At 73.3% G+C, this 44,068-nt stretch carries 51 protein-coding genes and 6 pseudogenes; 35 read left to right on the top strand and 22 right to left on the bottom strand.

Going from position 1 to position 44,068, the window contains the following annotated elements; all coding sequences use genetic code 11:
* Nucleotides 1–264 (top strand): hypothetical protein (locus tag ACGF5C_RS32055; protein ID WP_393307720.1); only part of this gene is annotated, 264 nt, incomplete at its 5' end.
* 68 nt (nt 265–332) lie between these two features.
* Here the strand turns inward: ACGF5C_RS32055 and ACGF5C_RS32050 are convergent.
* Nucleotides 333–1,127: a dienelactone hydrolase family protein gene (locus tag ACGF5C_RS32050; RefSeq protein ID WP_393307718.1), complete on the bottom strand. Its 795-nt coding sequence runs from the start codon at nt 1,125–1,127 to the stop codon at nt 333–335.
* 157 nt (nt 1,128–1,284) lie between these two features.
* On the opposite strand from ACGF5C_RS32050, the gene ACGF5C_RS32045 reads away from it, so the two are divergent.
* Nucleotides 1,285–2,139, top strand: a complete 855-nt coding sequence (locus ACGF5C_RS32045) for an alpha/beta fold hydrolase (RefSeq protein ID WP_393307716.1) — start codon at nt 1,285–1,287, stop codon at nt 2,137–2,139.
* Between the two features lie 75 nt (nt 2,140–2,214).
* Here the strand turns inward: ACGF5C_RS32045 and ACGF5C_RS32040 are convergent, their stop codons facing one another.
* Nucleotides 2,215–2,337: a hypothetical protein gene (locus tag ACGF5C_RS32040; protein WP_393307714.1), complete on the bottom strand. Its 123-nt coding sequence runs from the start codon at nt 2,335–2,337 to the stop codon at nt 2,215–2,217.
* A 328-nt stretch (nt 2,338–2,665) separates the two neighbouring features.
* On the opposite strand from ACGF5C_RS32040, the pseudogene ACGF5C_RS32035 reads away from it, so the two are divergent.
* Nucleotides 2,666–2,853 (top strand): annotated as a pseudogene (locus tag ACGF5C_RS32035) (IS5/IS1182 family transposase); the annotation flags it as partial.
* Nucleotides 2,854–2,859: 6 nt separating this feature from the next.
* Here ACGF5C_RS32035 and ACGF5C_RS32030 read toward each other — a convergent pair.
* Nucleotides 2,860–3,294, bottom strand: a complete 435-nt coding sequence (locus ACGF5C_RS32030; RefSeq protein ID WP_393307713.1) for a VOC family protein — start codon at nt 3,292–3,294, stop codon at nt 2,860–2,862.
* Between the two features lie 12 nt (nt 3,295–3,306).
* Here ACGF5C_RS32030 and ACGF5C_RS32025 point away from each other — a divergent pair, with 12 nt between their 5' ends.
* Nucleotides 3,307–3,600, top strand: a complete 294-nt coding sequence (locus ACGF5C_RS32025) for a phosphotransferase (RefSeq protein WP_393307732.1) — start codon at nt 3,307–3,309, stop codon at nt 3,598–3,600.
* Nucleotides 3,601–3,895: 295 nt separating this feature from the next.
* On the opposite strand, the gene ACGF5C_RS32020 is transcribed toward ACGF5C_RS32025, so the two are convergent.
* Complete coding sequence (locus ACGF5C_RS32020; RefSeq protein ID WP_393307730.1) at nt 3,896–4,432, bottom strand: LuxR C-terminal-related transcriptional regulator; 537 nt, start codon at nt 4,430–4,432, stop codon at nt 3,896–3,898.
* Nucleotides 4,433–4,464: 32 nt separating this feature from the next.
* On the opposite strand from ACGF5C_RS32020, the gene ACGF5C_RS32015 reads away from it, so the two are divergent.
* Together ACGF5C_RS32015 and ACGF5C_RS32010 are read left to right on the top strand one after the other, a co-directional pair.
* Nucleotides 4,465–4,689, top strand: a complete 225-nt coding sequence (locus tag ACGF5C_RS32015; RefSeq protein ID WP_393307736.1) for a hypothetical protein — start codon at nt 4,465–4,467, stop codon at nt 4,687–4,689.
* 95 nt (nt 4,690–4,784) lie between these two features.
* Nucleotides 4,785–4,942 (top strand): annotated as a pseudogene (locus ACGF5C_RS32010) (IS256 family transposase); the annotation flags it as partial.
* A 16-nt stretch (nt 4,943–4,958) separates the two neighbouring features.
* Here the strand turns inward: ACGF5C_RS32010 and ACGF5C_RS32005 are convergent.
* The 3 genes from ACGF5C_RS32005 to ACGF5C_RS31995 all read right to left on the bottom strand — a co-directional run bounded on the left by ACGF5C_RS32005 (nt 4,959) and on the right by ACGF5C_RS31995 (nt 5,913).
* Nucleotides 4,959–5,081 carry a hypothetical protein gene (locus tag ACGF5C_RS32005; RefSeq protein ID WP_393307734.1) on the bottom strand — a complete coding sequence of 41 codons (123 nt, stop codon included), beginning with the start codon at nt 5,079–5,081 and terminating at the stop codon, nt 4,959–4,961.
* 72 nt (nt 5,082–5,153) lie between these two features.
* On the bottom strand, nt 5,154–5,543 hold the full coding sequence (locus ACGF5C_RS32000) for a hypothetical protein (RefSeq protein WP_393307711.1): 390 nt from the start codon (nt 5,541–5,543) through the stop codon (nt 5,154–5,156).
* A gap of 100 nt (nt 5,544–5,643) precedes the next feature.
* Nucleotides 5,644–5,913, bottom strand: a complete 270-nt coding sequence (locus ACGF5C_RS31995; protein ID WP_393307709.1) for a hypothetical protein — start codon at nt 5,911–5,913, stop codon at nt 5,644–5,646.
* A gap of 23 nt (nt 5,914–5,936) precedes the next feature.
* Between ACGF5C_RS31995 and ACGF5C_RS31990 the strand changes: the two are divergent.
* The 8 genes and pseudogenes from ACGF5C_RS31990 to ACGF5C_RS31955 form a co-directional block, all read left to right on the top strand.
* Nucleotides 5,937–6,140 (top strand): annotated as a pseudogene (locus tag ACGF5C_RS31990) (Tn3 family transposase); the annotation flags it as partial.
* A gap of 82 nt (nt 6,141–6,222) precedes the next feature.
* Nucleotides 6,223–7,431, top strand: a complete 1,209-nt coding sequence (locus ACGF5C_RS31985) for an NAD(P)/FAD-dependent oxidoreductase (protein ID WP_393307707.1) — start codon at nt 6,223–6,225, stop codon at nt 7,429–7,431.
* A gap of 10 nt (nt 7,432–7,441) precedes the next feature.
* Nucleotides 7,442–8,395, top strand: a complete 954-nt coding sequence (locus ACGF5C_RS31980; RefSeq protein WP_393307705.1) for a sigma-70 family RNA polymerase sigma factor — start codon at nt 7,442–7,444, stop codon at nt 8,393–8,395.
* Between the two features lie 328 nt (nt 8,396–8,723).
* The gene (locus tag ACGF5C_RS31975) at nt 8,724–9,080 is read left to right on the top strand and encodes a DoxX family protein (RefSeq protein ID WP_393307703.1); all 357 of its coding nucleotides are present in this window, start codon (nt 8,724–8,726) and stop codon (nt 9,078–9,080) included.
* Nucleotides 9,081–9,232: 152 nt separating this feature from the next.
* Nucleotides 9,233–9,607: a hypothetical protein gene (locus tag ACGF5C_RS31970; RefSeq protein ID WP_393307701.1), complete on the top strand. Its 375-nt coding sequence runs from the start codon at nt 9,233–9,235 to the stop codon at nt 9,605–9,607.
* Between the two features lie 7 nt (nt 9,608–9,614).
* Nucleotides 9,615–10,448 (top strand): hypothetical protein, encoded by an 834-nt coding sequence (locus ACGF5C_RS31965; protein WP_393307699.1) that lies wholly within the window; start codon nt 9,615–9,617, stop codon nt 10,446–10,448.
* Between the two features lie 50 nt (nt 10,449–10,498).
* Nucleotides 10,499–10,966: pseudogene (locus ACGF5C_RS31960) on the top strand (SDR family NAD(P)-dependent oxidoreductase); the annotation flags it as partial.
* Between the two features lie 31 nt (nt 10,967–10,997).
* Nucleotides 10,998–11,177: an SDR family oxidoreductase gene (locus tag ACGF5C_RS31955; protein ID WP_393307728.1), complete on the top strand. Its 180-nt coding sequence runs from the start codon at nt 10,998–11,000 to the stop codon at nt 11,175–11,177.
* 99 nt (nt 11,178–11,276) lie between these two features.
* Here ACGF5C_RS31955 and ACGF5C_RS31950 read toward each other — a convergent pair whose 3' ends face one another.
* Together ACGF5C_RS31950 and ACGF5C_RS31945 are read right to left on the bottom strand one after the other, a co-directional pair.
* Nucleotides 11,277–12,176, bottom strand: coding sequence for a 5'-3' exonuclease H3TH domain-containing protein (locus ACGF5C_RS31950; protein ID WP_393307726.1), 900 nt, complete (start codon nt 12,174–12,176; stop codon nt 11,277–11,279).
* Nucleotides 12,177–12,261: 85 nt separating this feature from the next.
* A complete protein-coding gene (locus tag ACGF5C_RS31945; protein WP_350705396.1) occupies nt 12,262–12,489 on the bottom strand; it encodes a hypothetical protein in 228 nt (75 codons plus the stop codon).
* Nucleotides 12,490–13,131: 642 nt separating this feature from the next.
* On the opposite strand from ACGF5C_RS31945, the gene ACGF5C_RS31940 reads away from it, so the two are divergent.
* Nucleotides 13,132–13,698 (top strand): DUF4037 domain-containing protein, encoded by a 567-nt coding sequence (locus ACGF5C_RS31940; protein ID WP_393307698.1) that lies wholly within the window; start codon nt 13,132–13,134, stop codon nt 13,696–13,698.
* A gap of 16 nt (nt 13,699–13,714) precedes the next feature.
* Here the strand turns inward: ACGF5C_RS31940 and ACGF5C_RS31935 are convergent, their stop codons facing one another.
* Entirely contained in the window at nt 13,715–14,983 is a 1,269-nt protein-coding gene (locus tag ACGF5C_RS31935) for an MFS transporter (RefSeq protein WP_393307697.1), read from the bottom strand.
* 84 nt (nt 14,984–15,067) lie between these two features.
* Here ACGF5C_RS31935 and ACGF5C_RS31930 point away from each other — a divergent pair, with 84 nt between their 5' ends.
* The 4 genes from ACGF5C_RS31930 to ACGF5C_RS31915 all read left to right on the top strand — a co-directional run bounded on the left by ACGF5C_RS31930 (nt 15,068) and on the right by ACGF5C_RS31915 (nt 18,926).
* Entirely contained in the window at nt 15,068–15,949 is an 882-nt protein-coding gene (locus ACGF5C_RS31930; RefSeq protein WP_393307695.1) for a winged helix-turn-helix transcriptional regulator, read from the top strand.
* Between the two features lie 120 nt (nt 15,950–16,069).
* Complete coding sequence (locus tag ACGF5C_RS31925) at nt 16,070–17,185, top strand: M24 family metallopeptidase (RefSeq protein WP_393307693.1); 1,116 nt, start codon at nt 16,070–16,072, stop codon at nt 17,183–17,185.
* A complete protein-coding gene (locus ACGF5C_RS31920) occupies nt 17,182–18,324 on the top strand; it encodes an acyl-CoA dehydrogenase family protein (protein ID WP_393307691.1) in 1,143 nt (380 codons plus the stop codon). The genes ACGF5C_RS31925 and ACGF5C_RS31920 overlap by 4 nt, the downstream gene beginning before the upstream one ends.
* Before the next feature lie 95 nt (nt 18,325–18,419).
* A complete protein-coding gene (locus ACGF5C_RS31915; protein ID WP_357461989.1) occupies nt 18,420–18,926 on the top strand; it encodes an Lrp/AsnC family transcriptional regulator in 507 nt (168 codons plus the stop codon).
* Here the strand turns inward: ACGF5C_RS31915 and ACGF5C_RS31910 are convergent.
* A complete protein-coding gene (locus ACGF5C_RS31910; protein ID WP_393307689.1) occupies nt 18,856–19,467 on the bottom strand; it encodes a histidine phosphatase family protein in 612 nt (203 codons plus the stop codon). The two genes, ACGF5C_RS31915 and ACGF5C_RS31910, sit on opposite strands and share 71 nt — an antisense overlap.
* 173 nt (nt 19,468–19,640) lie before the next feature.
* Here ACGF5C_RS31910 and ACGF5C_RS31905 point away from each other — a divergent pair, with 173 nt between their 5' ends.
* Nucleotides 19,641–19,823 carry a CsbD family protein gene (locus ACGF5C_RS31905; protein ID WP_393307687.1) on the top strand — a complete coding sequence of 61 codons (183 nt, stop codon included), beginning with the start codon at nt 19,641–19,643 and terminating at the stop codon, nt 19,821–19,823.
* Nucleotides 19,824–20,018: 195 nt separating this feature from the next.
* Here ACGF5C_RS31905 and ACGF5C_RS31900 read toward each other — a convergent pair whose 3' ends face one another.
* From ACGF5C_RS31900 to ACGF5C_RS31890, 3 genes are all read right to left on the bottom strand, one after another.
* Nucleotides 20,019–20,729: a cation transporter gene (locus ACGF5C_RS31900; protein WP_393307685.1), complete on the bottom strand. Its 711-nt coding sequence runs from the start codon at nt 20,727–20,729 to the stop codon at nt 20,019–20,021.
* Entirely contained in the window at nt 20,729–21,058 is a 330-nt protein-coding gene (locus ACGF5C_RS31895) for an ArsR/SmtB family transcription factor (RefSeq protein ID WP_393307683.1), read from the bottom strand. The genes ACGF5C_RS31900 and ACGF5C_RS31895 overlap by 1 nt, the downstream gene beginning before the upstream one ends.
* A gap of 153 nt (nt 21,059–21,211) precedes the next feature.
* Nucleotides 21,212–22,621, bottom strand: a complete 1,410-nt coding sequence (locus ACGF5C_RS31890) for a KamA family radical SAM protein (RefSeq protein ID WP_393307681.1) — start codon at nt 22,619–22,621, stop codon at nt 21,212–21,214.
* Nucleotides 22,622–22,775: 154 nt separating this feature from the next.
* Between ACGF5C_RS31890 and ACGF5C_RS31885 the strand changes: the two genes are divergently transcribed.
* The 6 genes from ACGF5C_RS31885 (at nt 22,776) to ACGF5C_RS31860 (ending at nt 29,540) form a co-directional block, all read left to right on the top strand.
* Nucleotides 22,776–23,825 (top strand): zinc-binding alcohol dehydrogenase, encoded by a 1,050-nt coding sequence (locus tag ACGF5C_RS31885; RefSeq protein ID WP_393307724.1) that lies wholly within the window; start codon nt 22,776–22,778, stop codon nt 23,823–23,825.
* 5 nt (nt 23,826–23,830) lie between these two features.
* On the top strand, nt 23,831–25,399 hold the full coding sequence (locus ACGF5C_RS31880) for an amidohydrolase (protein ID WP_393307679.1): 1,569 nt from the start codon (nt 23,831–23,833) through the stop codon (nt 25,397–25,399).
* Between the two features lie 64 nt (nt 25,400–25,463).
* Nucleotides 25,464–27,026, top strand: coding sequence for a lysine 5,6-aminomutase subunit alpha (locus ACGF5C_RS31875; protein WP_393307677.1), 1,563 nt, complete (start codon nt 25,464–25,466; stop codon nt 27,024–27,026).
* On the top strand, nt 27,023–27,817 hold the full coding sequence (locus ACGF5C_RS31870; protein ID WP_393307676.1) for an OAM dimerization domain-containing protein: 795 nt from the start codon (nt 27,023–27,025) through the stop codon (nt 27,815–27,817). Before ACGF5C_RS31875 ends, ACGF5C_RS31870 begins: the two co-directional genes overlap by 4 nt.
* Nucleotides 27,814–28,206 (top strand): hotdog domain-containing protein, encoded by a 393-nt coding sequence (locus tag ACGF5C_RS31865; protein ID WP_393261972.1) that lies wholly within the window; start codon nt 27,814–27,816, stop codon nt 28,204–28,206. The genes ACGF5C_RS31870 and ACGF5C_RS31865 overlap by 4 nt, the downstream gene beginning before the upstream one ends.
* Nucleotides 28,203–29,540 (top strand): glutamate mutase L, encoded by a 1,338-nt coding sequence (locus tag ACGF5C_RS31860; protein ID WP_393307674.1) that lies wholly within the window; start codon nt 28,203–28,205, stop codon nt 29,538–29,540. The genes ACGF5C_RS31865 and ACGF5C_RS31860 overlap by 4 nt, the downstream gene beginning before the upstream one ends.
* A 568-nt stretch (nt 29,541–30,108) precedes the next feature.
* Here the strand turns inward: ACGF5C_RS31860 and ACGF5C_RS31855 are convergent.
* Together ACGF5C_RS31855 and ACGF5C_RS31850 are read right to left on the bottom strand one after the other, a co-directional pair.
* Complete coding sequence (locus tag ACGF5C_RS31855; RefSeq protein WP_393307672.1) at nt 30,109–30,804, bottom strand: alpha/beta fold hydrolase; 696 nt, start codon at nt 30,802–30,804, stop codon at nt 30,109–30,111.
* On the bottom strand, nt 30,801–31,307 hold the full coding sequence (locus tag ACGF5C_RS31850; protein WP_393307670.1) for a pyridoxamine 5'-phosphate oxidase family protein: 507 nt from the start codon (nt 31,305–31,307) through the stop codon (nt 30,801–30,803). Before ACGF5C_RS31850 ends, ACGF5C_RS31855 begins: the two co-directional genes overlap by 4 nt.
* A gap of 47 nt (nt 31,308–31,354) precedes the next feature.
* Between ACGF5C_RS31850 and ACGF5C_RS31845 the strand changes: the two are divergent.
* The 4 genes and pseudogenes from ACGF5C_RS31845 to ACGF5C_RS31830 all read left to right on the top strand — a co-directional run.
* Nucleotides 31,355–31,675: pseudogene (locus tag ACGF5C_RS31845) on the top strand (winged helix-turn-helix transcriptional regulator); the annotation flags it as partial.
* Nucleotides 31,676–32,017: 342 nt separating this feature from the next.
* A pseudogene (lnt, locus tag ACGF5C_RS31840) lies at nt 32,018–33,712 on the top strand (apolipoprotein N-acyltransferase); the annotation flags it as partial.
* An 8-nt stretch (nt 33,713–33,720) separates the two neighbouring features.
* Nucleotides 33,721–34,530 carry a polyprenol monophosphomannose synthase gene (locus ACGF5C_RS31835; protein ID WP_393307668.1) on the top strand — a complete coding sequence of 270 codons (810 nt, stop codon included), beginning with the start codon at nt 33,721–33,723 and terminating at the stop codon, nt 34,528–34,530.
* A 70-nt stretch (nt 34,531–34,600) separates the two neighbouring features.
* Entirely contained in the window at nt 34,601–35,125 is a 525-nt protein-coding gene (locus ACGF5C_RS31830; protein ID WP_393307666.1) for an FxsA family protein, read from the top strand.
* 161 nt (nt 35,126–35,286) lie between these two features.
* On the opposite strand, the gene ACGF5C_RS31825 is transcribed toward ACGF5C_RS31830, so the two are convergent.
* A complete protein-coding gene (locus ACGF5C_RS31825; RefSeq protein ID WP_046564157.1) occupies nt 35,287–35,628 on the bottom strand; it encodes an RNA polymerase-binding protein RbpA in 342 nt (113 codons plus the stop codon).
* A 221-nt stretch (nt 35,629–35,849) separates the two neighbouring features.
* On the opposite strand from ACGF5C_RS31825, the gene ACGF5C_RS31820 reads away from it, so the two are divergent.
* Nucleotides 35,850–37,331 (top strand): peptide MFS transporter, encoded by a 1,482-nt coding sequence (locus ACGF5C_RS31820; protein ID WP_393307664.1) that lies wholly within the window; start codon nt 35,850–35,852, stop codon nt 37,329–37,331.
* A gap of 113 nt (nt 37,332–37,444) precedes the next feature.
* On the opposite strand, the gene ACGF5C_RS31815 is transcribed toward ACGF5C_RS31820, so the two are convergent.
* Nucleotides 37,445–38,035, bottom strand: coding sequence for a pyridoxamine 5'-phosphate oxidase family protein (locus ACGF5C_RS31815; RefSeq protein ID WP_393307662.1), 591 nt, complete (start codon nt 38,033–38,035; stop codon nt 37,445–37,447).
* Between the two features lie 216 nt (nt 38,036–38,251).
* Entirely contained in the window at nt 38,252–39,388 is a 1,137-nt protein-coding gene (locus tag ACGF5C_RS31810) for a hypothetical protein (RefSeq protein ID WP_393307660.1), read from the bottom strand.
* A gap of 105 nt (nt 39,389–39,493) precedes the next feature.
* Between ACGF5C_RS31810 and ACGF5C_RS31805 the strand changes: the two genes are divergently transcribed.
* Nucleotides 39,494–40,003 carry an NUDIX domain-containing protein gene (locus ACGF5C_RS31805; protein WP_393307658.1) on the top strand — a complete coding sequence of 170 codons (510 nt, stop codon included), beginning with the start codon at nt 39,494–39,496 and terminating at the stop codon, nt 40,001–40,003.
* Nucleotides 40,004–40,072: 69 nt separating this feature from the next.
* Here ACGF5C_RS31805 and ACGF5C_RS31800 read toward each other — a convergent pair whose 3' ends face one another.
* Both ACGF5C_RS31800 and ACGF5C_RS31795 read right to left on the bottom strand, forming a co-directional pair.
* Nucleotides 40,073–40,723, bottom strand: coding sequence for a LysE family translocator (locus ACGF5C_RS31800; protein ID WP_393307656.1), 651 nt, complete (start codon nt 40,721–40,723; stop codon nt 40,073–40,075).
* A 38-nt stretch (nt 40,724–40,761) separates the two neighbouring features.
* Complete coding sequence (locus ACGF5C_RS31795; RefSeq protein WP_393307654.1) at nt 40,762–41,751, bottom strand: NAD(P)/FAD-dependent oxidoreductase; 990 nt, start codon at nt 41,749–41,751, stop codon at nt 40,762–40,764.
* A 219-nt stretch (nt 41,752–41,970) separates the two neighbouring features.
* On the opposite strand from ACGF5C_RS31795, the gene ACGF5C_RS31790 reads away from it, so the two are divergent.
* Entirely contained in the window at nt 41,971–42,501 is a 531-nt protein-coding gene (locus ACGF5C_RS31790; RefSeq protein WP_393307652.1) for a GNAT family N-acetyltransferase, read from the top strand.
* A 94-nt stretch (nt 42,502–42,595) separates the two neighbouring features.
* Complete coding sequence (locus ACGF5C_RS31785) at nt 42,596–43,075, top strand: DUF1992 domain-containing protein (protein WP_393307650.1); 480 nt, start codon at nt 42,596–42,598, stop codon at nt 43,073–43,075.
* 6 nt (nt 43,076–43,081) lie between these two features.
* Here ACGF5C_RS31785 and ACGF5C_RS31780 read toward each other — a convergent pair whose 3' ends face one another.
* Complete coding sequence (locus ACGF5C_RS31780; protein ID WP_393307648.1) at nt 43,082–43,657, bottom strand: maleylpyruvate isomerase N-terminal domain-containing protein; 576 nt, start codon at nt 43,655–43,657, stop codon at nt 43,082–43,084.
* Between the two features lie 46 nt (nt 43,658–43,703).
* Between ACGF5C_RS31780 and ACGF5C_RS31775 the strand changes: the two genes are divergently transcribed.
* On the top strand, nt 43,704–44,068 hold a 365-nt coding region (locus ACGF5C_RS31775), incomplete at its 3' end, for an RNA-guided endonuclease InsQ/TnpB family protein (RefSeq protein WP_393307646.1).

The raw sequence follows: 44,068 nt of genomic DNA, 5'->3' as shown, positions 1-44,068 counted from the left end.
GAAGGTCCGCTCGATGCGCCGGGCATGGACCCCACCTGGATCCTTCGTATGTCCGGGCCGCTAGTCGAAGCTGAAGTACACCTGTTCTACGGACCGCATGTAGACATTTCGGCATTCCTGACCCAACATCCAGAAGACGGGATGTTCGTCTCGGGCGAAGACGGCATCACGGGGCAGTGGCTGACCGAGATGCTCGACGGACTCAAACAGATGAATCGAGAAGACGCCATGCCGACGTGGCTGCGCCAACCGTCAGGCCCGTAGCCAACGAGCCACGCGCTATCTGCGGCAGATCCGGATACCCGATCTTGCCCTGGGGCCGACTCGACGGCTTAACCGCCGGTGACCAGATGGCGGAAGATGAAGTCACGCCAGAGAGCGATGGCCGTGGGTTCGGTCTCCGTGTGCGTCCCGACGTAGCCAGCGAGTTGCTTGTCCTTTGATCCCAACACATCGAACAGCGCCAGCTGACCATCCCTGGGAAAGATCTCGTCGTGCCACTGAACATGGAAGAGAACAGGGGCAGTGATGCGCCGGGCATCCCTCGCGACGCGTTCCGGCGCCGCCATTCCCTTGTGCATGGCGGTCCCCTGCTGAAGACCGAACTTGCCGAAGACCACGCACCGGAACCGGTCGCCCAGTGCGGCCACGACAGGCAGACCGAACCGTGTGCCCATGGACATACCGACATACGCGAGCCGGTCGGGGGCAGCGAAACCCGAAGCCGCGATGGCGTCCACGGTCGCCCGCCAGTCTTCTGCCATCCGGTCGAGGACAACCTCGATCCCCGCTTCGGCGATGCGGGCTTGGTACTCCACAACCGACAGTGCAGGAGACACGCGATCGCCGTGGTAGGGGCCGTCGATCGCGACCGCCGCGAGGCCGGCCTGCGTCGCGAACCATCGGGCGAGCTCGACGACCCGGCCGCTTCGCTTGTGCCCGCTACCGCCGTGGCCGAGCAGGACCAGTGGACGCGGGGTGGACAAAGAAGCCGGCAGCCAGAGCACGCCCGGAACAGTGCTCGTCGGCCGGGTGACGTGGAACGACCGCTCGACGAGGCCGTCGATCACTCGGTATTCGAGCCATTCGATAGCCGCGGGCATGAGGTGATCCAACCAGCCGATCATCGGCGCAGGTGTCCCCGGTCGTACCTACAGCATCCGGTCGGCGCGCACGACCGGCGGCATTGAGTGCGCTTCGGCATTGCCGCACTGCACAATACGGCGACGCATGTCTATACGCTGTCCTGGGTGCTGCGCGGTTGTCTAGCGGAGAGGAGGCGATATGGATCTTGTGCTGCCGGACGGCCGGGTCCTGGGCTGGGCGGAGTACGGCGATCCGGCCGGGCCGCCGGTGGTGTTCCTGCACGGCACGCCGGGCTCTCGGATCAGCCGCCCGGACGACACGGCGTCGGCGGGCGTCCGCCTGATCACCGTGGACCGGCCCGGGTACGGTCGGTCCACACCTGTCCGACAGCCAACGCTCCTCGGCGTCGCTGACGACGTCGGTACGCTGATGAGCTCTCTGCGGATCGAGCGCTTCGGCCTGACCGGGTTCTCTGGTGGCGCGCCGTACGCCGTGGCCTGTGGGGCCCGGTTCCCGCACCGACTGACCGGGGTGGTCGCCGCAGGCTTCACCGGCCCATATCGGGAACTGCGCACGGTGCGTGGCTGGCAGCGGTTTCACGCGTGGGCCTTGCGGACCGTTCCGGGGCTCGGGCGCCGCTACGTGACCCGCGCCGCCGCATGGTACGCCGAGGATCCACTCAAGCAGCACCGGCAGCTGCTTGCCGCGGGCCAGGACCCCTGGCTGCGGCCCCACGAGGAGTCCAACCGCGAGGGTGCCCGCCAGGGCGCGGCCGGGCTGGCCGCCGACTGGCTCGCCACCGACATCCGCCCATGGGGGTTCGGCCTGCGCGACGTGCCCTGCCGCGTCCTCATCTGGGCCGGGCGACACGACCCCGGCCGAGCCGTTCACGACGCACCGCTGATCGCCGCACGGATGCCCAACGGAAAGATCCGTATCAGCGAGGACGCAGCCCACACGCCGTCTTCGGCCCACTGGCAAGCGATGCTGACGTGGGTAACGAGCGGCGAGAACCGGCGCTCCCCAGATGGCCGCGAAACCAAAGCGGATTGAAGCACGTCCGCTATCGGCAGGAGCGGACACCACCCGGGACGTTGCACCGCGCGCATCGCGGCCTAGATGCGGGCGTTACCCGAGGTTGGACACGTCGGCCCCAGGCTTCATCTTGAGGTCGAAGTAGTCCATCAGGGTGTCCGCGATGAGCGTCGGCATCGCCTCGGGAGCCCGCCCTATCCCGGCCTGTGCGTTCATCTCTCAGGCAACGACACGACGGAGTTGATCGAAGACTTCGGAACATGCCTCATCGGTCATGGGTCTGAGTCTGCCGGAAGTCGTTGTCGGCCCTGCGCGCTCATCGGCAGATCCGGTCGTCTCCGACGCGCTGTCGGGCGGCAGATGCGGATACCGGTAGGGGCTGAAGTGACTCTCGCTCAGTCAGCGCCATCTTGTGGCTTCAGCTCAAGGTGTCGGCCGCCTTAGAGGTCGCGCAAATAGGTCGGCGGGGCACGGTCGGATAGGAGACGGGCACAGGCATCAGTGATCATGAAGGTTCCTACGCCTAGTGATCACTGGAACGCCTGTGCCCGTTGTCCCATCATGGCTGAGCGACCCCTTGTGGGACCAGTTCGCCGCGCTGCTACCCGCACGACCCGCCACCGCCGCGACTCACCCGCTGGGCTGTCACCGCCGGCGCATCGCCGACCGGATCGTGTTCGACAAACTCCTGCAAGTACTCCGTTCGGCTGCTCCTACGAAGCCATCGCCGACGGCCACTCAGTCGAGACAGAACTCGTTACCCTCGATGTCCTGCATCACGAGGCACGACTCGTTGCCGCCATCGGCCAGCAGCAGTCGCACGCGTACCGCGCCGAGCGCGACCAGTCGTGCGCATTCGGCCTCAAGTGCGGCCAGGCGCTCTTCACCCACGAGCCCGGTGCCGACCCGCACGTCAAGATGCAGCCGATTCTTGACGACCTTGCCTTCGGGAACGCGCTGAAAGTACAGTCGCGGGCCTACACCTGAGGGATCAATGCATGCGAACGCTGAGCCCTGATGCTCAGGCGGCAGCGTGCGATCGAAGTCATCCCAAGTAGCAAACCCGTCCGGTGGCGGCGGTACGACGTACCCCAACACCTCGCACCATAAACGAGCGACGCGCTCGGGTTCTGCGCAGTCGAAGGTGACTTGGATCTGCCTGACCGATGCCATCGGTACACCATAGTGGGGGTCTTTCGTCGTCTCCACGGGCCCGGGGTCTGCCATCACGACCCCGGTTCGAACAACACGGTTTTCCGCTGCGGCCAGCTGGTCGCGTTTATCGACCTCGATCTGGCTGCGTCTGGCCACCTGCTGGAGGACGTGGGGTACATGGCGTGGCCTGGTGCATCTCGTCACGGCCCGACCGGGGACCCGGGACAGACAGGACCGCCAGGTGCGGACCCAGGCGGACGCGTACGGGTTGAGCCCGGCGGACAGCGTGCGGACCGGCGCCACGAGCCGGCGGGCCAGCCGTAGCGCGCCGGACAACCGGAGCCGGCGCAGCAGCCCGACCGCCTCCGTGCACGGTGGCGGCTGGGTTTCCAACCACGGACCAGGAGATCCCCGCCGGGCTGGCCACCCGGCAGGTTCAGTTCTTGACGTCTTGGGCTCTGGATGGTCGTTGCCGGGGTAGGCGGAAACCTGCGGTGATCAGCCAGACGAGGCCGGTGAAACGGGCGATCGGTAGGAGGATGGCCGTGTTGTCGATGAGCAGGCTCAGGGTGGCGATTTCGGCGGCCGCTGCGGGTCCTCCGGGTGGCCGGCCGTCTCCCTAAGGTCCCCCCGCACCCGGCACGGGGTTGAAGTCGTCGTCGACCAGGCCGAGTCGGTGCGCCAGCACCGCCGCCTGCACCCGGTTGCGCAGCGCCAGCTTCTCCATCGCCCCGGACACGTGCGTCTTGACGGTGGTCACCCCCAGGTGCAGCCGCGCGCCGATCTCCGCGTTCGACAGCCCAGCGCCGACCAGGGCCAGGACCTCCCGCTCCCGGGCGCTGAGCAGCCGCAGCGCCGCCGCCGACCGGTCGGGCTCGCGTTCCCGGTCGTGGGCGGCGAGCGCCCGGCGCAGGACCCGGGCCAGCACCGGCGGCGCCAGCAGCGCCTCCCCCCGCGCCGCCCGGCGTACCGCGTCCACCAGTTCCTCCGGGGCGCCGTCCTTCACCAGGTAGCCGATCGCGCCCGCACCGAGCACGCCGTACACGTTGACGTCGTCGGCGAACGTGGTCAGCACCACCACCCGGGCGGACGGCTGCCGGTCCAGGATCCGCCGGGTCGCCTCGATGCCGTCCATCCGGGGCATCCGCAGGTCCATGAGGGTCACGTCCGGCCGCGATCCTCGACGCCGTGATCGGGTCGCTCGGCGCTGGCGGAGTGTTCACCACCTTCGCGTACCGGCACGCGCTGCCGACCCGCCCGGCGCGGCGCTTCCACTCGCTGCTGACCAGGGCCTTCGACGAGGTGACCGTGGGTCGGACCGTCTGGACCAACCTGCCGCCGGCCCTGGTCTACCACTGCCGTCGCCCGCTCCACCTCGACTCCTGGCAGGCGGGCGGTCCGCCAGCGAGGTAGCCACACAGCGGCGGCTGCCTGGACCGACAGCACGATCGGCTGTCGGTCCAGCCAGCCTGATCGTCGAGCGGGATGGTTCCTTCGCACCGAGCCGGTTCTACGACTACCCGGCCGAGCACTGGGCGCACCTACGCACCTCGAACCCGATCGAGTCCACCCTCGCCACGGTGCGGCGCCGCACCCGTTCCCCAAGGGGCCAGGCAGCCGCGCCGCCAGCCTCGCGATGGCGTTCAAGCTCATCGAGGCCGCCCAAACCGATGGCGGGTGGGTCAACGCACCGCGTCGCTCTCGTTTGCGCTGGCGCGCGGTTCACCAACGCACGCCTGGTCGAACGTGAGGAACTCGCCGCCTGATGAACCACCACCCAGCCGATGACCGACGTCGTCCAGCATCCCCGCTATGTCGATATCGCCGACGAACGCTGGGACGAGAACGCCCAGTTCATCTGACCGACGTCCTCGCGATCAGAGCAGCTCGCCGGTGCAGCATTCATGATCGCCGCAGCCGTAGCAGGTGTATCGCATGCAGCCGGTGCAGATCCCGAGGTTCTCCAGTCGGTACCGGTCATGGCAGGTGGAACAGATCTCGCGGCTGGTGAGCATGGCGTTCCAGCCGACGGACCCGCCATTGAGTTCGTACGAGGCGGCGACGAACTCGGCCAGTTCGGCATCGTACGCCGGAGCCGTCGGGTCGCCGATCTTGTGGTTCAAGCTCCAGCAGTACACCGCGAAGAACGCCGTGCCGGTGACCAGGGAAGCACCACAGCGTCCGTCCCGGACCCAGGCATCGCGGAGGTGCCGGACGCGTTCCTGGAAAGGCCGCGAGCCGTCCAACATCACGCGGTCGCCAGTCATCCTGGCATTATGCGGGCAGGTCAAGTGGTCCTCGCGATGAGCGGATGTATGGCGTGCCGTCGCACCGGCAGCACCAATCCCGTTCGGACGACTGGGACGACTACGCCGTTGTGGCTCCGGCACCGGCAGTGTGCTGCTGGTCTGCTGCGGTGCGCCGGACGACCTGGATACCGGCGGTCGTGGTGATCACGAGTACCACAGACGCGGCGACCAGCAGCAGGGCGGTCTCTGCCAGGACGGTGCGCATGTACTCACCCCCGTTCGCGGTGGCGGACAGGTACTGCACGGCTGCGATCAGGTTGAGGGGTCCGGAACGCCGACTTCTTACCGGCTTCACCGACGAGTTCTCCTCCGTCGCGCGTACGAGCACTCGACCGGCCCACCCTCCAGCGTCGGCTGCTGCTGGCGCTGTTCGCGCTGGGGACGCACATGGGCATCCGGGCGATCGTGGCGCCCGGGGAGCGCGGCGAGACCGAGGCAGCGCTGCCGCATGTGCGCCGCGTCTTCGTCACCGTCGACAACCTGCGCGCCGCGGTGACGAAGCTGGTCAATGCCACCTTCGCTGCCCACGATGCCACCCGGTGGGGCTCTGTGACCCATGCCACATGCGGTTCCTGTCAGCAATCGGGGCGCCGTTCCGCTCAACTCGCGGAAGCACGCGAACCGACGGGAGTAACACATGAAGCACCGCATCGTCGTCCTCGGCGCCGGCTATGCCGGAGCCCACGTGGCCGGGAACCTGGCCCGCCGGCTGTCCCGGGTGGACACCGAGATCACCGTGGTCAACGCCGAGCCGGACTTCGTCCAGCGGCTGCGGCTGCACGAACTCGCGGCCGGCCACGAGATCAAGGCTCCGAAACTCGCCGACGTCTTCGCGGGCACCGGGGTACGGCTGCGCCTGGCCCGTGTCACCGCCGTCGACCCCGAGCGCCAGGTCGTCGCCGTGGCCGACGCCGACGGCGGCGGCGAGCTCGGCTACGACACGCTTCTCTACGCGCTTGGCAGCCACGGCGACGACCACGGCGTCTCCGGCGTGGTCGAGCACGCCTTCGACATCGCCGCCCGGCCCTCGGCGCTGCGCCTGCGCGAGCGCCTGGACAGCCTGGGCAGGCGGAGCGAAGGCGGGCGTGTGCTGGTCGTCGGTGACGGGTTGACCGGCATCGAGACCGCGACCGAGATCGCCGAAGCCCGGCCCGGCCTGTCGGTGGCGCTGGTCGCCCGCGGCGAGCTGGGCGCCCGGCTCTCCGTCGGAGCCCGCAGCCACCTGCGCCAGGCCTGCGCCCGGCTGGGCATCACCGTCCTGGAGCACACCGAGGTCGAAGCCGTCGAAGCGACGCGGGTGCTGTGCGCCGACGGCACCGCCCTGGCGTCCGACGCAACCGTGTGGACGGCCGGGTTCGCGGTCAACCCCATCGCCGCCGCCAGCGGGCTGGAGGTCACCGAAAACGGTCGGATCGTCGTCGATCGCACCATGCGGTCGGTCTCGCACCCGAATGTCTACGCCGCCGGCGACAGCGCCTACGCCATCGGCGACAACGGCCGGCCGCTGCCGATGTCCTGCGCTTCGGCCGGCTTCACCGGCCAGCAGTCCATTGAGGCGATCGTGGGACGCCTGACCGGCCGCAAGATCGCGAACACCAAGCTGGTCTACCCGGGCAACCACATCAGCCTCGGACGGCGGGACGGGATCCTGCAACTGGTCGACGACGAAGCGCAGGCAAAGCCGAAGTACGTGGGCGGCCGGAAGGCCGCGCGGATCAAGTCGGCCATCCTCAAGATCTCGCTGTGGGCCACCTCGCACCCGACCTTCGGCCTGCCCAAGCGCACGCACCGCCTGGCCGCCGCGCCGGATGCGTCGGCCAAGAAGGCGGTCGGCGTAGCCGCCTAGGGTGGTCCGCGTGGACAGCACCGCCACTGATCGCTTCGACACCAGTCGGTTCGAGGCCAGCCGGAGCCGGCTGGCCTCACTGGCGTACCGGCTGCTGGGCTCCGCCGCCGACGCCGAAGACGCCGTGCAGGATGCGTTCCTGCACTGGCAGGCCGCCGACCGGCAGCGGATCAAGGTGCCGGAAGCATGGCTGACCAAGGTCGTCACCAACCTGTGCCTCGACCGGCTCCGCTCGGCACAAGCCCGCCGCGAACGCACCATCGGCGCCTGGCTGCCCGAACCGCTCCTCGCCGGCGACCCGATGCTCGGCCCGGCCGACACTTTCGAGCAGCGCGAATCGGTCTCCCTGGCCGTGCTGACTCTCATGGAGCGCCTGTCACCTCTCGAGCGGGCCGTCTACGTCCTGCGCGAAGCGTTCTCCTACAGTCACGCCGAGATCGCCGAGATCCTCGACATCACCGAGTCCGCAAGCCAGCAACACCTCCACCGGGCCCGGCGCCGCATCGCCGCCGCGCGCCGCCGCGGCGGCGAAGCCGACCCGGTAACCGCCCGCAGGATCGTCGAGGAATTCCTCGCCGCTGCCTCCTCAGGCCGCACCGAACGGCTGGTAGCGCTGCTCACCGACGACGCGACCGCGATCTCCGACGGCGCCGGCCTGACCGGGACGCTGCTGCGGTACGACACTCCGCAGCGCGTCGCCGCCGTCGTACGGGCTGGCTTCAAACCCACACCCGCGAAACGGCGACTTGCCGGTGGCACACCCGCCATCCACTACGCGCTCGTCAACGGCGCCCCCGCCATCCTCTTCGTGCTCGGCGACCAGGTCCTCGGGGCCGTGGCGTTCGACATCACCAACGGCAAGATCGCAACCGTGCGCGGCATCGCCGCCCCCACCCGCCTCGCCCGCCTCATCGAAGCCTGGCGGCAGCACGAACCGGACACGCCGCTCGTCACCCAGTGGTGACCCGACGCCGACCGCGGCCAGGCGCAGCACCCGCGCTGCGATGAACCGCTCCCGGCTTCGGACGCCACCAGCCGCATGCGGACAGCGCGCAGCGGCTCGCTGCCGTCACGCGCTGAGAGCCCTGCCAGTCACCGCCGAGGAATGAGCTGGCTCACGTGCTGTCACAGCTGCCGGTCACGCGGCGTCTTGAGGCCGACCCCTGGAACGGAGGAGCCATGTCTCGCTCCCTTGGGCCGTGGGTCACGGACCGGAGTCCGGAGCCTTGACCTGCCGGAACGCCGCTACACGGCACGTTTTGCGTGCCCCTCTTCCCCTCGAAAGGACATCGATGTTCATCGGCTATGCCACGGTCACCGTCCTGGCGGCCCTGTTCACCGGCGGCTGCGCGTACACTTACCTGGCCGGACACGACTACCCGAAGGCCATGATGACGATGAAGCGGATCCCGCTGTCCTGGGGACCGATGCTGGGTGGCCTGCTTGCGGCCGGAACTGTCGGCCTGCTGGCCGGGTTCGCCGTGCCGCTGCTCGGTGTGGTCGCCGCCATCGGGCTCGAGCTCTACTTCATCCTCGCGCTGTTTGCCCACCTGCGGGTGGGCTCCCGCAAGCTCACCGGCTGGGCCGTCTTCTTCGTCACCGTCACCGCCGCGCTGGTCGTCAATCTCGCGTACCACGGCGCTTGGTGACCGATCGGCCCACTGCTTGCCGAACGTCGGCGTGAGCCGGGGGCGAGTGACCGGGCTCGCTACTACGTCCGCAACCCGGAGAGGCTGACCCGCGTCGAGTCCGCCACCCCGCTCACCCCGCGATGAACACCGTCCTGTCTGGAGGAGACGACATGGCCGGTCAGGCCCAGCCCGCAACCGGTGCGTCGCCGTCGCCCTGGTCGGCGGTGGCCCGGGCCGTCGCCCTGCTGACGGTGGCCGTCAGCGTGCTCATGACCGCCCTTGCCTGGCCCTCGGTACGCTCGTCGGTCCACGGCGTGCCCATCGCCGTCGCCGGGCCGGCACCCGCCGTCAGACAGATCAGCGCCGCTCTCGACGAGCGCCTGCCCGACGCCTTCGAGATCACCGAAGTCGCCGACACCGCCGCCGCACAGCTGATCCGCGACCGCGACGTGTACGGGGCGCGCGCCGAGGCGCCGAGGTCCGTCACGTCCCGTCTGGTCGGCCCTCCTTGCCGCCCGTGTTCAGAGCATGGCCTGCCGGCATAATGCCCACGTGTCGCACGCCGATCTCACGTTGTCCGCTTGGTTGGACCTGTCCGACGAGGCCGCCGGCCGCACCGCCGCTGCTGTTGCGCGTAGCGCCGAGGTCCGTCTCGCTGGGGTAGGTCCGCATGTTTTCGCTGGCCGGACCGGGCGGGTCGCATTCTTCGATCGCGACGGCATCCGCTTCGCCCTGGTGCCCGGCGGCACCGTGCAGCTCGGCCATGACGCCGACCGTTTCGTTCCCAGCGCCCGGCAGCTCGCCGACTTCACCAAGGCCGCCGCAGCGTGCGACCTGACCGGGCCGCTCAACCGTTTCGTAGCCGAGGCCACCTCGCCGCCGCGCCACGTGTTTCTACCGGCCCGGCTCGTCGCGGTTCGCTCCGAGGACGCCGACGCGCTGCTGGCAGCCGACGACGACGCCGATGTTGACGACAGCGACGAGGAGTACGACCACGCCTGGCTGATGGCCGGACTCGATCGCCGCGGCCTACGACCGCCGACTTCCGACGAGTGGGAGTACGCCTGCGCAGCCGGGGCCACCAGCCTGTTCCGCTGGGGCGACGAGTATCCCGAGGGCGAACCCTACGGCGATGTGCCCCTCATCCAGGAACCGAACCTGTTCGGCCTGATCATCGGGGACGACCCGTACCGGGCCGAGTTCACCACCGACCAAGCGGTCCTGTGCGGCGGAGACGGCGGCGCGGCACTCTGCGGCGGCTACGGCAGCTTCCTCACCTGGCTCACCCTCGCCACCGCCTACCGCGACCCAGACCTGGCGGAGGCCGTCTACGACGGTGGCCTCACCGGAGAGACTCCGGTGCGGCCCGTCCTGCAGATACCTTGATCAGATAACTCCAGCAGGTCCGCTAGCCGGACCTCGACCACCGCCAGGGCATGCCGGAAGACCTTGCCGAGACCGCCGCACTGGTCGATGCTGAGGGCCGGCGAGTCATCGCGCGGACAGCCGATGTGCGTGACCAGGGTGCGCTGGATGCCGTGGTCGCCGAGGCGACCGAGAAGTTCGGCGGGATCGGCATCCTGGTCTCGAATGCCGGCATCGCGAACCAGAATCCCGCTCTGGAGTTGACCGACAAGCAATGGCAGGAAATTCTGGCGGTCAACCTCGTCGGCGCCTGGCACGCGGTCAAGGCCGTCGTGCCCGGGATGATCGAGCGCGGCCGTGGCGGCTCGGTCGTCATCATCAGCTCCACGGCCGGGCTCATCGGCGCCCCGAACCAGGCCCACTACACGGCGTCGAAGCACGGGCTCCAGGGGCTCATGGGCACCCTCGCGAACGAACTGGGGAAGCACAACATCCGGGTGAACACCGTCAACCCGGGGATGGTCAACACCGAGATGGCGATGAACGAACGCCTGCTGAGGGATCCCCGGCGTGGAGAACCCGACCCTCGACGACGTGGCCCGGGTCTTCGGCGGCCTGGCGTTGCTGCCGGTGGCGTGGGTGGAGCCCGAGGACGTGAGCAACGCGGTGCTCTGGTTGGCGTCGGAGGAGTCCCGTTTCGTCACCGGGATCGCGGTCCCCGTGGATGCGGGCCTGCTCGCGAAGTTCTGACCCCAGTGCCGACGCCTTGATCTCGAGCGCGCTCGACGGTGTGGGATTCGAGGTTGGCCTCGAATCCCACACCGGATGCGCGGGCCGCGCGGACGTGGGTCAGGCGCGCTGGGCGAGTGCGTCGACCAGACGGCGCGCCGAGCCGGCCAGGTTCCACTCGCCGGCCAGCTCCAGCAGCCGGTCCGGGTCGGCCGGGGCGCTGGGCAGCGCGGTGGCCAGCTCGGGCAGCGGCACGTCGAGGGCGACCCGGACCACCTTCGGCGCCACGGCCAGGTAGTCCCGCGCGGCGGCGAGCTTGGTGCGCAGCCCGGGGGCGAAGCCGGAACCCGGCTCGTCCAGGGCGGCCAGAATGCCCGCGATGTCGCCGTAGCGCTCCACGAGCCGGGCGGCCGTCTTCTCGCCCACGCCCGGCACCCCGGGCAGCCCGTCGCTCGGGTCCCCGCGCAGGGCGGCGAAGTCGGCGTACCGGGCGGCCGACACCCCGTAGCGGGACCGCACGGCGGCGTCGTCGCAGTCCTCCAGCTTGGCCACGCCCCGCCCGACGTAGAGCAGCCGCACCGGGCGGGCGTCGTCGACGAGCTGGAACAGGTCCCGGTCGCCGGAGACCACCTCGACCGGCGCCGGCTGGGTCACCGACAGCGTGCCGAGCACGTCGTCGGCCTCGTAGCCGGCCGCGCCGACGTGGGTGATGCCGACGGCGTCGAGCACCTCCAGGATCAGCGGCACCTGCGGGCTGAGCGTGTCGGGCACCACCTCGCCGCCCTCGGGGGCCAGCCGGTGCGCCTTGTACGACGGCAGCAGCGCGACGCGCCAATCGGGTCGCCAGTCGTGGTCCATGGCGCAGACCATCCGGTCGGGCCGGCGGGTGCGGATCAGGGCCGCCAGCATGTCGAGGAAGCCGCGCACCGCGTTGACCGGGCTCCCGTCGGCGGCGCGGGCCGCGGACTCGGGGATGCCGAAGAAGGCCCGGAAGTAGAGGCTGGGCGCGTCGATGAGCATGATCGGGGATCGCTGTGCCACGCCCGACAGCCTGGCACACCGCACCGACGTTCGGGGGGTACGGCACGGCGGGACAGCCCGGCGGTCAGGGGCGCTCGTCGCTGGAGTAGAGCGTCTCGCGGCGGGCCAGATACTGCACCGCGTAGCTCGCGACCAGCAGCGCGACCGCGAGCGCCACCTCGATCCAGGCCGCCGTACCGTTGGCGATCGTCAGGCCGACGATCAGCAGCACCAGGCCGGCGACCGCGAGGATCCCGGACCAGAGCAGGCGGCGGCGGCGCGCCGCGGCGCGGTCCGGGTCGTTCGGTGCCACAGCTGTCGCTCCTCTCCGACGGCGAGGCGCTCGCGGCTCCAGGCTATCGGCGCGACCGGCCGGCCGCGCCGGAACCGTGCTGCGAGCGCCCCGGCGAGGGGCGCAGACTGGCCGGTGTGACGTTCCTTCCCGGCCTGACGCTCGGCCGACGGTTCCACGACGAGGTGCTCGCGCCGATCCTGCGCCGGCGCTTTCCCGGCCTGCGCTACGCGGCCGGCCTGCTCGACGGCGGCTCGGAGCTGCTCGGGCTGGACACCGCGCGCTCCACGGACCACGACTGGGGGCCGCGGGCGCAGCTGTTCGTGGCGGCGGCCGACGCGTGGCGGATTCCGCGGCTGCACGCCGCGTTGGACGCCGACCTGCCGGCCGACTTCCTCGGCTGGCCGACCCGGTTCGCCGGCCACGGCCGCCTCGGCGTGGTCGACCCGGCGGGCGTCCGGCACGGGGTGAAGATAGACGAGCTGGTCGGCTGGTGGCGCGACCGGCTCGGCTTCGACCCGGCCGCCGGGGTCACCACGGCCGACTGGCTGGCCACCCCGACCCAGCGGCTGGCCGAGGTGACCGGCGGCGAGGTCTTCCACGACGGCCTCGACGGGGGGGCTCACCGGGGCGCGGGCGGCACTGCGGTGGTACCCGGACGACGTGTGGCGGTACGTGCTCGCCGCCGGGTGGACCCGTGTCGCCCAGGCGGAACACCTGCCCGGCCGCTGCGCCGAGGTCGGCGACGACGTCGGCAGCCGGGTGGTCACCGCCGGGCTGGCCCGGGACGTGATGCGGCTCGGCCTGCTGCTGCGCCGCCGCTGGCCGCCGTACGACAAGTGGCTGGGCACGGTGTTCGGCCGGCTGCCCGGCGCGGGGCCCGTGGTCGCGGCCCTGGCCGACGCGCTGGGCCCGGGGGACTGGCCGCGCCGGGAGGACGGGCTGGTCCGGGCGCTGGAGACCGTCGCCGCCTGGACCGACGACACCGGGCTGGCGTCGCCGGTGGGTGCCCGGCCGCGCCCCTTCCACCGCCGGCCCTTCCTGGTCCTGGACGCCGGCCGGGTCGCCGCCGCGCTGCACGCCGCCGTCACCGACCCGGCCCTGCGCGGGCGGCCGCCGGTCGGCGCGGTCGACCAGTTCGTCGACAGCGTGGACCTGCTGACCCACGCCGACCAGGCCCGCCGGCTGGCCGGCGCGCTGCCCGCCGTCGTGCCGGACGGGCCGGGCTGAGCGCGGGGCCGGGCCGTCAGCGGGCCGCCGGCACGGGGCTCGCCCGGCGGTCGCCGGCCGCCCGGTCGTGGTCGGTGAGGTCGCGCAGGCGGCGGACGGGGGACAGCAGTAGCGCCAGGGGCGCGCAGACCGCCGTGAACGCGAAGACCAGCAGGGTGGCGCGGGTCCCGGCGACGCCGGCGAGGGCGCCCGCGAGCAGGCCGCCGACGGGGATGGCTCCCCAGGAGACGAACCGGACCGTCGCCATCACGCGGGAGAGCAGCTCGGGCGGGCTGGCGATCTGCCGGTAGGTCCGGGTGGTCACGCTGAGCACCACGACGCCGGCCGCGAAGACGACGTTGCCGACCGCGAAGGCGACGTACGCCGGCCAGCCGGTGCCCCAGGGGACGACGAACGCGCCGCCGGCCGACACGAAGCCGGCGACGACCAGGGCCCGGGCGGTGCCGATCCGGGCGGTGATCCGGGACGTCAGCGCGGCCCCCACGAGCGAGCCGATGCCCTCGACGGCGAGCAGCAGGCCGACCAGGCCTGCCGGGGCGTGCAGCTCGCGCACCAGGTGCAGCGGGTAGAGCGCGAGCTGCGCCCCGCAGACGAAGTTCACCGCCGTCGCGGCCCACATGCCGGGGCCCATCACCGGGTGGTACGCCACGAAGCGCCAGCCCTCGCGGATCATCTCCCCGACCGGCGGCCAGCGGTCCGGCGTGTCGACGCGGCGGGCGGGCAGGGAACGGAGCAGGGCCGCCGAGACGAGGTAGCCGGCGGCGTCGACGAGCAGGGTCGGCACCGCGCCGAGCGCCTGCACTGCGAGGCCGCCGAGCGGCGGCCCGCCGAGCTGGGTGGTGGCGTGCGTGGCGGAGGTCAGGCTGTTGCGGGACTGCAGCTGGTCCCGGTCGACGATGCTCGGCAGGAAGGTCGAGTTGGCCACGTCGAAGAGCACCGTGGCGAAGCTGACCACCAGCGCGGTGACCACCAGGTGGGTGACGGTCAACCGGTCGGACCACCACGCGACCGGCACCGACGCGACGGCCAGCGCGCGGGCCAGGTCGGCGCCCACCTGCGTTCCGCGCAGCGGCAGCCGCTGCGTGACGACGCCGGCCGGCAGCCCGATCACGAGCCAGGCGACGTAGCTGGCCGCCGCGATGAGGCCCATCTCGAACGCGGTGGCGTCGAGCACCGTCAGCGCGGTCAGCGGCAGCGCCACGGCGCCGACCGCCGACCCGACCGCGCTGGTCGTGCCGGCGGCCCACCACCGCCAGAACACCCCGGCTGCATGCCCGACGCCCATGTCGTCCGCCCCCGTCCGCGAGCCAGCGAGTTCCAATCTGAAACGGACTATAGTCGAGGGCGACGGAGCGGGCGGGGGTGGGATGTGCGGCGGGCCGACCTGGCGGACGCGGACTGCGGCATCGCGCAGGCGTTGGGCGTCCTCGGCGACTGGTGGACGTTCCTCATCGTGCGCGAGGTCGCCGGCGGGACCACCCGCTTCGACGCGCTCCACCGTGAGCTGGGCGTCAGCCGGCGGGCGCTGACCGAGCGCCTGGCCGGGCTGGTCGCGCACGGCGTGCTGGAGCGACAGCCCTACTCGGCGCATCCGCCCCGCTTCGACTACCTGCTCACCGCCAAGGGCGAGGGCCTGTTGCCGGTGCTCATCGCCCTGCAGGACTGGGGCACCCGGTACGTGATGGGCGACGGCGACCTCACCGCGACCGCCGACGCCGCCTCCGCCGAGGCGCGCCGCGTGCACGACCTGGTCGGGCGGCGGCTGCCCGACGTCGTCCTGCCCGGGCACGACGGACGGCCGGTCGCGCCGGCCGACGCGCGGGGCTGGAGCGTGCTCTACTTCTTCCCGGGGGCGTTCGCGCCGGGGGCGCGGGCCCTTCCGCCGGGCTGGGGGGAGATCCCCGGCGCGGCCGGCTGCACGTTGGAGTCCACCAGCTACGCCGCCCGGCACGCGGACTTCCGGGCCGCCGGCGCGCGGGTCCTCGGAGTGAGCACCCAGCGGCCCGACCAGCTCGCCGACTTCGTGGCGCACGCCGAGCTGCCCTTCCCGCTGCTGTCCGACCAGGACGGCCGGCTCGCGGCGGGGCTGTCGCTGCCCACCTTCCGGGCCGGGGGCGTCGAGCGGTTCAAGCGCCTGACCCTGCTGGTCGGCTCCGACGCCGTCGTCCGCGCGGTGCAGTTCCCGGTGACCGACCCCGCCGGCTCCGTCGACGAGATGCTCGCCCTCGTCCGGCGCCGGGCAGCCTCCTGAACGTCCGGCCGGGAAGCGCCCGTTGGCGCGGCGGGCCGCCGCCTGCGCCTCGTCGGGGAGCGCCCGCCGGAGCGCCGGGTGGGCTGGGTCGGCGCCCGAACGACCGTTAAGCTGGCCGGTGTGGGATCCGAGGAGCTGTATCCGCCGCAGCGGCTGGCCGCCGCGCAGCGCGCCACCGCCGCCGCCGGGCTGGACGCGCTGCTGCTCACCCCCGGCTCAGACCTGCGCTACCTGACCGGCTACGACGCGCACGCCGGCGAGCGCCTGACCTGCCTGGTGCTGCCCGCCGAGGGCGATCCGACGCTGATCGTGCCCACCCTGGAGCGGCCCGCCGCCGAGGCGTCCCCGGCCCCGGCCACCGGCGTGCGGATCGTCGACCACGCCGACGGCACGGACCCGTACCCCCTCGTCACCGCCGCCCTCGGCGGGCCGGTGGCGGCGGTCGGGCTGGCCGACCGGATGTGGGCCGAGCAGGTCCTCGCCCTGCGCGCCACGCTGCCCGGCGCCACCCAGCGGCTGGCCTCCGAGGTGCTGCGCGAGCTGCGCATCCGCAAGTCCCCGGCGGAGGTGGCGGCGCTGGCCGAGGCGGGCGCGGCGATCGACGTGGTGCATGACCGGATGGGGGAGTGGCTGCGGCCGGGGCGCACCGAGACGGAGGTCGCCGCCGACATCGCCGCGGCGATCCGGGCCGCCGGCCACGTCACCGTCGACTTCGTGATCGTCGCCGCCGGCCCGAACGGCGCCAGCCCGCACCACGGCACCTCCGACCGGCCGATCGGCGCCGGCGAGCCGGTGGTGGTGGACATCGGCGGCACGATGCCCTCGGGCTACCGCTCCGACTGCACCCGCACCTACGTCGCCGGGGGTCCGCCGCCGGCCGAGTTCGCCGACTACTACGAGGTGCTGCGCGCCGCCCAGGCGGCGGCGGTGGCCGCGGTCCGCCCCGGGGTGACCGCCGAGGCCGTCGACGCCGCCGCGCGGGAGCCGATCGCCGCCGCCGGCCACGGCGCGGCGTTCCTGCACCGCACCGGCCACGGCATCGGCCTGGACGGCCACGAGGAGCCGTACGTGGTGGCCGGCAACGCCCGCCCGCTGGAGGCGGGGATGGCGTTCTCCGTCGAACCGGGCATCTACCTGGCGGGCCGGCACGGCGCCCGCATCGAGGACATCGTCGTCTGCACCACGGACGGCGTGCAACGGCTCAACACCACCCCCACGGAGCTCATCGCGCTATGACTGTCCACCGGATCCTCCCCACCGACGAGGCCCACGACCTGCTCGACCTCGCCACCGAACTCGCCGACCGGGAGCTCGCCCCGAAGGCGGCCGGGTTCGAGGAGCGCGCCGAGTTCCCCCGCGAGGTGCTGCGCACCCTCGGTCGGGCGGGCCTGCTCGGCCTGCCGTACGCCGAGGAGCACGGCGGCGCCGCCCAGCCGTACGAGGTCTATCTGCAGGTGCTGGAGATCCTGGCCAGCCGCTGGCTCGCGGTCGCCGAGGCGGTCAGCGTGCACACCCTGTCCTGCTACCCGCTGGCCCAGTTCGGCACCGACGAGCAGCGCAAGCTTCTGCCGGACATGGTCGGCGGGGAACTGCTCGGGGCGTACTGCCTCTCGGAGCCGCAGGGCGGGTCGGACGCGGCCAGCCTGACCACGAAGGCCGTGCGCGACGGCGACTCCTACGTGGTCACCGGCACCAAGGCGTGGATCACCCACGCCCGGGTCGCCGACTTCTACAACATCTTCTGCCGCACCGGCGGGCCCGGCCCGAAGGGCATCTCCTGCCTGCTGGCCGACCGGGGCACGCCGGGCATCGCCCCGCAGGCGGCCGAACGGACGATGGGCCTGCACGCCTCGCCGGTGGCGCAGGTCGCCTTCGACGACGCCCGGGTGCCGGCCGAGCGGCTCATCGGCGGGGAGGGGATGGGCTTCACCATCGCCATGTCCGCCCTGGACTCGGGGCGCCTCGGCATCGCCGCCTGCGCGGTGGGGCTGGCCCAGGCGGCGCTGGACTACGCGGTGGGCTACGCGAAGGAACGGCAGCAGTTCGGCCGGGCGATCATCGACTTCCAGGGGCTGGGCTTCACCCTCGCCGACCTGGCCACCCAGATCTCCGCCGCCCGGGCGCTGATGCTCTCCGCCGCCCGGCTGCGCGACGCAGGCCGGCCGTACTCGATCGAGGCGGCGAAGGCGAAGCTGTTCGCCACCGACGTGGCGATGCGGGTCACCACCGACGCGGTGCAGGTGCTCGGCGGTGCCGGCTACGTGACCGACCACCCGGTGGAGCGCTACATGCGCGAGGCCAAGGTGCTGCAGATCGTCGAGGGCACCAACCAGATCCAGCGGCTGGTCATCTCCCGGGCGCTCGCGAAGGGCTGACGGTGCCCCGACGGGCCGGCACGCCGCGTACGCCGCGTCGTGCCGGCGGGGGTGCGTCGTCGCAGCCGGGCGGATTTCCCGGTAGGTTGCACGCCGTGGAGGAGATCGACCGCGCCATCGTCGCCGCACTGACCGCTGACGGTCGGCTGTCGTACACGGATCTGGCGGAGAAGGTGGGCCTGTCGGTGTCCGCGGTGCACCAGCGGGTGCGCCGGCTGGAGCAGCGCGGCGTGATCAAGGGGTACGCCGCCCGGGTCTCCTTCGAGGCCCTGGACCTGCCGCTGACCGCGTTCGTGGCGATCCGGCCGTTCGACCCGTCCCAGCCGGACGACGCCCCGGAGCGGCTGGCCCACCTGCCGGAGATCGACTCGTGCTACTCCGTGGCGGGGGAGGACTTCTACCTGCTGCTGGTGCGGGTGGCCAGCCCGACCGACCTGGAGCGGGTACTCCAGGAGATCCGGACGGCGGCGAACGTGACCACCCGCACGACGGTGGTGCTGTCGACCCCGTACGAGAACCGGCCGCCGAAGATCAGTGCCGAGCTCCAGGCTCGGGCGCGTTCCCGTTCGGCGGGGGAGCCGGCTGGTTCCACCGCTGGATGACCCGCCGGCTGTGCTCGTGGCCGAGCACGCTGACGGTGGCGGTGTCCAGCCGCAGCAGCCCGCCGGCCGACGGCGGCAGCCCGACCCAGCGGGCGCCGAGCACCCGCAGGCTGTGGCCGTGCCCGACGAGGGCCACGGTGCCCCGGTCGAGCAGCGGGTGGATCCGGGCGAGCACCCGGTCGACGCGCTCGCCGACCTCGCTGGGGGACTCCCCGCCGGGGCAGCCGTCCGTCCAGAGGTTCCAGCTCGGGTGGTCGTCGTGGATGTCGGCGGTGGTGCGGCCCTCGTAGTCGCCGTAGTGCCACTCGGCGAGGTCGTCGTCGGTGCCGGTGACGGGGAGGCCGGCGAGCTGCGCGGTGCGCAGCGCCCGGGCCCGGGGGCTGGTGAGGACGGCGGCGACGCGCCGGCCGGCGAGGAACTCGCCGAGGGCGCGGGCCTGCCGCTCGCCGTCGGGGGTGAGCGGCAGGTCGGTGTACGAGGTGTGCCGGCGGCTGGCGCTCCAGGTGGTCTCGCCGTGCCGGATCAGCAGGATCTCTCCCATTCGCCCAGTCAACCAGAAGCCCGTCACCCTCGTTCACCTAGTGTCCTAGGATGCCTTACGGGATGTGTAACCCACCGCACGGCACAGCCCAGGTTTCCGCCTGCCGGGGTCCGGGCACGCAGTCGGACCAGGGCACGGAAGGCCCGGCCCGGCGCAGGAGCAGGGGAGGCGACATGAGCTTCACCGACAAGGCGAAGAACAAGGTCGAGCAACTTACCGGCGCGGCCAAGGAGCGAATCGGCGACGTCACCGACAACGAGCGGATGCGGGGCGAGGGCGCCACGCAGCAGAGCGACGCGCGTGCCCGGCAGGCGAAGGAAGCCGGCCGCGACGTGAAGGACGTCTTCACTCGGTGACCCGTGTGCGGTGACGGCCCCCGGTCCACCCCGGGAGCCGTCACCTGATCCGGGGCGAATGGGGCCCGGCCGCAGCTTCCGGCCCAGAACGAGGTCAAAGACTGGAATTTGATCTAGGTGCCGTCACTGCGCCAGGTGCGCCACCCGAACGCCAGCACCAGGCCCAGCAGATACGAGGCGAGTGTCAGGCCGGCGTCACCGCGAACCCTCGTCGGCGCAGCAGTGGTCCGTGCGGCTGTCGGCCGCTGGTCCGGCCGGGGTGAGCCCGGGTGCGCAGCAGGTGTCACCGCGCCACGCTTCGCGGCCTTCCTTGACCGCCACGGCGGCGATGACCAGCGCGGCGACCGGGTCGGCCCAGGACCAGCCGAACAGGCTGTTCAGCCCCAGGCCCACGAGCAGGACGGCGGACAGGTAGGTGCACAACAGGGTTTGCTTGGAGTCCGCGACGGCCGAACGCGAACCCAGTTTCCGGCCGGCGCGGCGCTGCGCGTACGACAGGCCGGGCATGATCGCCAGCGACAGTGCCGCCAGCACCAGACCTGTGCTGGAGTGGTCGGCCTCGGCGCCGCCGACCAGGGCACGCACCGACTCCACCGTCACGTAGGCGGCGAGAGCGAAGAACGAGAACGCGATGATCCGCAGCGCCACCTTTTCCCGAGACTCCGGGTCGCGGCCGGCGAACTGCCACGCCACCGCCGCCGCCGACGACACCTCGATCACCGAGTCGAGGCCGAAGCCGATCAGCGCGGTCGACGACGCGATCGTGCCGGCGGTGATCGCCACGACCGCCTCGATGGCGTTGTAGGTGATCGTCGCGGCGACCAGCAACCGCACTCGGCGGGCGAGCACCGCGCGGCGCGCCGGCGATGGCCCCGCCGGTGTCAGGTTGATCAGGGGCAGGCTCATCAGCAGCAGCCCTGCTCGTCGGAATTCGGGCAGGCGGCCGGGTCGACCGTCAGCACGAGGCCGAGCAGGTCCGTGAGGGCGTGCGCCAGCCGGGCGTCGGCCAGCTCGTACCGGGTGCGGCGGCCCTGCGGCACCGCGACCACCAGGCCGCAGCCGCGCAGGCACGACAGGTGGTTCGACAGGTTCTGCCGGGTCGTGCCCAGCAGCTCGGCCAGCTCCGCCGGATATCCCGGCCCGTCGCGCAGCGCGAGCAGCAGCCGCGCCCGGGTCGGGTCCGACAGGGCATGACCGAAGCGGGCCAGCACCTGTCCGTGCGTCAACGTCTCCACACGGCAGATAGTACATCCGATGGTGTACTAGTCGAGGTGGCCGCCGCGTACAGCAAACCGGGTGTACCCCGTGCGGAGGTGTCGTCGTGGGTCGGAGACGCGTCACCCCCGGAGCCGGTGGTCGGCGCCGGGGGTGGCGGGGGTGCGGGTGGGTCAATCGTCGACGCGGTGGTCGGCCCACCACTTCTGCCCGGTCTCGGGCAGGGTGTCGATCGGGTCGTAGTAGGCGTAGCGCTTGTTGAGCGCCTCGGTGTCGGCGGACTCGATCGAGGTGCGGTAGTTCTTGGTCCAGTAGGAGATGCCGCGCTCGCGGTCGTACTCGGTGAGCATGTGCACCCAGCGCTTGCCGACGAAGGGGACGTCGCAGACGATGCGCGGGGTGGCGTAGCCGGGGAGGTAGCCCATGATGTCGTGCTGGAGCTGCTGGGCGTGCCAGACCGGGACCCGCCAGTGCTCGGCGTTGGGGATCATGTCGCACATGTAGAAGTAGTACGGCAGGATGCCCGCCTCGCCCTGGAGGGCGAAGCAGAGGTCGAGCAGGTCGGGGGCGGTGGCGTTGACGCCGCGCATGAGCACGCCCTGGTTGCGGACGTCGCGGACGCCGACGTCGAGGGCGGTCTGGGCGGCCCTGGCGACCAGCGGGGTGAGCGACTGGGCGTGGTTGACGTGGGTGTGGATGGCCAGGTTGACGCCGCGGCGGGCGGCGGTGCGGGCGACGCGTTCGAGGCCCTCGACGACGTCGGGCTGGAGCCAGTGCTGGGGCAGGCCCATGAGCGCCTTGGTGGCGAGCCGGATGTCGCGGATGGTCTCGATCTCGAGCAGCCGCATCAGGTAGGACTCGAGGTTCTTCCAGGGGACGTTGGCCACGTCGCCGCCGGAGACGACGACGTCGCGGACGCCCGGGTGGGCCTTGAGGTAGCTGATGTGCGCGTCGTAGCGGTCGACGGGCTTGAGGGTGAGTTTGAGCTTGTCGACGGTCGGGGTGGAGTTGCCGACGAGGTCCATGCGGGTGCAGTGGCCGCAGTACTGCGGGCAGGTGGAGAGCAGCTCGGCGAGGACCTTGGTGGGGTAGCGGTGGGTGAGGCCCTCGGCGACCCACATGTCGTGTTCGTGCAGGGAGTCGCGGCTGGCGTACGGGTGGGAGGGCCAGTCGGTGCGCCGGTCGGAGGCGACGGGGATCATGTAGCGCCGGATGGGGTCGGCGAGGAGCGCCTCGGTGGTCATCGGGGCGAACGGGACCATGGTGTTGAGCATCTGTGGTGGCACCAGCATGGACATGGTGGCCAGGGCCGTCTGGTCGGCCTCGAGGTCGGCGTAGAAGGTCTCGTCGACGAGGTCGCCGAGCACGGTGCGTAGCTGCTTGATGTTCTTGACGCAGTTGACGCGCTGCCACTGTGCGTTCTCCCACTGGTCGCGGGTGACGTGGCGCCAGCCGGGGAAGCGGGTCCAGTCGGGTTCGACGAGGGGCGCGCGGCGGTATTCGTAGGGCTGTCCGGCGGTGGGGACCGCGACCGGCGCGGGGCGGGACGCTGGGATGGTCTCCACCGGTTGTGTCTGGGTCACGGCCCCTCCTCGGGTGGTGCGGTTGATCAGCGATTTCGAAGGCTACTGGAAAATATCCGGTGAAGAAATTAGTCTGCCGGAAGTTTTCCCGCTACGCGAGCCCTGGCCGGGGCTTCGGGCGGCTTGACAGGGGGTGGTCGGCGTGACGTCACCGGTGGGTCTGCACCGCGTTGTCGAACCGGCGGGGGTGCTGCCGCAGGCGGCGTGGCGGCTCGACGCGAGCCCGGAGATCGCGGCGAACGAGGTCCGCATCCGGGTGGAGCGGTTGAACCTCGACGCGGCGAGCTTCCGGCAGCTGTGGGAGAAGCACGGCGGTGACGGCGACGCGGTCCGCGCCGAGGTGCTGGAGATCGTGTCGACCCGGGGGAAGATGCAGAACCCGGTGACGGGTTCCGGCGGGATGCTGATCGGCACGGTGGAGGAGGCGGGGCGGCGTTCCCCGCTGGGGTTGAAGGCGGGGGAGCGGGTGGCGACGCTGGTGTCGCTGACGCTGACGCCGCTGACGATCCTCGACGGGCTGGCGCGGTGGGACGGGCGCAGCGAGCAGGTGCCGTGCGACGGGTACGCGATCCTGTTCGCCCGGTCGATCGCGGCGGTGCTGCCGGCGGACCTGGACCCGCAGTTGTCCCTGGCGGTGCTCGACGTGTGCGGGGCGCCGGCGTTGACCTCGCGGGTGGTGGCGCGGCACGTGGCGGACCGGGAGCGGGCGGGGGATCCGTCGCCGGTGCGGGTGGCGGTGATCGGTGGCGCGGGCAAGAGCGGGTCGTTGTCCCTCGCGGCGGCGCGGCGGGCGGGCGCCGGCCGTACGGTCGGGGTGGTGCCGGTGGCGGCGGAGCGGGACGCGCTGACGGGGGCGGGTCTGGCGGACGCGGTGGCGTTGGCGGACGCGCGGGATCCGGTGGCGTTGTCGTCGGCGGTGACCACGGCGCTGGGTGCGCCGGCGGACGTGACGGTGGTCTGCGTGGACGTGCCGGGTTGTGAGCACGGGGCGGTGCTGGCGACCGCGGACGGCGGCACGGTGATCTTCTTCTCGATGGCGACGAGTTTCGCGGCGGCGGCGTTGGGCGCGGAGGGTCTGGCGGCGGACGTGACGATGCTGGTGGGCAACGGCTACGTGCCGGGGCACGCGGAGCTGGCGTTGGGGTTGTTGCGGTCGGAGCCGGGGGTCCGGGCGCTGTTCGAGTCGCGGCTGGCGGCAGACTGATTGTCATGACGAACCCCTCGACTCTGTACCGCGGCGGCGTGCTGCACTGTCCGGCCGATCCGCGCGCGACGGCCCTGTTGGTGACCGACGGCAGGATCTCGTGGTTGGGGGCGGACGCGGACGCGCCGGCGGCCGACCGGGTGGTGGACCTGGACGGGGCGTTGGTGACGCCGGCGTTCGTGGATTCGCACGTGCACGCGACCGACACGGGGTTGGCGTTGTCGGGGCTGGACCTGTCGGCGGTGCGGTCGGCGGGGGAGTTGCTGGACGCGGTGGCGGCGTTCGTGGCGGGGTTGCCGTCGGACGCGGTGGTGCTGGGGCACGGGTGGGACGAGTCGAGTTGGCCGGTGCCGGAACTGCCGGATGCGGCGACGTTGGATCGTGCGGCCGGGGGCCGGCGGGTGTATTTGTCGCAGGCGTCGATCCATTCGGCGTTGGTGTCGGCGGCGCTGCTGGCGGCGTGTCCGGAGGCGTCGGCGGCGGCGGGGTTCGACCCGTCGGGTTGGTTGCGGCGTGACGCGCATCACGTGGTGCGGGCGGCGGCGTTCGGGTCGGTGACGCGGGCGCAGCGGGTGGCGGCGCAGCGGGCGGCGTTGGCGCACGCGGCGTCGTTGGGCATCGCGGCGGTGCACGAGTGTGGTGGTCCGGAGATCTCCGACGAGGAGGACTTCACGGGCCTGTTGGCGTTGTCGGGCGATGGTGTGGCGGAGGTGTACGGGTACTGGGGTGAGCTGCTGGGTGCGGCGCGGGCCCGGGAGTTGGGCGCGGTCGGGGCGGGGGGTGACCTGTTCGCCGACGGGGCGTTGGGGTCGCGTACGGCGCATGTGTCGCGGGACTACCTGGACGGTGACGGGGGCTGCGGGCACGGTTACGTCTCGGCGGAGCAGGTGCGGGACCATCTGTTGGACTGTGCGGCGCACGGCATGCAGGGCGGGTTCCACGCGATCGGTGACGCGGCGATCTCGACGGTGCTGGAGGGTTTCGCGGGCGCGGCGGAGAAGCTGGGCACGGATCGGGTGCGGGCGGCGCGGCACCGGGTGGAGCACGCGGAGATCATGAACAAGCGGCTGATCGCCGGGTTCGTGGAGTACGGGATCGTGGCGAGCATGCAGCCGGCGTTCGACCGGTTGTGGGGCGGTGCGGGCCGGATGTACGAGTCGCGGTTGGGCCTGGACCGGTCGTTGGAGTCGAACCCGATGGGGGCGATGCACGGGGTCGGGGTGGCGCTGGCGTTCGGGTCGGATTCGCCGGTGACGCCGTTGGATCCGTGGGGTTCGGTGCGGGCGGCGGTGTGGCACCACAATCCGACGCAGCGGATGAGTGTGCGGGCGGCGTTCGCGGCGCACACGCGTGGCGGGTGGCGGGCGGTGCACCTGGACAACGAGGGTGTGCTGGCGTTGGGGGCGCCGGCGACGTTCGCGGTGTGGTCGACGCCGGCGGGGGTGGAGCGGGGTCTGCCGGTGTTGTTGGCCGAGGACCTGGAGGCGCGGGGTCCGCAGGATCCGACGCCGTTGCCGGTGTGTCGGCGCACGGTGCTGCGTGGTGACGTGATCTACGAGGAAGGGTCGGCGTGAGCGAGCATGGCGGGTGGTTCGGTGAGGGCGCGGGTCGCGTCGCCGGCCGGAGTGAGGTGACGGTGTGACGGGCAAGCTTGACCTGGATCCGCGGTTGGTGGCGCGGGCGCGGGAGTTGGCGCGCCGTGCCGGGCAGCCGGTGGTGGATCTGGCGCGCAGCCACACGACGGTGTCGGTGGAGCGGGCGGTGCTGCGGTTGGCGGGGGTGACCGGCGCCGACCCGGACGGCATTCCGTGGGTGAACCGGCTCGTCGACGCGGTGGTCGCGGACGTGGGGTTGGGGCACGGGGTGGCGGTGCCGGTGTTCGACGCCATGGCGCGGGAGCAGATCGGTGACGTGACGTTGCTGGCGCAGAAGGCGGCGGCGGGGTCGGTGCGGTTCGAGGTGCCGTCGGGCAAGGCGGCCACGGCGGCGCGGAGGGCGGCGCGGAAGGCCGTGGGGGCCGGAATCCGGCTGGTCGACCGGCGCCGCGTCGAGCGGGAGCGTCTGGTCAAGCGGTACGGGGATCCGAAGCAGCGGCCGTGGATCTACCTGATCGTGGCGACGGGGGACATCTACGAGGACATTCCGCAGGCGCAGGCGGCGGCGCGGGCGGGTGCGGACATCATCGCGGTGATCCGGTCGACGGGGCAGTCGCTGCTGGACTACGTGCCGGAGGGCGCGACCCGGGAGGGGTTCGCCGGCACGTACGCGACGCAGGAGAACTTCCGGCTGATGCGGGCGGCGTTGGACGAGTCGTCGAAGGAGCTGGGCCGGTACGTGCGGCTGACGAACTACGCGTCGGGGCTGTGCATGCCGGAGATGGCGACTCTGGCGGGCCTGGAACGGCTCGACATGATGTTGAACGACTCGATGTACGGGATCCTGTTCCGCGACATCAACCCGATCCGCACGTTCGTGGACCAGCGGTTCTCGCGGCAGGTGCACGCGCGGGCGGGCATCATCATCAACACCGGTGAGGACAACTACCTGACCACCGCGGACGCGGTGGACGAGGCGCACACGGTGACGGTGTCGCAGCTGCTGAACGAGTTCTTCGCGCACGAGGCGGGGCTGCGGGACTGGCAGCTGGGCCTGGGGCACGCGTTCGAGATCAACCCGGATGTGCCGGAGTCGTTCCGGTTGGAGTTGGCGCACGCGTTGCTGGCGCGGGAGTTGTTCCCGGACGCGCCGCTGAAGTGGATGCCGCCGACGAAGCACATGACGGGGGACGTGTTCCGGGGGAACCTGCTGGACGGGTTCTTCAACCTGGTGGGCACGATGACGGGTCAGGGGATCCTGCTGGTGGGGATGATGACCGAGGCGGTGGTGACGCCGTGGTTGTCGGACCGGGACATCGCGCTGCAGAACGTGCGGTACGTGCTGGGTGCGGCCGGTGGGTTGCACGAGGATTTCGTGCCGGCGCCGGGCGGGTTCATCCAGCAGCGGGCCAACCGGGTGCTCGGTGAGGCGGTGGATCTGCTGGAGCGCATCGGGGATCAGTCGCTGTTGACGGCGATCGCCGAGGGCACGTTCGGGATCATGAAGCGGCCGGCGGACCGGGGCAAGGGTCTGGCGGGCGTGGCCGCGCACGAGGCCGACTACTTCAACCCGGCCACGGAGATCCTGGAAGGGGATGCGGCGTGAGCGCCGTCGAGGTCGGCGCGGCGGCGCCGGGCGGCGGGGCCGCCGAGAAGAAGATCGTTCGGCCGTACGGGGACACCACGGGCGACGGCATGGTGCAGGTGTCGTTCACGTTGCCGGTGCCGCACGACAAGCGGGCCGAGGGCGCGGCGGTGCAGTTGGCGAACAAGATGGGCATCGACCCGGCGATGCTGGTGCACGCCAAGCCGATGAGTGACGGTTTCACGTTCTTCGTGGTGTACGGGCGGGTGAACCACCTGGTGGACCTGTCGGCGGTGCAGGTGGTGGAGCGTGACTTCCCGCTGCTGTCGGCCAAGGAGGTCAACGCGGTGGTGAAGCAGCGGCTGCGGCGCAAGTTGTCGGTGGTGGGGGCGTGTATCGGCACGGACGCGCACACCGTGGGCATCGACGCGATCCTCAACGTGAAGGGCATCGCGGGGGAGAAGGGCCTGGAGTACTACCGGGAGTTGAAGGTCACCAACCTTGGTGCGCAGGTGAGCGTGCCGGAGCTGGTGGAGGCGGCCCGGGTGGAGAAGGCCGACGCGGTGCTGGTGTCGCAGGTGGTGACGCAGCGCGACGCGCACCTGCACAACACGCGGGAGATGTCGGCGGCGTTCCGGGAGGCGATGCCGGCGGGACGCCGGCCGCTGCTGATCGTGGGTGGGCCGCGGTTCGACGAGACGATGGCCGGCGAGTTGGGCGTGGATCGGATCTTCGGCCGGGGCACCACGCCGGGCGAGGTGGCGAGCTATCTGGTGCACGCGTTGATCACGGAGAAGAAGGCGAAGGCATGAGTGATTCCCGGGTCGGTCTGACCGTCACCCACCGGCGGTATGTGCCCTACTCGCACGCGCACTACGCGGGCAACCTGGTCGACGGGGCGTACGCGTTGGGGTTGTTCGGGGACGTGGCGACGGAGGTGTGCATCCGCACCGACGGCGACGAGGGGTTGTTCGCGTCGTACTCGGACGTGCAGTTCCGCGGCGCCATGCGGGCCGGGGACGTGTTGGAGGTGACGGCGACGGTGACCCGGGTGGGCACCCGCAGCCGCACGATCGACTTCGTGGCGCGGGTGGTGTGCCGGGGCCGTCCGGATCGGGGCGAGTCGGCGGCGGAGGTCCTCGACGAACCGATCGTGGCGGTCACCGCGACCGGCACGGTGGTCGTCCCGCCGGCGGCGTGAGGCACGCGGTCTGCGCCGACGTCGGGTCCACGTACACGAAGGTGGCGGTGGTGGACCTCGACGGCGGCGCGCTGGTCGCGGCGGCGGCGGCGCCCACGACGGTGGGCACGGACGTGCTGCACGGCCTGGATGCCGCGGTCGGCGCGGCCACGGCCGGCCTGCCGGTGGGTGACGTGCCGTGGTACGTGTGCTCGTCGGCCGGTGGTGGGCTACGGCTGGCCGTGGTGGGCTACGAGCACCTGGTGACCGCGCAGGCGGGCCGGCGGGTGGGTCTGTCGGCGGGCGCGAACGTGGTGCACGTGGCGGCGGGGCGGCTCGGCGCGGCGGAGCTGGCGGGGCTGCGGGCGGCCCGCCCGGACGTGGTGCTGCTGGTGGGCGGCACCGACGGCGGTGACGCCGAGACGTTGACGCACAACGCGACCCGGCTGGCGAGGGCACGCTGGCGGGTGCCGGTGGTCCTCGCGGGCAACGTCGACGTCCGCGACGACCTGCACGCCCTGCTGGCCGGCGCGGGGGTGCCGGTGACGGTGGCCGACAACGTGCTGCCCCGCATCGGGGTCCTCGCGCCGGCGTCGGCACGGGCGGCGATCCGGGAGGTGTTCCTACGGCACGTCATCGGCGGGAAGCGGCTGTCGCGGGGGCCCCGGTTCACGCGGCTGGTGCGGGCTGCCACGCCCGACGCGGTGCTGACCGGCGTGGAGGTGCTCGCCGACACCCTTGGCGGTGACCTGGTGGTGGTGGACGTCGGTGGCGCCACCACCGACGTGTACTCGGTGCTGACGCCCGACGAGCGGGCCACGGGGCCGGGCCGGGAGGTGGCGGGTTCGCTGTGGCGGGCCCGGACCGTGGAGGGGGACCTGGGCATGCGGTGGAGCGCGCCGGGGGTGGTGCGGGCCGCCGTCGAGGAGCGGCTGCTGAGCGACGCCGAGGGCGACGACCTGGCGGCCGCGGCGGTGGTGCGCGCCGACGACCCGGGGTTCCTGCCCGCGGGGGACGTCGACCGGGCTGTGGACGCCCGGATCGCGGCCCTGGCGGCGACGGTGGCGCTGCGGCGGCACGCCCGGGGCGCGGCGACCGGGGAGCGGGCCGGCCGGGACCTGCGGGACGTGCGGCTGCTCGTCGGCTCCGGTGGGGTGCTGCGGCACGCCGCGCCGGCCGACGCGGCGGGTGTGCTCTCGGCGGTGCTGACCGACCACGCGGGCGGGTGGCCGCTGCCGCGTGCCGCCCGGCCGGTCGTGGACACCGACTACGTGCTGGCCGCCGGCGGGTTGCTCGCCGCCGAGCATCCGGCGGCGGCGGGGGCGCTGCTGCGCCGCCACCTGGCCAAGGATTGAGACTCGCCGACGCGACACGCCGTGTTGCAACACACGACAGGCCCGGGTGGGTTGACAGCGGCGGGGGTCCACGCCGTACCGTCTTTGAGTCCTACTACGGGAAGCGGCTGTTGTTCGCTTCGTCCCTTCGTCCGCTGGCCGAGCGACATGTGCAGTGCGTCGCGGCGGCCAGGTCCAGCGGGCGGGGGTCGGCGGGGCGGCGCGAACCGGCCGCGGTTACCGGTGTACGGGCAGGGTGAGGTGCACGGCCAGTAGACAACGGCCAGGCGGGGGCAGCCAGTCCGCGTCGGGTCGGTCCGAAGGTCGGCGTAGCTCATTCTCGCCCCACCGGCCGGGAAGGGCCTGGGAGCATCGGGGCGCGGCGCGAGCCGCGCCCCGATTTTCGTCTGTCCGGCCCGGTGTCAGCCCGCTTCCGGTCGGATTCTGTCCGGCCCGGTGTCCGCCGCTTCCGGTGGATTTCTGTCCGCGCCGGTGTCCGCCGGCCCCGGTCGGTTCGATCTCCCGGGCCCGGTGTTGTTTCTTGTGCCGGGTGCCGGGTGCCGGGGTGCGGTCGTGGGCGGGTGCGGCGTCAGGTGGCGGTCGTGGTCGGGGCGCGGTAGGCGTCGAGCTGGTCGGCGAGGCGTTGCGGCTGGCTCAGCGCGACGAGGTGCCCGCCGGGCAGCACGTCGACGTCGACGCCGAGGCGTTCCCGGGCGAGGCGGCGCTGGAACTCGGCGGGGAAGAACCGGTCGTCGCGGCCGGTGACGACGCGGGTGGGCACGTCGGGCCAGCGGCGCAGCGGGTTGGGGCGGGTGAACACCGCCGCCGACTCGTCGGGCGCGTCGGCGGTGATCCGGGCCACCACCGCCTCGGGCACGTCGTGGAAGAAGTCGACCGCCAGGTCGACGTGGTCGCTCGGCGGGCGGCCCTGGGCGGCGGCGTGCGCGGCGCGGGCCTGCGCGTGGCCGGTCGCCTCCCACCACTGCCCGGGCGTCTCGCCGGGGGCGGGAATCATCGGGTTGACCAGGACGAGCATCGTCACCCTCGGGTCGTCGGCGACGAGCGCGGCGGTGAACGCGCCGAGGGACTGGGCGACCAGCGTCACGTCGCGGCGCTGGCCGATCGCGGCGCGGACCGTGTCGGCGTACTCGGGCAGGGCGGCGGTGTCGTCGGCGGCGGGCAGGTCCACGGCGACGACGTCGCGGCCGCGGCGGCGCAGTTCGTCGACGAGCAGGTGCCAGTAGTCGGCGCTGCCGCCTGCGCCGGGGATCAGCACGTAGGTCACGAGCGGCCCCGGGCGGCGAAGTCGTCGGCGCTGCCGCCGCCGGGGAAGCGGGTGGTGAAGTCGAGCACCCCCACCCACGTCGGGCGCAGCCCGATGCGGGCCATCCGCACCGGCTGGCCGTCGGTCTCGGCGAGCACGGCGTCGACCTGCTCCTGCCCGCCGTAGCGGCGGTGGGCGGCGAGGTATTCGGGGGCGTGGCCGTCGACGTCGGTGACGGTGACGGCACCGCGCAGCAGCAGCACCTGCGGCGGCGTGGCGGTGGTGTCGATGGTGACGGCGACGTGGGGTCGCGCCCGTAGGTCGGTGATCTTCCGGGCGCCGGCGAAGGTGCAGAAGACCACCTCGTCGCCGGTGAAGTGGAACAGCATCGGCAGCACCCGGGGTGTGTCGTCGGGGGCGACGTAGGCCACGCGGGCCAGTTCCGTCGAGACCAGCAGCCGCCGGGCCACCGGGTGGTCGAGTAGTCGTACGTCGCCCTGCGGCAGGGCGGTGGTCGCGGTCATGGCGCCTCCTCGAACGGTCACTCCTACATTAGGAGCTGCCACTTCGTGTGGGCAAGTGGTTTCGCTACGCTTGTCGGGTGCGTTCCTACGACGATCTGTGCGGGCTGGCCCGCGCGCTGGCCGTGGTCGGCGAACGCTGGGCGCTGCTGGTCGTCCGGGAGCTGCTGCTCGGGCCGAAACGCTTCTCCGACCTCAGCCGTGGGCTGCCCACGATGAGCCAGAACGTGCTGTCCGCGCGGCTGCGCGAGCTGGAGCGGGCCGGCGTGGTGACCCGCCGCGTCCTCGGCCCCCCGGCCAGCGCCCGCGTGTACGAGCTCACCCCGCGCGGCCGGGAGCTGGAGGAGAGCCTGCTGGCGCTGGGCCGGTGGGGCAGCCGCCAGCCGCTGCCCGCCACCGGCCAGTTGAGCGTCGACGCCCTGATGCTGGCCCTGCGCACCACGTACGACCCGGGCCCGGCCGCGGGCCCGCAGCCGCCGGTGGGGCTGCGGCTGGGCGCCGACCGGTTTGTCGCCGAGGCGGGCCCGGCCGGGCTGCGCGTCACCCGGGGCGCCGGGGAGCGCTGCGCCGCCACCGTCGACACCGACCCGCGCACCCTGCTGGAGGTCGTCTACGGCTACCTGCCCCGCGACGAGGCCGAACGCCGCGGCGCGCTGCGCGTCACCGGCGAGCGGCGGATCGCCGAACGATTCCTCGGCTGCTTCACCCGTCCGGTGACCACCGGCGACGCCGGTGCCGCGCCGGCCGCCGGGTAGCCTTCCGCTCTGTGATCGAGGTGAGGTGCCCGTGACGACCGTGGACAGCAGCCAGCCGCGCGCCGACGCCCCGCGCGTGCCGGACGTGACGCCGCGGGCGCTGCCGCTGCGGGTGGCCGCGCCGATGGCGGTGGCCGCCGGGCTGGCGCTGCTGGCGGCGTTCCCCCCGTACGGGGTGTGGCCGCTCGCGCCGGTCGGCGTGGCGTTGCTGGCCGCGGCGACGCACCGCCGCCGTGTCCGGGCCGGCGCCGGGCTGGGCTTCCTGACCGGGGTGGCGTTGTTCGCGCCGCTGCTGAGCTGGACGAACCTGCACACCGGTTACCTGCCGTGGACGCTGCTGTCGCTGTTGCAGGCCGCCTACCTGGCGCTGCTGGGCGCGGCGAGCGCGTACGCCTCCCCACTGGCCGACCGCCTCCGGTGGGCCTGGCCGGCGCTGACCGGCGTGCTGTGGGTGGGGCAGGAGGCGCTGCGCGACCGCACCCCGTTCGGCGGGTTCCCGTGGGGGCGGCTGGCGTTCAGCCAGGACGACTCGCCGCTGCTGCGGCTGGCCGCGCTGGGCGGCGCGCCGCTGGTGACGTTCGCGGTGGCGCTGACCGGGGGGCTGCTCGTCGCGGCGCTGTGGCGGCCGTGGGACGGACGGCGGCGGTGGGCGCCGATCGCCGGGCTGACCGCCGGCGCGGTCGCGGTGCCCGTCGCCGGGCTGCTGGTGCCGGTGGCCGCCGCCGGTGGCGGCGACACCGTCACCGTGGCGATCGTGCAGGGCAACGTGCCCCGGCTGGGGCTGGACTTCAACGCCCAACGCAAGGCGGTGCTCGGCAACCACGTCAACGCCACCGTCGAACTGGCCGAGCAGGTCGCCGCCGGCGCCCAGCGCCGCCCCGACCTGGTGGTGTGGCCGGAGAACGCCAGCGACATCGACCCGCTGCGCGACGCCGACGCCGGCGCCCTGATCTCCCGGGCCGCCGACGCGATCGGCGCGCCGATCCTGGTCGGCGCGGTGCTGCGCGGCCCCGGCGACGGCGAGGTCCGCAACGCCGGCATCCTCTGGCGGCCCGGCAGCGGCCCCGACCTGGAGCAGGTCTACACCAAGCGGCACCCGGTGCCGTTCGCCGAGTACGTGCCGATGCGCGACCTTGCCCGGATGGTCAGCAAGCAGGTGGACCGGGTGCGGGCCGACTTCGTGCCCGGCACCGAGCCGGGTGTGCTGCACGCCGGCGCGGCCGTGCTCGGCGACGTGATCTGCTTCGAGGTCGCCTACGACGAGGTGGTCCGCGACACCGTCACCGGCGGGGCGCAGCTGCTGGTGGTGCAGACCAACAACGCCACCTTCGACGTGGCGGAGGCGCGGCAGCAGCTGGCCATGGTGCGGCTGCGGGCCGTCGAGCACGGCCGGCCGGCGTTGATGGCCTCCACGGTCGGAGTGTCCGGGTTCGTTGCCCCAGACGGGCGGGTAAGCGACGCCACCGGGTTCAACACCCGCGCGGTCGTGGTGCGGCAGCTGCGCCTGGACGACGGGCGCACCCTGGCCACCCGGGTCGGCCTGTGGCCGGAGGCGGCGCTGGCCACCCTGGCGGTGGCGGCCCTGGTCGGCGCGGCCGTGCTGCGCCGCCGGCGCCGCGCCGGATGACACCAGCCGGCAATCCGGCGGAGGGGAAGCGACGGTGGGCGAGACGACCGACACCCGAGGGCCACGCGCCGGCCACCCCGGGCTGGGTCGGGTGCTCGTGGTGATCCCGACCTACGACGAGGCCGACAACGTGGCGCCCATCGTGGCGCGCGTGCGCCGCGCCGCCCCGGCCGTGGAGATCCTCGTCGCCGACGACAACAGCCCCGACGGCACCGGCGTGGTCGCCGACGCCCTGGCCGCCGCCGACCCGCACGTGCACGTGCTGCACCGCGAGGGCAAGCAGGGTCTCGGCGCGGCGTACCTGGCGGGGTTCGCGTGGGCCCGCGAGCGTGGTTTCGACGCTGTGGTGGAGATGGACGCCGACGGCTCGCACGCCCCCGAGGACCTGCCCACGCTGCTGGCGGCCGCCCGCGACGCCGACGTGGTGATCGGCTCCCGGTGGACCACCGGCGCGCGGGTGGTGAACTGGCCGCTGCGGCGGCTGCTGCTGTCGCGCTGCGGCAACCTGTACGCGCGGCTGGCGCTGGGCATGCCGGTGTCCGACGCCACCGGCGGCTACCGGGTGTACCGGCTGTCCGCCCTGGACGAGATCGACCTGGGGTCGGTGTGTTCGCAGGGCTACTCGTTCCAGGTGGAGCTGTCGCGGCTGGCGCACCGGGCCGGGGCGCGCATCGTCGAGGTGCCGATCACGTTCGCCGAGCGGGAACGCGGCAGCAGCAAGATGAGCCCGCTGATCGTGGCGGAGGCGCTGTGGCGGATCACCGCGTGGGGTCTGCAGGACCGGCGGCTGGCGGTGCGGCGGGGCCTGCACGGCACCCCCGACGGCCAGGTGCGGTGGCCCTGAGCGTCGGCGTGTCATGCTGGACGGGGTGCCTGCGCGGACCGACCGCGCCGCGGATGGCGGATGAGGTGAGATGCGCCGAGGACTGAGGTACGTGCCGCTGGGCCTGTTGCTGGCGGTGCTGCTGGAGCTGGCGGTTTTCGTCGTGGTGGGCCGGGCGATCGGGTTCGGCTCGGCGCTGCTGGCGGTGTTCGCGGTGTCGCTGCTCGGGCTGGTGCTGCTGCGCCGGGAGGGGATGCGCGCCTGGCGTGGCTTCCGGGCCGCCGCGGAGGCCGGCCAGCCGCCGGGACGGCAGGTCACCGACGGTCTCGTCGGGCTGGTCGGCGCGCTGCTGCTGGCGATCCCCGGCCTGGTCAGTGGCCTGGTGGGGCTGTTGCTGCTGGTGCCGCCGGTGCGTCGGCTGGCCCGCGGCGGGGTGCAGCGTGCCGCGGAGCGCCGGGTGTCGTCGATGGTCGCCGGTGACCTGTTCGGGCCCCGCCGGGTGCGGGTGCGCCGGGGCGCCCCGCAGCCCGCGCCGCGCCCGACGGCCGAGCCGCCGACCGTGGTCGACGGGGGCCGGGCCATCGAGGGTGAGATCGTCGAGCCCGGCCGGAACTGATCCGGGCACCGGACTTATCCCGGACACGACGGCCGCAACGGGCCCCCGAGGACGCCCCGGCCCGCAACGGGCCGGGGCGGACACGACGGCCGCAACGGGCTCAGACACGACGGCGCCCCGGGAGCGTGGCTCCCGGGGCGCCGTGTCGTGTGCGGTACGGATCAGGCGCGGCCGCGGCGGGTGCGAACCTCCTGCAACCGCTCGGCGAGGATGTCCTCCAGCTCGGCGATGGAGCGCCGCTCCAGCAGCATGTCCCAGTGGGTACGCGGCGGCTTGGCCTTCTTCTGCTCCGGCTCGCTGCCGTCGACCAGCCGGGCGACGCTGCCGTCGAACTTGCACTCCCAGGTCGTGGGGACCTCGGCGTCGACGGCGAACGGCACCTCGAACTGGTGACCCTTGGCGCAGAGGTACTCGCGGGTCTGACGCGGCGCGAGCTCCGTGTTGCGGTCGGATTCGTAGCTCACCGCGCCCAGACGGCTTCCGCGCAGCATACGCTCGCCCATGATCGACTTCCCCTCGTTGGTGGTGCTGGTCTTCTCTGTGTAACGGTCCGTTCCCGCCGGGCCATTCCCGCCCCGGGCGCTGCCGCGCCGCCGGGCGAGCCTGAACCAGGGTAGCCGGCCATGCCAGCCGCCCGGCGGGGTCGTCCCCGGCCGGGTCGGTTGGGTGGAGTGTTTCCGTTGCCAACGGGGATGTTAACCGCCCGAGTGGAGCGGAGGTTGCGATGGTGGGTGACGCGCCGGTGCAGTCCCGCCCGCCCTCCGGGCGGACGTTCTTCGGGCACCCGCGGGCGCTGCCCACCCTCTTCCTCACCGAGATGTGGGAACGGTTCAGCTTCTACGGCATGCGGGCGATCCTGGTGCTGTACCTGACCGCGTCCGTGGCCGACGACGGGCGGGCGATGGGCGAGGCCAGCGCCAGTGCCGTCTACGGCACCTACAACGCGATGGTCTACCTGATGGCGCTGCCGGGCGGCTGGGTCGCCGACCGGCTCATCGGCGCCCGCCGCAGCGTCCTGTGGGGCGGGGTGGTCATCGCCGCCGGGCACTACGTGATGGCGATCCCCACGCGGTGGAGCGTCTTCGCGGGCATGGCGCTGATCGTCGTCGGTACGGGCCTGCTCAAGCCCAACATCTCGACGATGGTCGGCGACCTCTACGACCGGGACTCCCCGCGCCGCGACGCCGGCTTCTCGATCTTCTACATGGGCATCAACATCGGCGGGTTCGCCGCCCCCCTGGTCACCGGCTTCCTCGGCGAGAAGGTCAACTGGCATCTGGGCTTCGGGGCCGCCGCGGTCGGCATGACCTTCGGCGTGCTGCAGTACGTGCTGGGCCGGCGCAACCTCGGCGACGCGGGCGCGCGTCCCGCCGACCCGCTGCTGGGCGCCGACCGCCGCCGCGCGCTGACCCGCGTCGGTGCGGTCACCGCCCTGGTCGTGCTCGCGGTCGTCGTCCTCGCCGTGGCCGGGGCGTTCACCGTCGACACCGTCGTCAACCTGCTCGCCGCCGCCACCGTGCTGATCACCATCGGGTACTTCGTGCGGATCATGGTGGACCGGGAGCTGAGCGCCACCGAACGCAGCCGGATGAAGGCGTACGTGTGGCTGTTCGTCTTCGCCGCCGCGTTCTGGCTGATCTACGACCAGGCCGGGTCGGTGCTGAACATCTTCGCCGCCGACAACACCGACCGCGACGTCGCTGGGTTCACCTTCCCCGCGTCGTGGCTCCAGTCGGTCAACCCGATCCTGATCATCATCGGGGCGCCGCTGTTCGCGCTGCTCTGGCTGCGGCTGGGCCACCGGATCTCCACCCCGGTGAAGTTCGCCGTGGGCCTGGTGCTCAACGGCCTGTCGTTCGTGCTGATGGCCGCCGCCGCCCAGGCCGCCGTCGGCGGCGACCTGGTCTCGCCGTGGTGGCTCGTGGCCGTGTACGCCATCCAGGTCGCCGGCGAGCTGTCGCTGAGCCCCGTCGGCCTGTCCGCCACCACCAAGCTGGCGCCGGTCAAGTACGCCAGCCAGATGATGGGGCTGTGGTTCCTCGCCACCGCCGTCGGCGACGCGATCGGCGGGCAGGTGGCGCGGCTCGCCGACACCTGGCCCGAGCCGACGTACTTCCTCACCTTCGGCCTGGCCTCGGCGGCCCTCGGGCTCGGCGCGGTGATGTTCGCCCGGCACATCCGGGGCCTGATGGCCGGCATCCACTGACCCGGGCGGCGGGCCGGGCCCGTGCCGCCGCCGGCAGGCCGGCCGGGGCCGCCGGACGGCCGGGCCGCACGCAGGGGCCCGGCGCGGCCGAAACCGGGCGTGCGGCGGCCGGGTCAGGCGGCCGGGGTCGGGGGCAGCGGCAGCGGCAGGCCGGGCAGCCCGTCGATGCTGCGGGCGATGTGCTCCTTGCCGGCGAAGTAGTCGCTCAGGGAGGCGTCGTCCTCCCGGGCGAACCGCTTGCCGTGCAGGTCCCGGTCGGCGTCGTAGGTCATGAACGGCACCGCGTAGCCGCAGGTGTCGCGGATCAGCTCGGCGCGCACCACGATGATCGCCCGCAGGCCGTGCACACTGGTGTCGACGTCCGGGAAGTGGCCCGTCAGTTCGACCCAGCGGGGGTCGTCGCGGAACACCGGCTCACCGCGCCCGTGCACCCGGACGATGTTCGGTGGCCCCTGGAACGCGCACCACATCAGCGTGATCCGGCCGTTCTCCCGCAGGTGCGCGATCGTCTCGGCGTTGCTGCCGGCGAAGTCCAGGTACGCCACGGTGTGCGCGTCGAGCACCGCCCAGGAGCCGCGCAGGCCCTTGGGGGACAGGTTGATGGTGCCGTCGCCGGCCAGCGGCGCGGTGGCGGTGAAGAACAGCGGCTGCTCCTCGATGAACGTGCGCAGCCGGCCCTCGATGCGTTCGTGTGTCTTTCCCACCCGGCCATCATCGTCCCGCCGCGACTGTCGCCGTTGCCCCGCCGTCGGTGGCGTCCCACACCCCGGACACCGTCGTACCCGCCCGGACACCGTCGTACCCGCCCGGACGACGGGCGCGCCTACACCCGGGCAGGGCGTGCCGGCCGGCCGGCCCCGCCGGAGTCGGGCCGGCCCAGATCGTCGGCCGGTCCGGCCAACCCGGACCGTCGGGTCGGTTCAGGTGGCCGGCGGGCCCGCGTTGCGGGGGCCGAGGTGGGCCAGGGCGGCGGCGAGGTGGCTCACCTGCTCGGCGAGCTGGGCCGCGCGCCGGTGCGCCTCGTCGCGGTCGGTCTCGGCGGCGCGCAGCCGTACCGCCAGCTCGTCGAGCCGGCCCTGCGCGGCGGTGGCGGCGTCCCGCGCGGCGGCCAGCTCCGCGCCCAGCGTGTCGTGGCGGCCGGCGAGCGCGACCAGTTCCGCGCGGGCGCGGTCGGCCTCCGCCCCGGCGTGCGCGCGGGCCGCCTCGGCCTCCTGCCGGGCCCGCGCCGCCTCGGCGGCCGCCGTCCGGGCCGCCTCGGTCTCGGCCCGCGCCTGGTCGGCCTGCTCGCGCGCCCGGTCGGCCCGGTCCCGGGCGGCGTCGGCGTCGGCGTGCAGGCGCTGCGCCCGGTCGAGCGCCTCGGTGGCGGCGCGGGCCGCCCGGTCGGCATCGCCGCGGGCGGCGTCCCGCTCGCCCGTCAGGTCGGCGGCCCGGCGGCGCTCGGTGTCCAGGTCGGCGCGTAGGGCACGCAGCTCGTGGCGGGCCGCGTCGCGGTCGCGTTCGGCCTGCGTCCGCAGCGCCTCCGCGGCGCTGGCCTGCCGGCGGGCCTCGTCGCGGGCCGCCTCGGCCCGGTCGGCGCGCTCGGCCGCCGTCGTGGCCTGCTCGGCGGCGCTTCGGGTTTGCTCGCGGGCGGCGTCCCGCTCGGCGGCGGCCGTCCGGGCCTCCTCGCGGGCCCGGACGGCCGCCGCGGCGGCGTCCTCGGCGTCGCGGCGGGCCTCGTCCCGCTCGGTCTGCGCCGCCGCCACCTGGGTCGCCGCGTCGGCGCGGGCCTGCGCCAGCTGGCGTTCCACGCCGACCGGGGACAGCTCGGCGTGCAGCGCCTCGGCGAGGGTCTCCGCGACCTGCTCCAGCCGGTCCACGGCCTCCCAGGTGCGGGCCACCTGGCCGGGCAGGCCGGGGGCGTTGCGGTGCCGCATCCGGCTGTTGCGTGAGGCCCGCTGGCAGGCGCCGTCGTTGTCGCGGCAGTAGCGGAACGGTCGGCCGGCGCCGACGCGCTGCGGCACCTCCCGACCACAGTGGGCGCAGGGGCGGGTGTCGGCGGCGGCGGGCTGGGCGTCCATCGAGGGCGGAGTCTACTGCGCCGCCCGGCCCCCGCCAGCGCAGCGGCCGAGCCCCGCGAGGGATGGTCCGCCGGCACCGCGCTGACGCCGACTAGCGTGTCCGGTGTGGCAGTCTCCCCGTACATTGCGAAGCTGCGCGCCCACGTCGGCACGGACCTGCTCCTGCTGCCCGGCGTCAGCGCGGTCGTCCGCGACGACGCCGGTCGGGTGCTGCTGGCCCGCCGCGCCGACAACGGCCGCTGGTCCCTGCCCGCCGGCCTCATCGACCCCGGCGAGCAGCCCGCCGACACCCTCCTGCGGGAGGTGTACGAGGAGACCGGCGTGCACGTACGCATCGACCGGGTCGGCGGCGTCGCCACACACCCGGTCGTCTACCCCAACGGCGACGTCTGCGAGTACCTGAACGTGTGGTTCCGGTGCCACGCGGTGGGCGGCGAACCGCGGGTCAACGACGACGAGTCCCTCGAGGTGGGCTGGTTCGACCCGGCCGACCTGCCCGAGCTCGACGACTGGGCGCGGCTGCGCATCGACACCACCCTGCGCGAGGACGCCCCCACCTGGCACGCCCCGCCCGGCGAGCGGCACCCGGCGCTCGACCAGCCCGACGCGCTCTGAACGGGCCGTCAGCGCCCCGGCTGCCTGCCCACCGCGTCGGCGGTGGGCCCGGCACGTCGGGGTGTGGCGTCAGGGCATGGCGACGGCGGCGCGGGACCGGTCGGCGGCGATCCGCACCGCCAGCCCCGCCAGGACCGTGCCCGTCAGCAGCCGCTGCACCCTCAGCCAGAGCGGCCGGCGGGCGAAGAACCCGGCGAGCGCGCCGGCGGTGAGCACGATCAGCGCGTTCACCGTGAGCGCTACCGCGATCTGGGTCAGCCCCAGCACCAGGCTCTGCGCCGCGACGTGGCCCCGGGCCGGGTCGATGAACTGCGGCAGCAGCGACACGTACAGGATCGCGATCTTCGGGTTGAGCAGGTTGGTGACCAGGCCCATCGTGAACAGCCGCCGAGCCGGGTCGGGCGGCAGCGGCGCCGGCGTGAACGGCGACTGCCCGCCGGGGCGCAGCGCCTGCCAGGCCAGCCACAGCAGGTACGCCGCCCCGGCCAGCTTGACCGCCGTGTAGAGGGCGGGCACCAGCACGAACACCGTGGCGATGCCGGCGACCGCGGCGACCAGGTAGACGCCGAAGCCGGCGGCGACGCCGAGCAGCGAGACCAGCCCGGCCCGTCGACCCTGGGTCACCGACCGGGAGACCAGGTAGACCATGTTCGGGCCGGGGGTCAGCACCAGCCCCAGCGCCACCAGCGCGATACCCACGAGCGCACCCGTACCGACCATGTCGACCCCCGCCCCGTCCCACCCGGCTGCCGCCGACCCTACGCCCGGACGTCCGCCGGCCGGCGTCCGGCATCGGTCGCCCGGCGGGCCGCGACGGCCGCGCGGGTCTCCTCGGCGACCAGGTCGGCGTTGATCGCCGCGCCGGCTGCCGAACCGGCGGACACGGAGGTGACCACCTGGGCGCGCGGGTCCGTGACGTTGCCCGCCACCCACACGCCGGGGACCGCGGTCGCCCCCGTCGGGTCGGACGGGACGACGCTGCCGATCACCTGGCCGCCCATCTCCTGCTCCACCGCCGCGAGGCCGAGCGACGTCAGCACGTCGGCGCGGGCATGGAAGCGGGGAGCCACCACCACCGCCCCGCACGGCAGCACCTCGCCGCCGGCCAGCCGCACGCCGGTGAGCGCGTCACCGGCGACCTCGAGCGCGGCGACGGGACCGTCGACCATCCGCACGCCGCGGGCCGCGAGCTGCTCGTCCTCCTCGGCGGTGAACGCGCACCCGCCGTGCCGCACGACCGTCACGTCAGCGCTCCAGTGCCGCCACAGCAGCGCCTGGTGCGCGGCCAGCGGGCCGGTGGCCAGCACCACCAGCGGCTCGTCGCGCGCCTCCCACCCGTGGCAGTACGGGCAGTGCAGCACGTCGCGGCCCCACCGTTCGGCCAGCCCTGGCACGTCGGGCAGCTCGTCGACCAGGCCGGCGGTCACCAGCAGCCGCCGGGCGTCGACCGTGCGGCCGTCGGCGAGGGCCACGCGGAACCCGCCGCCGTCGCGCGGCGCCGCCGAGCGGACGGCGCCGTGGACGAACTCCCCGCCGTAGCCGGCCACCTCGGCCCGGCCGGCCGCCAGCAGCTCGCCCGGTGGCGTGCCCTCGCGGGCCAGGTAGTTGTGCACGTGCCCGGCCGGCGCGTTGCGCGGCTCGCCCGCGTCTACGACCAGCACCGAGCGGCGGGCCCGGGTCAGGGCCAGCGCCCCGCTCAGCCCGGCCGCGCCGCCGCCCACGACCACCACGTCGTACGTCTCACGCACGGAACTCTCCCTCCGTCGTCGGCGGATCCCACGCCCGCCGCCGACCCGACTGTCCGCCGGGAGCGACGAAGTTGGCAAACATCGTTGCCAAAAGGGCAAACTCGGGGGTGCGGCCGGGCCGAGCCCGCCGCCCGACGGCAGCGGCGCGACCGGGCCGGCAGCGCGCGGGGTGCCCGACCGCGCCCCCACGGCGGCGACCGCAGCGGGGAGACTGGGCCGATGTTGCGCGCACCGGCCACCCCGACCCTGCCGGAACTGTCGTTGCGTCCCTGGCGCGACGACGACGCCGACGCCCTGGTGGCGGCGTACCGGGATCCGGTGCTGCTCCGCTGGACCCGGGCGCCGGTCACCACGACCACCGAGGCGCGTCGCTTCGTGGCCGCGGCCCGACGCGACTGGGACGACGGGTGCCGGTTCAGCTTCGCCGTGGTCGAGCCGCACCCCGCCGGCGAGACCCTGGTCGCCCAGGTGGTGCTCAAGAACGTCGCCGCGGGACGCGGCGACGCCGAGGTCGGCTACTGGACAGCCGCGCCCGCCCGGGGCCGGGGCATCGCCCCGCACGCCCTGGACGCGGTCACCGGCTGGGCGTTCGCCCGGTTCGCCGGCCTGCGGCGGCTGGACCTGATGCACCAGATCGACAACCCGACATCCTGCCGAGTCGCCGAGAAGGCCGGCTACCGCTTCCAGGAGGTGCTGGCGGCCCGCCCGCCGTTTCCCCGTGACGGCCACCGGCACGCCCGCTGGGCCTGACCGCCGGGAATGGCCGGCACCGCCACCACGCTGTCCCTTCAGGCGGCCCCGACAGCGGGGGCCGCGTTACCGTGGGCCGGGGAGGTGTCGGCGGGTGGACAGCTGGGAAGCGACGGTCGAGGCGCGGATCCGCGCGGCCCAGGAGCAGGGCGAGTTCGACAACCTGCCCGGCGCGGGCAAGCCGATCCCCGGCCGTGGCGAGCCGTACGACGAGTCGTGGTGGATCAAGAGCTTCCTGGAACGGGAGAAGCTCCCGACGGACCTGCTGCTGCCGACCCCGCTGCAACTGCGCCGCCGCGTCGAGCAGGTGCCCGACGAGGTGCGCGACCTGCCCACCGAGGAGTCGGTGCGCGCCGTCGTCGCCGACCTGAACGCCCAGATCATCTCCTGGCTGCGCATGCCCACCGGCCCGCGGGTCACCGTGCGGCCGGTCAACGCCGACGACGTCGTACGCCGCTGGCAAGCCGAGCGGCACCCCGCCGCCGCGCCGGCACCGGAGCCCGCGCCACCCGCCCCGCCGCGCGGCAGACCCCGTCGGGCCTGGCGCCTGCCCTGGCGCCGCCGGGCGGCGTAGCCCGCGTCACGCCACCGCGGCCCGCCACGACCACGAGGTGCGCCGCGGCCGCCCGGGCAGCTCACCGCGGCCGGTCAGCCACCACAGCACCTGCGGCGCCGGCCCGGCGGGGGCGTCCGGGAAGAGCCGACGCACGACGCCGGCGCTGAGCCGCTCCGGCGCCTGCCACGGCACGCCGAGACCACGGGCGATGTCGTCGGTGTGCAGCAGCGTCTCCGCCACCCCCATCGCGGCGAAGCCCGCCGGGTCGCACGGGCCGAAGTGCCAGGCGCGCGTCTGCGGCGCGGCGGCGTCGACCGCCACCCGCAGCAGCCCACCGCAGGCGGCGACGACCCGCAGCACCTCGGCCGGCCCGGCGGCGGGGGAGACGACCAGGTCGAACGGCAGGTATGCCGCATCGGGTCGCCCGGTGACCTGACCGGCGTACGCCAGCAGGTCGTGCGCCACGTGCGCGGCGGTGGTCCAGCAACTCCACTCCAACCCGCCGGCGGGCACGCTCCAGTCCCGTCCGGTGTGCGGGCCGAGGACGGCGGTCATCTCGGCCACCGCGCGGTCCACGTCGGCGCCGGTCAGTTCAATCATCAGGCTCCTTCCGTGGATACCCGGCCTTTAGGGCTATGTTGTGGACGTGTCTTCACGGGTGAAGCGGGCGTACAAGTTCCGTTTCTACCCGACTCCACGGCAGGCGGAGTTGTTGGGTCGGACGTTCGGGTGCGTGCGTAAGGTCTACAACTTGGCGTTGCAGGCTCGGACCGAGGCGTGGTGCCAGCGGCGGGAGCGGGTCAACTACCACGCGACCAGCGCGATGCTGACCGCGTGGAAGAAGACCGAGGACCTGGCGTTCCTCAACGAGGTGTCCTCCGTTCCGCTGCAACAGACGCTGCGGCATCTGCAGGGTGCGTTCGTGGCGTTCTGGGACAAGCGCGCCGGCTACCCGCGTTTCAAGTCCAAGCGCAGGTCGCGGGCTTCGGCCGAGTTCACTCCCAGCGCGTT

It is taken from the genome of Micromonospora sp. NPDC047620, assembly GCF_043205005.1.
GTDB lineage: Bacteria > Actinomycetota > Actinomycetes > Mycobacteriales > Micromonosporaceae > Micromonospora.
This window is presented reverse-complemented; position numbering and strand designations above follow the sequence as displayed.

Excerpts from the sequence above, each read along its gene's own strand:
- ACGF5C_RS32050 (WP_393307718.1), bottom strand. The coding sequence starts at position 1,127 with ATGATCGGCTGGTTGGATCACCTCATGCCCGCGGCTATCGAATGGCTC.
- ACGF5C_RS32045 (WP_393307716.1), top strand. The coding sequence starts at position 1,285 with ATGGATCTTGTGCTGCCGGACGGCCGGGTCCTGGGCTGGGCGGAGTAC.
- ACGF5C_RS32040 (WP_393307714.1), bottom strand. The coding sequence starts at position 2,337 with ATGAACGCACAGGCCGGGATAGGGCGGGCTCCCGAGGCGATGCCGACG.
- ACGF5C_RS32030 (WP_393307713.1), bottom strand. The coding sequence starts at position 3,294 with ATGGCATCGGTCAGGCAGATCCAAGTCACCTTCGACTGCGCAGAACCC.
- ACGF5C_RS32020 (WP_393307730.1), bottom strand. The coding sequence starts at position 4,432 with ATGGACCTGCGGATGCCCCGGATGGACGGCATCGAGGCGACCCGGCGG.
- ACGF5C_RS32005 (WP_393307734.1), bottom strand. The coding sequence starts at position 5,081 with ATGCTGGACGACGTCGGTCATCGGCTGGGTGGTGGTTCATCAGGCGGC.
- ACGF5C_RS32000 (WP_393307711.1), bottom strand. The coding sequence starts at position 5,543 with ATGACTGGCGACCGCGTGATGTTGGACGGCTCGCGGCCTTTCCAGGAA.
- ACGF5C_RS31985 (WP_393307707.1), top strand. The coding sequence starts at position 6,223 with ATGAAGCACCGCATCGTCGTCCTCGGCGCCGGCTATGCCGGAGCCCAC.
- ACGF5C_RS31975 (WP_393307703.1), top strand. The coding sequence starts at position 8,724 with ATGTTCATCGGCTATGCCACGGTCACCGTCCTGGCGGCCCTGTTCACC.
- ACGF5C_RS31970 (WP_393307701.1), top strand. The coding sequence starts at position 9,233 with ATGGCCGGTCAGGCCCAGCCCGCAACCGGTGCGTCGCCGTCGCCCTGG.
- ACGF5C_RS31950 (WP_393307726.1), bottom strand. The coding sequence starts at position 12,176 with ATGCTCATCGACGCGCCCAGCCTCTACTTCCGGGCCTTCTTCGGCATC.
- ACGF5C_RS31935 (WP_393307697.1), bottom strand. The coding sequence starts at position 14,983 with ATGGGCGTCGGGCATGCAGCCGGGGTGTTCTGGCGGTGGTGGGCCGCC.
- ACGF5C_RS31920 (WP_393307691.1), top strand. The coding sequence starts at position 17,182 with ATGACTGTCCACCGGATCCTCCCCACCGACGAGGCCCACGACCTGCTC.
- ACGF5C_RS31910 (WP_393307689.1), bottom strand. The coding sequence starts at position 19,467 with ATGGGAGAGATCCTGCTGATCCGGCACGGCGAGACCACCTGGAGCGCC.
- ACGF5C_RS31905 (WP_393307687.1), top strand. The coding sequence starts at position 19,641 with ATGAGCTTCACCGACAAGGCGAAGAACAAGGTCGAGCAACTTACCGGC.
- ACGF5C_RS31900 (WP_393307685.1), bottom strand. The coding sequence starts at position 20,729 with ATGAGCCTGCCCCTGATCAACCTGACACCGGCGGGGCCATCGCCGGCG.
- ACGF5C_RS31880 (WP_393307679.1), top strand. The coding sequence starts at position 23,831 with ATGACGAACCCCTCGACTCTGTACCGCGGCGGCGTGCTGCACTGTCCG.
- ACGF5C_RS31865 (WP_393261972.1), top strand. The coding sequence starts at position 27,814 with ATGAGTGATTCCCGGGTCGGTCTGACCGTCACCCACCGGCGGTATGTG.
- ACGF5C_RS31850 (WP_393307670.1), bottom strand. The coding sequence starts at position 31,307 with ATGACCGCGACCACCGCCCTGCCGCAGGGCGACGTACGACTACTCGAC.
- ACGF5C_RS31830 (WP_393307666.1), top strand. The coding sequence starts at position 34,601 with ATGCGCCGAGGACTGAGGTACGTGCCGCTGGGCCTGTTGCTGGCGGTG.
- ACGF5C_RS31825 (WP_046564157.1), bottom strand. The coding sequence starts at position 35,628 with ATGGGCGAGCGTATGCTGCGCGGAAGCCGTCTGGGCGCGGTGAGCTAC.
- ACGF5C_RS31820 (WP_393307664.1), top strand. The coding sequence starts at position 35,850 with ATGGTGGGTGACGCGCCGGTGCAGTCCCGCCCGCCCTCCGGGCGGACG.
- ACGF5C_RS31810 (WP_393307660.1), bottom strand. The coding sequence starts at position 39,388 with ATGGACGCCCAGCCCGCCGCCGCCGACACCCGCCCCTGCGCCCACTGT.
- ACGF5C_RS31800 (WP_393307656.1), bottom strand. The coding sequence starts at position 40,723 with ATGGTCGGTACGGGTGCGCTCGTGGGTATCGCGCTGGTGGCGCTGGGG.
- ACGF5C_RS31790 (WP_393307652.1), top strand. The coding sequence starts at position 41,971 with ATGTTGCGCGCACCGGCCACCCCGACCCTGCCGGAACTGTCGTTGCGT.
- ACGF5C_RS31780 (WP_393307648.1), bottom strand. The coding sequence starts at position 43,657 with ATGATTGAACTGACCGGCGCCGACGTGGACCGCGCGGTGGCCGAGATG.